The sequence below is a fragment of the Pseudomonas sp. IPO3749 genome (genome assembly GCF_013386605.1).
Taxonomy (GTDB): domain Bacteria; phylum Pseudomonadota; class Gammaproteobacteria; order Pseudomonadales; family Pseudomonadaceae; genus Aquipseudomonas; species Aquipseudomonas azotoformans_A.
This window is the reverse complement of the sequence record NZ_JACARN010000038.1, coordinates 1-56158: the sequence shown is the minus strand read 5'-3', so window position 1 is coordinate 56158 and position 56158 is coordinate 1. Positions and strand designations below refer to the sequence as shown.

The following is a 56158-nucleotide window of genomic DNA, read 5'->3' as shown; positions in this document are numbered from 1 at the left end:
CCGTCAGGCTGTAACCGCCGTCCACTTTTCGAGCCCGGGTAATCATCGCACCTGGATCAGACCCATGATTGGGCTCGGTCAGGCCGAAACAGCCGATCCATTCCCCAGACGCCAACTTCGGCAAGTACTTCTGTTTCTGCGCCTCGGTGCCAAACTCATTGATCGGCACCATGACCAGTGACGACTGCACACTCATCATCGAGCGATAGCCGGAGTCGACACGCTCTACTTCGCGGGCAATCAACCCATAACTGACGTAATTCAAGCCGCTGCCGCCGTACTGCTCGGGAATCATCGCACCGAGCAAACCGGTCTCGCCCATCTCGCGGAAAATCGCAGGGTCAGTCTTTTCATGGCGGAAGGCTTCGAGCACACGCGGCGCCAGCTTGTCCTGGGCGAACTGCTCAGCACTGTCACGCACCATGCGCTCTTCTTCGGTGAGCTGTTGATCCAGCAGCAGTGGATCGATCCAGTTGAAGCTTGCCTTGCCAGCCATGAATAAGTCCTCGCGGAAAGAAACGGAAGTCGTGGAACCAGCCTAGGCCCGACAGGCGAGGAGGGCAAACGAGGTTTCCGCATAGGGTTGTGCTAATTTCTCACTTCGAAACCGACGAAAAGCGCGCATATGCGCTTTACATGTGAGGACACGGTATATGCGCAGGAAAATCCCCAGTACCACCGCCCTTGTCAGTTTTGAAGCCGCGGCCCGCCACGAGAGCTTTACCAAGGCCGCGCACGAACTTTCGATCACGCAAGGCGCCATCTGTCGACAGATCGCCAGCCTTGAAGAGTTTTTGAGTGTCGAGCTGTTTCGCCGCTCACGGCGCGGGGTAAAACTGACGGAAGCAGGGCTGTCCTACAGCCGACGCATTGCCACGCAATTGGATGCCGTGGAGCGCGACACGCTTTCCGTCATGGGTCAGCAGGGCGCTAACACCATCGAGTTGGCCGTGGTCCCCACGTTCGGAACTCAATGGCTGATCCCACGCCTCAAGGATTTTCAACACCAGCACCCGGAAGTCACAGTCAACCTGACAAACCGCACACGACCCTTCCTGTTTGCCGACACCGAATTCGACGCCGCCATCTACTTCGGCGATGCCGACTGGTCCGGTACGGAATCGCACCGTTTGATGGGAGAAAACCCCGTCCCAGTGTGCAGCCCTCGACTGCTGGGTAGCAGCACGCAATTCAGCCCTCAGGAAATCGCAGAACTGCCTCTCCTTCAGCAAACGACGAGACCCTACGCGTGGCGCCAGTGGTTCAACGCGCAGCAGTTGAGCGTACCCCGCGACATGACAGGCCCCCGTTACGAGCTATTCTCGATGTTGTCCCAGGCCGCCATGCATGACATGGGGATCGCGCTGATCCCGCCGTTCCTTATCCAACGCGAATTGGAGGAGGGCCAACTGATGATTGCGAGTCCCGAGGCGCTGAGCAGCTCGAAGGCTTATTACTTGATGATTCCTGACAGAAAGGTCGAATCAGCCTCAATGCACGCATTCAGGGATTGGCTTATCGAACAATCACAGCGCTACAGCCCTAGTATTTAAAGGTCGAAATCGCATTGCTGACTCTGTAGTCAGCATATTTTTAATCCTACAGATATACGTATATGTCGCATTTAAACAGACTGTATCTGTCAGACAAAAATAGGGCTCAAAGCCACGACTCATATGGCCTGTAGCGACTAATACAAGCCAATGACCGACTATTCACATCAAAGATGTCAAAACGCTACAAAAACGCCTACAGGCCTTTAAGCCCCTGTATTTTAAGAGGTTAATTCAAAGCGTTGCGACAATCAGTCACAGGGTGACTTGTAGTTAATTTTTCGTCACCCGTCATAATCCCTTGATGGCCGTAAAGTTCGCCTGCAAAATGCCGCGCCCCGCTGTCATTTCAGCGGGATCGTGCTGATCGGCCGCCCCAGTTGCGCCACTCGCGGTGCACTGGCCTTTTTACAAAAAGATCAAAAGCAAAAAGATCATGCAGGAGATTTGACGTGCACATTGGTGTTCCTCTCGAAACCCAGACCGGTGAAACGCGGGTGGCTGCCACCCCGGAAACCATCAAGAAGCTGATCGGCCAGGGCCATAAGGTCACTGTACAAAGCGGCGCCGGCATTAAAGCCAGCATCACTGACAGTGCCTATGAAACGGCAGGCGCAACCATTGGCAGTGCCAACGATGCGTTTGGCGCCGAGCTGATCCTCAAGGTGGTTGCCCCCAGCGACAGCGAACTCGCGCTGATCAAAAGCGGCACCGTCTTGGTGGGCATGCTCAACCCGTTCAGCAACGAAACCATCGCCAAGCTGGCTGAGCGGGGCATCACTGCTTTTGCCCTTGAAGCCGCGCCGCGCACCTCGCGCGCGCAAAGCCTCGACGTGCTTTCGTCCCAGGCCAACATCGCCGGCTATAAAGCCGTGCTGCTCGCCGCTCATCACTACCCGCGCTTCATGCCGATGCTGATGACCGCCGCCGGTACCGTCAAAGCAGCGCGCGTGTTGATCCTCGGCGCGGGTGTTGCTGGCCTGCAGGCCATCGCTACGGCGAAACGTCTGGGTGCAGTGATCGAAGCGTCTGACGTGCGCCCGGCCGTAAAAGAGCAGATCGAATCCCTCGGCGCCAAGTTCGTCGACGTGCCCTACGAGACCGACGAAGAACGCGAATGCGCCGTCGGCGTTGGCGGCTACGCCCGTCCGATGCCAACCAGCTGGATGCAGCGCCAGGCCCTGGCCGTGCACGAACGCGCCAAGCAGGCCGACATCGTCATCACCACCGCTCTGATTCCAGGCCGCAAAGCGCCGACCCTGCTCAGCGCTGAAACCGTCGCACAGATGAAGCCCGGCTCCGTGGTGATTGACCTTGCCGCTGCCCAAGGTGGTAACTGCCCGCTGACCGTCGCTGACCAGGTCGTGGTGGAAAACGGCGTGATCATCTGCGGCCCGACCAACCTCGCCGGCGCTGTCGCCGCCGATGCGTCAGCCTTGTACGCGCGCAACCTGCTGGACTTCCTGAAGCTGGTCTTCACCCAGGAAGGGCAGTTTGAAATCAACCTCGAAGACGACATCGTCGCCGCGTGCCTGATGTGCCGCGACGGCCAAGTCATCCGCAAAAACGCCTAAGCAGGGATTCAGACGATGGAAGAACTTATCTCCCCCGGTATCTACAACCTGATCATCTTTGTGCTGGCGATTTATGTCGGTTACCACGTGGTCTGGAACGTGACCCCCGCGCTGCACACGCCATTGATGGCGGTGACCAACGCGATTTCCGCGATTGTGATCGTCGGCGCCATGCTGGCCGCCGCCCTCACCGTGACCCCGCTGGGCAAGACCATGGGCACCCTGGCCGTGGCGCTTGCGGCGGTGAACGTGTTCGGCGGCTTCCTGGTGACCCGCAGGATGCTTGAGATGTTCAAGAAGAAAGCCCCGAAAGCAAAAGAAGAGGCGCCTAAGTAATGAGCATGAATCTGGTAACGACGCTCTACTTGATCGCGTCGATCTGCTTCATCCAGGCCCTCAAAGGGCTGTCACATCCGACGACCTCGCGACGCGGCAACCTGTTCGGCATGCTCGGCATGGCGCTGGCGGTACTCACGACTGTGGGCCTCATCTATAAGCTCGGCGCTGAGCTGGCAACTGCGGGTATCGGCTACGTAATCGTCGGCTTGCTGGTTGGCGGCACCGCCGGTTCGATCATGGCCAAGCGCGTAGAAATGACCAAGATGCCGGAACTGGTGGCGTTCATGCACAGCATGATCGGTCTCGCAGCCGTGTTCATCGCCATCGCCGCCGTGGTCGAGCCGCAATCCCTGGGCATCGTCAAACACCTGGGCGACGCGATCCCTGCCGGTAACCGTCTGGAACTGTTCCTCGGCGCGGCCATCGGTGCCATCACCTTCTCCGGTTCGGTGATCGCATTTGGCAAGCTGTCGGGCAAGTACAAGTTCCGCCTGTTTCAGGGTGCACCGGTACAGTTCGGCGGTCAGCATAAATTGAATCTGGTGCTCGGCCTGCTGACGCTTGGCCTGGGCCTGGCCTTCATGTTCACCGGCAACCTCACCGCCTTCGCGCTGATGCTGGCGCTGGCCTTCGTGCTGGGCGTGCTGATCATCATCCCGATTGGCGGCGCCGACATGCCTGTGGTCGTCTCAATGCTCAACAGCTACTCCGGCTGGGCGGCGGCGGGCATCGGTTTCTCGCTGAACAACTCGATGCTGATCATCGCCGGCTCCCTGGTGGGCTCCAGCGGCGCGATCCTGTCGTACATCATGTGCAAGGCGATGAACCGCTCCTTCTTTAATGTACTGCTCGGCGGTTTCGGCAATGCGCCGGATGCGGGTGCCGCAGCCGGCTCCAAAGAAGCGCGCCCGGTGAAGTCCGGTTCGGCTGACGATGCGACCTTCCTGCTGACCAACGCCGATACCGTGATCATCGTTCCGGGCTACGGCCTGGCCGTGGCACGCGCACAACATGCGCTCAAGGAACTGACCGAGAAGCTGACTCACCACGGCGTCACCGTGAAATACGCGATCCATCCGGTGGCGGGCCGTATGCCTGGCCACATGAACGTGCTGCTCGCCGAGGCCGAAGTGCCATACGACCAGGTGTTCGAGATGGAAGACATCAACTCCGAATTCGGCCAGGCCGACGTGGTGCTGGTGCTGGGCGCGAACGACGTGGTCAACCCGGCCGCCAAGAACGATCCGAACTCACCGATCGCCGGCATGCCGATTCTCGAAGCCTTCAAGGCCAAGACCATCATCGTTAACAAGCGCTCGATGGCCAGCGGCTACGCCGGCCTGGATAACGAACTGTTCTATCTGGACAAGACCATGATGGTCTTTGGTGATGCCAAGAAGGTCATCGAAGACATGGTCAAAGCCGTCGAGTAACACTGCTTCAGCGCAATACTCGAAACCCCGGCCTCCAGTAGGCTGGGGTTTTTTATTACCGCATGAAACCCGACCAAAGGCTCTAAATCGCTGCCTGGCATTCGACCATGGTAGCGGGCCGAATTTTTTCGAAATCACTAAACTGCGCACCTTGCTTCCGTAGCCTGAGATAACAATCCATGTACCGTGATCGTATCCGCTTGCCTTCGTTGTTGAACAAGGTCATGAGCGCGGCAGACGCCGCCGCACTGATCGAGGACGGCATGACCGTCGGCATGAGCGGCTTCACCCGTGCCGGTGAAGCCAAGGCCGTCCCCCACGCCCTGGCTGAACGCGCCAAGACGTCGCCGCTGAAAATCACCCTGATGACCGGTGCCAGCCTGGGCAATGACCTGGACAAGCAACTGACCGAAGCGGGTGTACTGTCCCGGCGCATGCCGTTCCAGGTCGACAGCACCTTGCGCAAGGCGATCAACGCCGGCGAAGTGATGTTTATCGACCAGCACCTGTCGGAAACCGTCGAGCAACTGCGCAACAACCAGCTCAAGCTGCCGGATATTGCGGTGATTGAGGCGGTCGCAATCACTGAGCAAGGCCATATTGTGCCGACAACGTCTGTAGGCAACTCGGCCAGCTTTGCGATTTTCGCCAAGCAGGTGATCGTCGAGATCAACCTGGCACACAACCCGAACCTGGAAGGGTTGCACGACATCTATATCCCGACGTACCGGCCAACTCGTACGCCGATCCCACTGGTGAAGGTCGATGACCGGATCGGCAGCACTGCGATTCCGATTCCACCGGAAAAGATCGTTGCCATCGTTATCACCCACCAGGCCGACTCCGCTTCAACCGTAACGCCACCCGACAGCGATACCCAAGGCATCGCCAATCACCTGATCAACTTCCTCAAGCAGGAAGTCGACGCCGGCCGCATGACCAACAAACTTGGCCCGTTGCAGGCTGGCATCGGCAATATCGCCAACGCGGTGATGTGTGGCCTGATCGAATCGCCGTTCGAAGACCTGACCATGTATTCGGAAGTGTTGCAGGATTCGACCTTCGACCTGATCGACGCGGGCAAGCTGAGTTTCGCGTCGGGGAGCTCGATCACCCTGTCGGAGCGTCGCAATGCTGACGTGTTCGGCAACCTGGAGAAGTACAAGGACAAACTGGTACTGCGCCCGCAAGAGATCTCCAACCATCCGGAAGTGGTGCGTCGCCTGGGCATCATCGGTATCAACACCGCGCTGGAGTTCGACATCTACGGCAACGTCAACTCCACCCATGTCTGTGGCACACGGATGATGAACGGTATTGGCGGCTCCGGGGATTTTGCACGCAATGCGCACCTGGCGATCTTTGTTACCAAATCCATTGCCAAGGGCGGGGCGATTTCCAGCGTGGTGCCAATGGTCAGCCATGTGGACCACACCGAGCATGACGTCGACATCCTAGTCACCGAGGTTGGGCTTGCCGACCTGCGTGGCCTGGCGCCACGGGAACGGGCGCGGGTGATCATCGACAACTGTGTGCACCCCGCCTACCGCGACGCCCTGAACAGTTACTTCAATGCTGCCTGCGCCATCGGCGGGCACACGCCGCACATCCTGCGTGATGCACTGAGCTGGCACATCAACCTGGAAGAAACCGGGCATATGCTCAAGGCGTAATTGATACAGATACGGGCTGATGCAAACACAGTTTCATCAGCTCGACATCTCCACCGGCACTTATTGAAAAAACTGTACTGCTGTACCGGTCTTTTCTTACCGAAATATCCCACGCATCACTTCAAAAATGCCTATTTCGCACTACTTTAGTGCGGACAGGTACAGTTGCCCCATTTCCGTACAGTACAGCCCCTATAAACAGTTAACTGGCCCCTCACAATACAGGTGAACTGTATCTAGAGAGTCTTGCGCCGGAAGAGGATCATTGGCATCAGTTAAACCACTACCTAATCCCGCCACAAGCGGAAGGATGTCATCATGGAACGTACACTCAGTTCCGAACTGTTCTTCGAAGAAAAAGCTGTAAACACCCAGGCCTCCCTGCCTCTGCGCGTTATCGCCAACCTGATGTTGTGGCAGCGCCGCATCTCCAGCCGCCACCAACTGGCTCGCCTGGATTCGCGTCTGCTGGCTGACGCAGGCATCAGCGAAGCTCAACGCTACGAAGAGCTGAGCAAGCCGTTCTGGCGCTGATTTAGCGCTCGCTGGCCCTGACCTACCGGGTCCACCGCCAGCACCCTGATTTGTCAAAGCAAAGCCCGCCACGGGAAACCGGAGGCGGGCTTTGTTGTTTTCGGGGTTTGGGTTTTCAACCGTAAAACAGTGGCATGATTCGAAGACAGGTACAGTTTATAAAACACAACAGTTAAGCAGTACAATTTAACATCGGTGTATCTGTATCGGTCACATCGCCTCGTTCAACATGGTGCTCCAAGACCTCATGAAAGGTGCTCGCCATGGATACGCCGTCCCCCCGCTATAAACGGTTGTTACGCCAAGCGGCCTCGACCGTGGCCAAATGGCTGCGCCAGGCCTATGAACGGCGCCAGCTGTCGCAGCTTGATAGCCGTGAACTGTCCGACCTGGGCATCAGCCCTGGCGACCGAATGAACGAGCTGTCCAAACCGTTCTGGCGTGACTAGGCAGTCAAGATGCTTCCCGAACGGATAAACGGCGGCTTAATATCCAGTCACCACGTGGCGAACCGCGCAGTACAGGCGTCTGATCCCCAATAGCTGCCCTGCGCCACTTTATCCGTTCATCTACAGGAGTCATCCCATGTCCCGTCTTAGCCTGCTGAGTGCCGCCGCCCTGTTGGCCCTGGCTGCCAACGCCAACGCGACCAGCTTCATCGTGACCACCGACTCCATCGTCGGCGCGCTGAAAGCCACCTCCGACGCCAGCTCCGATGCCACCTCATCCCTGCGCGACAACAAAGTCGTACGCGCTGCCCGTGACGACGCCGCCAGCTTTGTTGCCAGCGAAGGCGCCATCCGTGGTGTGAAACTGGAAAGCGCCCTGGCCCAGATCCGCCAACAAGCGCCGCAGCTGAACACCGCAACTGACGCACAGCTGGCCCAGGCCATCCTGGCGATCTGAATGCAGGGCTGATGCCTGGGCGCTGGCTCTCGCCCGGGCATTACGCTAGCCTTGGCGCTCGTTTTCAGTTGTCGAGTCCCATGGCTTTTTCATACCGCCTGTTAATAGTTCCTGTATTGCTTTGCGCCGCCTGGTCGCCCTTGGCTTCGGCCTTCGACCTGACCACGCAGAGCACCGTTGCCAGTGCGTACGCCACCAGCAAGGTGACTTCCGCACCCTTCGACAGAAAAGTGATAATGGCCGCCCAGGATGACGCTGCCGCGTTTATCGCCACTGACGGCCAATGGCGGGGGGCACGGTTGGAGTCAGCGCTGGATTATCTGCGCCGCAGCCAACCAAAACTTAACGCCAGCGACCTTGAACTGGCGCAAGCAATTCTCGTCCAATAATCATCTCTGTATTCCATCTTTGTATTTGGAGTTATTCCATGCGTAGCCCGCTGATTGCCGCCACCCTTGGCCTGCTGTTGTTGGCCGACGTTGCCCAGGCACAGACCCTGGTGGCCACCAGTAACATCATTGTTCGCGCCTCTGGCCGCACCATTGATTTCACCTCGGACACCACCACCTCCATCCGCGACTCCAAAGTCGTGCGCGAAGCCCACGATGACGCTGCCAGCTTCGTCGCTACCAACGGCGAAATCCGTGGCGCACGCCTGGAAGCCGCCTTCGACACCCTGCGCACCCGTCTGCCGGAAGCCCGCGACGCCAGTGACCAGACCCTCGCCGAAGCTATCCTCGCACTGTGAGGCGAATGGCCGCCTGGCTCCTGGCCGGGGTTGTGCTGCTGTGTGCCAGCGCAGCCCAGGCCGACCTGCAGCTGCGGCTCAAGACCGAGGGCTTGAGCCCGGCTGAACAGCAGGCCAGCCAGGCGTTGCTCAATGAAGCGATGCGCGCTTTGCCGCCGCGCTTCATCGAGCAGCTGGACCGGCGCATCGATGTCGGCTGGACCGACAAGATGCCCGAGAACGCCTACGGGCAAGCCTCCCTGGTGTCCGAGCTGGATCTCAATCGCAACCTGCTCACCAGCCTGACCGACGGCAGCGCCGCCACCCAGAAAACCAATCGCCCCCACGGCACCGTACGCCGCGAAATGCTCGCCACCGTACTGCATGAACTGACGCACATTTATGACCGTGCACGCCTGTGGTCCAAAGCAGACCGCGCACTGATCAACCGCTGCAGCCGCCAGAACAACATCACCGGCTTGATCGGCCTGCCGGATCAATGCCGCGGCCAGAATGACCGACGCTTTACCCTCAGCGATGACCCCCGCCTGCTGGACCTTGCCGGCTGGCCGCAATACGTCGGCCGTCGTGGCGAGCGCGAACAAAACAACCATCAGGTCGCGCGCAGCCCGGACATCTACGAAACCACCAGCCCGCTGGAGTTCGTGGCGGTCAATATGGAGTACTTCCTGCTTGACCCAAGCTACGCCTGCCGCCGCCCCTCGCTGTTCCGTTATTACAAAGAACACTTTGGCTGGGCGCCGCCGAATCAAGACACCTGCGCCAACACCTACGCATTCCTGAACGCCGGCAACGATTTCGCCAAGACGCCGCTGGGCCATGTCGACCCAGAGCGCGTCTACGAAATCGACTACCTGCTGGCCGAAGCCAACCAGAACCTGGTGAGCCGCTGGGGCCATAGCATGTTGCGCCTGGTGATCTGCGCGCCAGGCCGGCCGCGTGGGCCGGATTGTCGGCTGGACCTGGACCAGCACCTGGTGTTGTCCTACCGCGCATTCGTCGGTGACGTACAGCTGTCGAGCTGGGACGGCCTGGTCGGCAAATACCCGTCGCGCCTGTTTGTGCTGCCGCTGGCGCAAGTGATCGACGAGTACACCAAGACCGAGTTGCGCGGCCTGGCCTCCGTGCCGCTGAAACTGACCCGCCAGGAAATCAACGACACCGTCGAGCATGCCGCCGAAATGCACTGGAGCTACGACGGCAACTACTTCTTCATTTCCAACAACTGTGCAGTGGAGAGCCTGAAACTGTTACGCAGCGGCAGCGCCAACCCGCAACTGACCGGTCTGGACAACATTACGCCCAACGGTTTGCTTGAGGTATTGAGTGCCCGCGGCCTTGCCGACACCAGCGTCTTGGACGACAAACGCCGGGCGTTACGCCTGGGCTATCACTTCGACTCCTTCCGCGAGCGCTACCAGGCGATGTTCGATGTACTGCGCAAGCATCTGCCGATCAAACAGACCCAGGTCGAAGACTGGCTGTCCCTCAGCGCAGAGGAACGTCGCCAGTGGTTCGGCCAGGCCGACCTGCGCACCAGTGCTGCGCTGTTGCTGCTTGAGCAGGCGAGCTTTCGCAAGCAGTTGATGCTGGCCCAGGACGAAGTCAAGCAACGCTACCTCGGCGCCCGCGAGCTGAAAAACGGCGGCATGGAGAAAGCCAACGCCACGCTGCAACAGATCCTCGCCAACAGCGGCTTCCTCAGCCGACCGGCAGAACTCTTGGGCAGCGGCGGCTATGGCCTGCCGCAACCTTCGGAAGCCAAGCGCCTGGAATCGGAAAGCGCCGAGCGCCAGAAGCAACTGCAATCACTGACTGGCGAGCTGGATAAAGAGGTGAGGGCGCTGCTGGACCCCTCGCGCTCCGCCGAGATTGCCGCGTGCGAAGCCAACCTCAAGCAGGTGGGCGAGCATTTGCGGGCATTGCACAAGGCGGCGGGCGGCCTGGAACTGCCCTGAAACGCCGAACAACCCTTCATCACCCTTTCAGCCGGCGAAAGCTGGCTGAAAGCTTACCCGTCTAGGATCGCCCCCACTGCCGGCAACAGACCGGCTGTTAACAACAACAATGGTGATTCCCGATGTCCGCTCGTACCCGCCTGTTTGCCCCCACTCCACCCGTACGCCTCGTGCCTTTCGTTCTGCGCTGACCCCCACCCGGTTCGCCATTCCCTAGCCGCGCTACGCCTGGAGTATTCCTATGCTGACTTTCCTTGGCTTTGCCATGGTCATCACGTTCATGTTCCTGATCATGACCAAGCGCCTGTCCGCGCTGATCGCCTTGATCATCGTGCCGATCCTGTTCGCGCTGTTCGGCGGTTTCGCGCCGGAGATCGGCCCGATGATGCTTGCGGGCATCACCAAACTCGCGCCGACCGGCGTGATGCTGATGTTCGCCATTCTCTACTTTGCCCTGATGATCGACTCCGGCCTGTTCGACCCGGCCGTGCGCAAGATCCTCAAGATGGTCAAGGGCGACCCGCTGAAAGTTTCGGTCGGCACCGCCGTGCTGGCCCTGGTCGTGTCCCTCGACGGTGACGGCGCCACCACCTACATGATCTGCGTGGCCGCCATGCTGCCGCTGTACCAGCGCATCGGCATGAGCCCGCGGATCATGGCCGGCCTGATCATCCTCGCCGGCGGCGTGATGAACATGACCCCCTGGGGTGGCCCGACCGCCCGTGCCGCCAGCGCGCTGCATGTGGACCCATCGGACATTTTCGTACCGATGATCCCAGCCATGGCCGCCGGCGTCGTCGCCATCCTGGTGATCGCCTACATGTACGGCCTGCGCGAGCGTGCACGCCTGGGCGAATTGCACCTGCAAGGCGACGAGATCGACCACAGCGAAATCAGCGTGTCGCAATTTCCGGACGCCCGACGTCCGAAGCTGATCTGGTTCAACGGTGCCCTGACCTTTGCCCTGATGTGCACACTGATTGCGGGCCTGTTGCCACTTCCGGTGCTGTTCATGGTGGCGTTCAGTATCGCGATGATCGTCAACTACCCATGCCTGCAGATGCAAAAAGACCGCGTCGCCGCCCACTCCGGCAGCGTACTGGCGGTGGTGGGGCTGATTTTCGCGGCCGGTATCTTCACTGGCATCCTGTCGGGCACCGGCATGGTCGATGCCATGTCCAAGAGCCTGCTGGCCGTCATTCCTGAGGCGCTGGGCCCGTACCTGGCGGTGATCACCGCGCTGGTGAGCATGCCGTTTACGTTCTTCATGTCCAACGATGCGTTCTACTATGGCGTACTGCCCGTACTCGCCGAAGCCGCCAGCCACTACGGCATCACGGCTGCAGAAATGGGCCGTGCGTCGATCGTCGGTCAACCGGTGCACCTGTTGAGCCCGCTGGTACCCTCGACCTACCTGCTGGTCGCTTTGGCTGGTATCGAGTTTGGCGATCACCAGCGCTTTACCCTCAAGTGGGCAGTACTGGTGTGCCTGTGCATAATGGTCGCCGCGTTGCTGATGGGGATTATTCCGCTGTTCAGCACTCTATAATCGTACCAACTCAACCGCGCGGCGCTGCAGCTTGCGCGGTTTAACACTTGCTCAAAGGAATACACATGGAATGGCTGACCAATCCGGAGATCTGGATTGCCTTCTTCACCCTGACGGCCCTCGAGATCGTCCTGGGCATCGATAACATCATCATGATTTCGATCCTGGTCAGCCGCATGCCCAAGCATATGCAGGCGCGCACCCGGATCTTCGGCCTGGCGCTGGCCATGGTCACGCGCATCCTGTTGCTGCTGTCGATCACCTGGGTAATGCAACTGACCGCCGACCTGTTCGTGGTCTTCGGCCAGGGCATTTCCGGTCGCGACCTGATCCTGTTCTTCGGTGGCCTGTTCCTGCTGTGGAAAAGCTCCCAGGAGATGTACCACGCGCTGGAAGGTGAAGACGAAACCCACGAAGAGCCAGGCGGCAAGGGTGGCAAGTTCATCTACACCATCGTGCAGATCGCCATCATCGACATCGTGTTCTCCCTGGACTCGGTCATCACCGCTGTCGGCATGGTGTCCCATGTCCCGGTCATGGTCGCGGCGATTGTCGTGGCGGTATTGGTGATGATGCTGGCAGCCGGCACCATCAGCGAATTCATCGACAAGCACCCGTCGCTGAAAATGCTGGCGCTGTCGTTCCTGCTGGTGGTGGGTACCGTGCTGATCGCCGAATCCTTCGATGTGCACGTGCCAAAAGGCTACGTCTACTTCGCCATGGCGTTCTCGCTGGCGGTGGAAGCGGTGAACATCAAGATGCGCACCGCCATCGCGAAAAAGAAAAAACAGCAGGACCCTGTGAAACTGCGCAAAGACATTCCGGGTCAATAAACCCGAGCCAGACAAAAGGGGCTTTTATAAGCCCCTTTTTTGCATCCGCAAAAAGCTGATTTCATGACAGTTTTGTTTCAATCCTCACTTTAGCTATGCGATGCTGGCGCAGAGCCCATTCGCCAACTACAGCTTAAGTACAAGACGTAGAGCGGCACGCGGCAACTTTCCTTCGCTCATTTTCGAGCGCACCCACACGGGGGGCCGAGCATGCTGACCTTGCTCAATCTGCTTTCCGCCGTGACCCTGCTTATCTGGGGCACGCACATCGTCCGTACCGGCATCCTGCGGGTCTACGGCTCCAACTTGCGCCAAGTCATCGGGCAGAACATGTCCAAGCGCTGGCTGGCGTTTATCGCCGGTATCCTGGTGACGGCCATGGTGCAGAGCAGCAACGCCACGGCGATGCTGGTGACCTCCTTTGTCGGCCAGGGCCTGATGGGGCTGATGCCCGCCCTGGCGACCATGCTCGGCGCCGATGTCGGTACGGCATTGATGGCGCGGGTGCTGACGTTCGATTTGTCCTGGCTGTCACCGCTGCTGATTTTTCTCGGGGTGATTTTCTTCCTGTCGCGCAAACAGACGCGGGCAGGGCAATTGGGGCGCGTGGGGATCGGCCTCGGGTTGATCATCCTGGCGCTGCAACTGATCGTCGAAGCCGCCGGGCCGATCACCCATGCCCAGGGCGTGAAAGTGCTGTTCGCGTCGTTGACCGGCGACATCTTGCTCGACGCCCTGGTCGGCGCCTTGTTCGCGATGATTTCCTACTCCAGCCTGGCGGCCGTCCTGCTGACCGCCACCCTGGCCGGCGCCGGTGTGATCGGCTTGCACGTGGCCATCGGCCTGGTGATCGGCGCCAACATCGGCAGCGGCGTGTTGGCCTTCCTCAGTACCAGCATGCAGAACGCCGCCGGACGCCAGGTCGCGCTGGGCAGCCTGTTGTACAAATTGATCGGCCTGTTGCTGATCATTCCTGTGCTGGACCCGCTGGTGCTGTGGATGGATGGCTTGGACTACAGCGCCCAAGGCATGGTCATCACCTTCCACCTGCTCTACAACGTCAGCCGTTGCCTGATCCTGTTGCCCACCATCGGCCCGATGGCAAAACTATGCGCCTGGCTGCTGCCCGAGCGTGAAGAGGTCAACGGCAAGGCCAAGCCGCGCCATCTGGACCTGACGGCGCTCACCACACCGAGCCTGGCCCTGGCCAACGCCGCGCGGGAAACCCTGCGCCTGGGCGACCTGATCGACAACATGCTGACCGCCATGCAGGAAGTGCTGCGCGGCAAACAGACCGCCATCACCCAGGAAATGCGCAGCCTCAGCGATGATGTCGAGTCGCTGTACAGCGCGATCAAACTCTACCTGGCGCAAATGCCCCGCGAAGACCTCAGTGAACAGGACAGCCGCCGCTGGGCCGAAATCATCGAGCTGTCGATCAACCTGAAACTGGCCGGCGACCTGATCGAACGCATGCTGCGCAAAGTCCAGCAGCAGAAAACCTCCCAGCGTCGCCAGTTCTCCGACGTCGGCCTGGAAGAACTCACCGGCCTGCACAGCCAGTTGATCGCCAACCTACGCCTGGGCCTGTCGGTGTTCCTCAGCGCAGACCCGGAAAGCGCCCGCCAGCTGCTGCGCGAAAAACGCCGATTCCGCGCCCAGGAACGCCGCCTGGCCCACGCCCACGTGAGTCGCCTGCAGCGAAAAATCGTACAGAGCCTTGAGACCAGCTCCCTACACCTGGAGCTGATTGCGGATATGAAACGCCTCAACTCGTTGTTTTGCAGCAGTGCTTATGTAGTGTTGGAAACGTCCGACACCGGCGCGCTCTCCGCCGAAGATATTGCCGACATCACACATTCGCCCTGAACGTACTATGGCCCGTGAAGTCAGTTAAAACTGACCTCACTCGCCAGGAAGCTTGTTATGCGTCGCCTGTTGTTCGCCTGTTTGCTCATGGGTGCTGCCCATGCCTCCGCCTTTGACCGCCTGCAAGTCGAGGGTTACACCTTGCCCAATGGCCTGCAATTGCTGCTCAAGCCGGGCACCGAACGCGGGCATGTGGCGATCCGCCTGGTAGTGGGCGTGGGCCTGGACGACTTCAGTTGCGAGGACAAAGAGCTGCCGCACCTGCTGGAACACTTGTTGTTCAGCGGCATCGACGGCGGCGGTGAGGCTGAACTGGAGGACCGCATGCAATCCCTTGGCGGCGAGTGGAACGCCTACACCAGCAACGCTGACACCACCTTCGTGATCGAAGCGCCCGCACAAAACCAGCGCAAGGTGCTGGACCTGCTGCTGGCGATCCTCACCCGCACCGAATTGACCGACGCCAATATCAATGCGGCCAAGCGAGTGGTGGAGCGTGAAGACGGCGGCCATTACTCACACCTGCAACGCCTGCTGGACCGCCAGGACCTGGGCCACACCGCCAGCAATCAACTGGCCGTCGAACTGGGCCTCAAATGCGCCGAACGCGCCGAGGTCGACCATCTGACCCGCGACCAACTGGAGAGCCTGCGCAAAAACTGGTACGCCCCCAACAACATGACTTTGATCATCGTCGGTGACCTCGACAAACTGCTGCCGGCCTATCTGGAACGCACCTATGGCCAACTCGATCCGGTCGAGCCCACGGAACACCTGGCACTTCCGGAGATCCAGCACGCCGCCGCCGGCCATCGCGAACTGATCCACGGCTGGGTCGGTGACAGCGCCAAACTGCACTGGCTGTTCCCCGAGCCGGTGCTGGACGACGGCCATGACGAAACCTACGACCTGCTCAAGGACTACCTCGACTGGGCGCTATACCGTCAACTGCGCCTCAAGCACGGTTTGTCCTACGGCCCGTGGAGCGAACGCGAAGTGCTTGGCGGCGTCGGCTTCCTCAGCCTGAATGCCGACTTGGAGCGGGAAAACCTGCCAGAAGCCGAACAGGTACTCCAGGCCCTCAAGGCGCAACTGCTCAAGGACGGCCTGGACCCTGCGGTATTCGCCCGCCTGCAACAGGCCGCCGTCGCCCGCCAGGCCTGGGCCGTGCAGGGCAACAGCGCATTGGCCGACTATTATTGGAGCGCTTCCGGTGACTACAACAACGGGCATTTCAGCGACCCGGTCAAACGCATCAAGGCCGTGAGCCTGGACCAGACCAACCAGGCCCTGCGCCAAGTGTTCAAACAGCCAGGCTACTGGCGCATCGAGAAACCGCTGCTCAGCTACGACCTGTTGAGCTGGATCGGCGCCAGTTTAGTCGGGCTGATTGCCATTGTGTTGATCGGTGTGCGGCGTTATCGCAAACGGATCGCGTAATGACGCAACGGATGACGGGCTAAGACGTTATTCTGTTTGGGATTTTTTCCTACAAAGACTGCGAACCGCCGAATGCAAAACCTGACCCGCTTGATCACCCGCGTCCTCGAACTGATGAAGCGTTACCCAGGGGTGATTGCACTCGGCGGCTTCATCTCGGGTGTGTGCAGTTTCATCCTCGTGGACCGCCAACAGGGTATGGCCAGTTGGATTGCAGTGATCATGCTGGTGAGCTGGCTGTGGCTGATGCTGGAAAACAGCTTCACCCAGCTGTTCACCAAGGTTTTCAAGCGCGAGATCCCCGAACCGTTGCTGCGCTACGCGACCCAGATGATCCATCAGGAAAGCCTGTTCTTTGTGTTGCCGTTCTTTTTCATCACCACGGCATGGAACAGCGGCCAATCGGTGTTCACTGGCCTGCTCGGCGCGGCGGCGCTGGTGTCGATCGTCGACCCGCTGTACTACAAATGGCTGGCGCCCAAACGCTCACTGTTCCTCGCACTGCACACCTTCACCTTGTTCGCTGCGCTGCTCACTGCGCTGCCGATCATCCTGCACCTGACCACGGCCGAAAGTTACAAACTCGCCTTGGGCGTGGCCATGGCGTTGTCGATTCCGAGCTTGGCCGTGAGTATGCCGCTGCGCAGTGTCAAAGGCTGGGCGATGTTACTCGGGGTCACGGCCGCTATTGGGTGCGCCGGGTGGTTCTTGCGCAGTTGGGTGCCGCCGGCCACTTTGTGGATGACCGAAGTCGCGATCAGCACACAACTGCAAGACCGCACGCCGGGCGACGACCTCAAGGAAGTCACCGCCGCCCAACTGCGCAGCGGCGGGCTGTACGCCTACACCGCGATCAACGCGCCACGCGGGTTGGATGAACGCATCTACCATGTGTGGCAATTCAACGGCAAAGAAGTCGACCGCATCGCCTTGGACATTCATGGCGGACGCAAAGAGGGCTACCGCGCCTGGACCCACAAGCAGAACTTCCCTGGTGATGCCGTGGGCCGCTGGCAGGTACGCGTACTGACCGAAGACGGGCAGGTGATCGGCGTGCTGCGCTTCAAAGTGACCGACTCAGCACAAACGGACAACCCAAAGTAGGCAGGTTCGTGCTATTACGTAGGAATTGTGGATAGCCAAACAAGCTCGGAGCTTATGACCCCCCCTACGACGGCCGGTGCAGCCCACCTCGACACGTCCACCACCCCGCCACAGCTGAGGATTACGGGGGACTGGACGCTTGCCCACTACGCCAATCTGAAGAAGCTGTCGGACAAGCTCGACGGCCAATACGACGCTGGCGCGCGCATCGACCTCAACGGCCTCGGCGCCCTGGATACCGCCGGCGCCTCGCTGCTGGTGGAATTACTGGGGCCCGGCCGCATTGAGCAATCCGCCGAACAGACCGACTGCAGCCTGTCTGCCGCCGACCGCGCCCTGCTCAAGACCGTCTACCGCTCCCTGAATGATTTTTGCGTGCCGGAAAAAGCCCCGGAAGAAGCGGCGGGCATTCAGGTGCTGGCGCGCATCGGCCGGGCGGTGGACACCGTCTGGCAGGACACCAAGAAACTGCTGGGCTTTATCGGCCTGATTCTCGAAACCTTCGCCCGCGGCATTTTCCGCCCCAAGCGCTGGCGCGTGACGCCGATGGTTGCGCACCTTGAACAGGTCGGCCTGGATGCCGCGCCAATCGTGGCTTTGCTGACGTTCCTGGTCGGTGCAGTGGTGGCCTTTCTGGGGGCCACGGTGCTCAAGAGCTTTGGCGCAACGATCTTCACGGTGGACCTGGTGGCGTTCTCTTTCCTGCGGGAATTCGGCGTCTTGCTGACCGCCATCCTGATCGCCGGCCGCACCGCGAGCGCCTTTACCGCGCAGATCGGCTCGATGAAGGCCAACGAAGAAATCGACGCGATCCGCACCCTGGGCCTGGACCCGATGGAACTGCTGGTGCTGCCTCGCGTGCTGGCATTGCTGGTGGCGCTGCCGATGCTGACCTTCCTGGCGATGCTCTCGGGCATCGTCGGCGGCGGCGTGGTGTGCGCCGTGGCGCTGGATATTTCGCCGGCAATGTTCCTGTCGCTGCTGCAATCGGACATTGGCGTGCAGCATTTTCTGGTGGGCATGGTGAAAGCGCCGGTTTTTGCGTTCCTGATCGCCGCCATTGGCTGCCTGGAGGGTTTCAAGGTCAGCGGCAGTGCCGAGTCGGTCGGCGCCCACACCACCTCCAGCGTGGTGCAATCGATCTTTGTGGTGATCGTGCTGGATGCGGTCGCCGCGTTGTTCTTCATGGAGATGGGCTGGTGAGTCGTCTACACCGAGCGCCCGCCGAGGCGGTGATTGAAGTGCGCGGCCTGTGCAATCGCTTTGGCAGCCAGAGCGTGCACGAGAACCTCGACCTGGACTTGTACAAAGGCGAGATCCTCGCGGTGGTCGGCGGCTCCGGCAGCGGCAAGTCGGTGCTGCTGCGCAGCATCGTCGGCCTGCGCCGGCCCAGCGAAGGTGAGGTGCGGGTGTTCGGCAAAAACCTGCCGAGCCTGCCGGAACATGAGCGCTCCCTGGTGGAACGGCGCTTCGGCGTGCTGTTCCAGAAGGGCGCGCTGTTTTCTTCGCTGACCGTGACCGAAAACGTCGCGCTGCCGTTGATCGAGCACGCCGGCCTCAGCCGCCGGGACGCCGAGCATCTGGCCGCCGTGAAACTGGCCCTGGCCGGGCTGCCGCTGTCGGCGGCCGACAAGTACCCGGCGTCACTGTCCGGCGGCATGATCAAGCGCGCCGCCCTGGCCCGCGCGTTGGCGTTGGACCCGGACATTCTGTTCCTCGACGAACCCACCGCCGGCCTCGACCCGATCGGCGCGGCGCAATTCGACCAACTGATCCTGACCCTGCGCGATGCGCTGGGCTTGAGTGTGTTTTTGGTCACCCACGACCTGGACACGCTGTACACCATCACCGACCGCGTGGCGGTGCTGGCGCAGAAGAAAGTGCTGGTGGCCGATGCCATTGATGTTGTCTCGGAAACGGACGACGCATGGATCCACGAATATTTCCACGGCCCCCGTGGCCGCGCGGCATTGGATGCCGCTCAATCGCTTAACGAGGTATGACATGGAAACCCGAGCCCATCATGTGATGATCGGTCTGTTCAGCGTGATCGTGGTGGTCGGCGCCATGCTGTTCGGCCTGTGGCTGGCCAAGTCCAGCGTCGACAGCGCCTTCCAGGACTACGAAGTGATCTTCAACGAGGCGGTCAGCGGCCTGTCCCAGGGCAGTTCAGTGCAGTACAGCGGGATCAAGGTGGGCGATGTCATCAGCCTGAGCCTGGACCCCAAGGATCCGCGCCGCGTGCTGGCACGTATCCGCCTGGCCGGGCAGACGCCGATCAAGGAAGACACCCAGGCCAAGCTGGCCCTGACCGGCATCACCGGTACCTCGATCATCCAGCTCAGTGGCGGCACCCCGCAGAGTCCCGAGCTCAAGGGCAAGGACGGTAACCTGCCACAGATCATCGCCTCGCCATCACCTATCGCGCGCCTGCTGAACAACAGCAACGACCTGATGACCAGCATCAACCTGTTGCTGCACAACGCCAACCACATGTTCTCCCGCGAGAACGTCGAACGCCTGAGCAATACGTTGGACAACCTGCAACAAACCACCGGCGCCATCGCCGACCAACGCGGCGATATCAAGGTGGTGATGCAGCAACTGATGCAGGTGAGCAAACAGGCGAGCGCCGCGCTGGAACAGACCACCGTGCTGATGCGCAACGCCAACGGCTTGCTCAACGAACAAGGCAAGCAGGCCTTCGGCAGTGCCGAGCAGGCCATGAAATCCCTTGAACAAAGCACCGCCACCATCAATACCTTGTTGACCAACAACAAGGACTCGGTGAACAGCGGCATGCAAGGCCTCAACGAACTGGCGCCGGCCGTGCGCGAACTGCGCGAAACCCTCGGATCGCTGCGCGCCATCTCCCGCCGCCTGGAAGCCAACCCCAGCGGTTACCTGCTGGGCAGCGACAAGAACAAGGAGTTCACGCCATGAAGCGTGCTTACCAAATGATCGCCCCGGTGGCCCTGGCACTGGTGAGCGCGTGCTCGATCCTGCCCAAGGCCGACCCGTCGGATGTGTATCGCCTGGCCGCGGCGCAAAGCACCCACCAGGCCGCGCCGGTCAGTTGGTCATTGCGCGTGAACAAGCCACAGACCAGCGAATTTCTCGACAGCCCGCGCATTGCCGTGGTGCCCAATGGCGACCTGATCAGCAGTTATGCCAATTCGCGTTGGAGCGACCCGTCGCCGGTGCTGCTGCGCAACCGTTTCATGGATGGTTTCCAGCGCGATGGCCGGGTGACGCTGCTGAGCACCGACGATACCAACTTGCAGTCTGACTTTGAATTGGGCGGGCAATTGCAGGCGTTCCAGAGTGAATACCACGGCAGTGCGGTAGAGGTGGTGATTCGCCTGGATGCGCGCCTGGTGCGCGGCAGTGACCAGCGAATTGTTGCCAGCCGACGGTTTGAGGTGCGGCAGCCGGTGAGCGACACCAAGGTGCCAGCGGTGGTTGCCGGGTTTGGGCAGGCAGGGGATCAACTGAACAAGCAGGTGGTGGATTGGGTTGTGCAGCAAGGCAATGGTGCTGCGAAACGCTGAGGGCGTCTTCGCGGGCAAGCCCGCTCCCACATTTTGATTTGTGAACACAGTCAAATGTGGGAGCTGGCTTGCCTGCGATAGCGATTCAAGCCTTACCCAAAGAACCAGTAGCACACCGCAATAGCAGCAACGACACCGGCCAACTCCGCCAGCAACGCACACCCCACGGCATGCCTGGCCCGCTGGATCCCCACCGAACCAAAGTACACCGCCAACACATAGAAGGTGGTCTCGGTACTGCCCTGGATCGTCGCCGCCACCAGCGCCGGGAAGCTGTCCACACCCTGGGTCTGCATGGTCTCGATCAGCATCGCCCGTGCGGCGCTGCCGGAGAACGGCTTGACCATCGCCGTCGGCAACGCATCGACAAAGCGTGTGTCCATGCCCGTCCAGGCGACCACATGGCGAATGCCTTCCAGGCCGAAATCCAGGGCGCCAGACGCGCGCAACACGCCCACGGCACACAGCATCGCCACCAGGTACGGCAGCAGGTTCTTCGCCACGTCGAAGCCTTCCTTGGCACCTTCGACAAATGCCTCGTACACCTTGACCTTGCGCAACGCGCCGATCACCAGGAACAGCATGATCAAGCCGAACAGCGTGAGGTTGCCGAGGATCGACGACAAGCCAGCCAGCGCCGTCGCGGAAAGGGTCGCCAGCAAGGCCATGAAGCCGCCCAACACCAGTGCACCCGGAATCAGATAGGCCAGCACCACCGGGTCCCACAGCCGCAGGCGCTGCATGATCGCTACCGAGAGCAGGCCGACCAGGGTTGAGGCGCTGGTCGCCAGCAGGATCGGCAGGAACACCAGCGTCGGGTCCGCGGCGCCTTGCTGGGCGCGATACATGAAGATGGTCACGGGCAATAGCGTCAGCGAGGACGCGTTAAGCACCAGGAACAGGATCTGCGCGTTACTCGCGGTGTTGGGAATCGGGTTGAGTTCCTGCAGCGCCTTCATCGCTTTCAAGCCGATGGGGGTCGCCGCGTTATCCAGGCCCAGGCCGTTGGCCGCGAAGTTGAGGGTGATCAAGCCGATGGCAGGGTGCCCGGCGGGCACTTCCGGCATTAAGCGGCGGAACAGCGGGCCGAGGGCCTTGGCCAGCCAATCGACGATCCCGGCCTTCTCGGCAATGCGCAAGAAACCCAGCCACAAGGTCAGGGTGCCGAACAGCAACACCATCACTTCCACGGACAGCTTGGCCATGGCGAAAATGCTTTCGACCATCGCCGCGAAAATTCCGGCGTTACCGCCGACCAGCCATTGCGCCAGTGCCGACACCATTGCCACGACAAAGAAGCCAAGCCACAGGCCATTGAGCATCAGTTGAACCCCTCGAAGAATGGAGCGAATGATAGCGGGGCTGGCAGAAACGACAAACCCCGGAATGATCCGGGGTTTGTCTTAGAGCTGAAGTGCTATCAGCTGCGGGTCGCTTGGGCGGCCGGCGCGGCGTCCTTGCTGCGCCAGTGCGGCAGCGAGTTCCAGTAGCGCTCGCCCTTGGCGTCGTCGTACATGCCTTCCCAACGGGAGATGACCAATACGGCCAGGGCGTTGCCGATCACGTTCAAGGCGGTACGCGCCATGTCCATGATGCGGTCGACACCGGCGATGAACGCCAGGCCTTCCAGCGGAATGCCCACGCTGCCCAGGGTGGCCAGCAACACCACGAAGGACACGCCCGGTACACCGGCGATGCCTTTGGAGGTAACCATCAGGGTCAGGACCAGCATCAGTTGCTGGCCGACCGACAGATCGATGCCATACAGCTGGGCAATGAAGATGGCCGCGATGCTCTGGTACAGGGTCGAACCGTCGAGGTTGAACGAGTAACCGGTCGGCACCACGAAGCTGCAGATGGCTTTCGGCGCGCCGTAGGCTTCCATCTTCTCGATCACGCGCGGCAGCACGGTTTCGGAGCTGGCAGTGGAGTAGGCCAACACCAGCTCATCCTTGAAGATACGCATCAGCTTGATCACCGAGAAGCCAAACAGGCGGGCTATCAGGCCGAGGATCACAAAGGCGAAGAACAGGATGGCGACGTAAACCAGGATCACCAGCTTGGCCAGCGGCAGCAAGGAGGCGAAGCCGAAGTTGGCGACGGTCACGGCGATCAGTGCGAATACGCCGATCGGGGCGTACTTCATGATCATGTGGGTGACTTTGAACATGCTCTCGGACACGCCCTGGAACATAGTCACCAGCGGCTCGCGCAACTCAGGCTTGAGGCTCGACAAGCCCAGGCCGAACAGCACCGAGAAGAAGATGATCGGCAGCATTTCGCCACGGGCGACAGCGGCGAAGATGTTCGACGGGATCAGGTTGAGGATGGTCTCGATGAACGCATGCTCATGCTGCACTTCGGCGGCGGTGGCGGTGTACTTGGAGATGTCGACAGTACCCAGGGTACTCATGTCGATGCCAGCGCCTGGGTGGAACAGGTTGGCCAACAACAGGCCGACCACGATGGCGATGGTGGTGACGATTTCGAAGTAAAGGATGGTTTTGACGCCGATACGCCCGAGTTTCTTCGCGTCACCGACACCGGCAATGCCGACGATCAGCGAGGAGATCACAATCGGGATCACGATCATCTTGATCAGGCGGATAAAGATATCGCCCGCTGGCTGCAACACATTGCTGATCCACCAGGCCTTTTCAGCACTGAAATGGTTGAGCACTGCACCGATTGCGATCCCCAGCACCAAACCGATGAGGATCTGCCAGGCGAGGCTTAGCTTTGCCTTCTTCATGTCATTACCCTTACTTCAAGTGAACTTAAGGCAAACGCGCCAGCTGCAACGCCCGAGAGCGAAAAAGTGTGTGCATCTGCCTCCATGGAAGGTCACCGCAGCGTGGCCGAAATGGCTTACTGGCAGGCGAAAAAAGGCGCAACTATTCCCATGCAAGGGAGCGACGTCTAATGCCGTAAACGCCTACCCTATGCCGAATCGGCATGGCCTTTTTCTATAATAACTGTCCGAACGGTCAGTTCAAATGTGACATTTTGTCCGACAAATATGCCGTGAACCGGCCAAACCCGGCTCGCTCAGAGAATCAGGACGTCTGTGGTGAGCTGGCAGAAATGCCTGGGAATTCCGTTGTTTAGTGTCAGAAATGTCCTATAGCCCCCACCAAAATTTATCGATAGATGGTCGACCGGACATACCAAGAAATGGTTCTGAACAAGCAGAAGGGAAATATTCGACTATAGAAGGCATAACAAAAGAGCAATAAGCCCGCCGCAAGTTCAGCAAGCCATGAGCTTGTGAACCTGCGTCGCAGCTTTTCGCCTGACCCGGCCCTTGCGCAGGCACTCCCTGTACCCGTAGGTCACGCCGATCCCAATTGATCAGAGCAACCCGGCCCCTTGGTCATGCACCGCCCTTGGCGAGCGATGCAAACAGAAAGAAGCGAGGGGGCTTCTTTCTATGGACGCAGGCTCCGCAGACGACAGAAGCGTCGGACGGAACCTAATACCAATTCGGATCTTTCTTCAGTTGCTCCATGAGCAACTTCTGCATGCCTTCATCCGGCTTACCAATAAAGCGGTAGTCCGCATGGCGCGTCGGTGACTTATCCGCCGGCAGGCCGGCCGGGACTTCCACCAACATGGCGTAGGCATCTTCCTTGTCGAGGCTGAAGGCAACGATCAGGCGTTTGTTCAGGCACGTGTCAGCGGTTTCGCAGAGGGGCCCGACCAAATACTTGTCGCCATCTTCTTCCACGGCGTTCATCTGTTCAGCGGTACCCGACAGGTTCATCACCCATTCCGGCAAGCGTTCTTCTTTCTTCACCACGCCTTGCCAGGTTTCGCGGTATTGCGGGTCCGCGCTGAGCAATTCGTTGGCCCGGGATTGGCCGTCGTTGGCGGCCATCGCCAAGCCGCTGCCGCCCAAGAGCAGGGCGGCAGCAATAGCTTTGAGGGACAAAGTGGTCATGTTCAGCCTCGGCCGCGACGACCAAAGAAGAAGGAAGCGATGAACATCACCAGGAAGACCACAAACAGAATTTTTGCGATACCCGTGGCGGTGCCCGCGATACCACCGAAGCCCAGGACTGCAGCCACAATGGCGATGATCAGAAATGTGATTGCCCAACTCAACATGGTGATTCTCCTTACGCTTTTATAGGGGTAACAGCGGTATTGCCGTGCAGCCGCTCAATACGAACGGCTGTTGGTGCCTAGAACACCCAACGCTCTTGGGATGGCAGTTCACTCAGGGCGGACTCCTGGTCAACCATCCGCAATTGCGGGGCTGTTGCATCGGCAGCAACACTGCCAACGGAACGGAAATGGGTTTGGGTCATGGACGGACGCTCAAACTGGGAGGTCTGCTGCTGACTCTGCTGCCAATGTTGCAGCTGCTGTCCGCCAATCAGCGTGACCATCAGGGCCAGGCTGGCAAACAGGCCTTGTTGCAAGCGCAGTGGCGATACACGCAATTGGCTGAGGCTTTGGCGAGTCATGCTGCTGTTCTCCCGCATTTTGATTATTCGTTGGGAGAGATATTGCAGAGTGCATGCCAGCTTTTTTACAAAATAAAACTCAATAAAATCAATGAGTTGAATATTACCGATTGGGTTGACCCCCAGCATCCTGCACGATGCCCCTCTGAGCGCCGTGCGAAATGCACGATGGCCAGCGGTCGGATCAAGGGATAGAACACGGAATGAGTGTTGCCGAAGTGGCAAGACGGCATGAAAACGCCATCAGCCGCGGCGTTGTAGGAAACGATGCAGATAGCTGCACGACGCTGCCTTTTATCGATCAGAATAAACCATGCAACTTGCCCGATTATTCCGGGACTAAACACCATCATTCATAGTTTAAGGAGCGCGGGACAGATGGAATCAGCCAAGGAACTTCAAGGCCGCATTCTTTTAGTGGATGACGAATCCGCGATCCTCCGCACCTTCCGTTATTGCCTGGAAGATGAGGGCTACACCGTAGCCACCGCGAACAGCGCCGCTCAGGCCGATGCCTTGATGCAGCGCCAGGTGTTCGACCTGTGCTTCCTCGACCTGCGCTTGGGCGAAGACAATGGCCTGGATGTGCTGGCCCAGATGCGCATCCAGGCGCCTTGGATGCGTGTAGTGATCGTCACAGCTCATTCGGCAGTGGATACCGCCGTTGATGCGATCCAGGCCGGCGCTGCCGATTACCTGGTCAAGCCTTGCAGCCCTGATCAACTGCGCCTCGCCACCGCCAAGCAGTTGGAAGTGCGCCAACTCTCCGCGCGCCTCGAAGCCCTTGAAGGCGAAGTGCGCCAGCCCAAAGACGGCCTCGATTCCCACAGCCCGGCAATGATGGTGGTGCTGGAAACCGCGCGCCAGGTGGCCGGCACAGACGCCAACATTCTCATCCTGGGTGAATCCGGCACCGGTAAAGGCGAACTCGCCCGCGCCATTCACGGCTGGAGCAAGCGTTCGAAAAAGTCCTGCGTCACCATCAACTGCCCATCGCTGACCGCAGAACTGATGGAAAGCGAGTTGTTTGGTCATAGCCGCGGTGCGTTTACCGGCGCCAGCGAAAGTACCTTGGGCCGCGTTAACCAAGCGGACGGCGGCACGCTTTTTCTCGATGAGATCGGCGACTTTCCCCTCACGTTGCAACCCAAGTTGCTGCGCTTTATCCAGGACAAGGAATACGAGCGCGTCGGCGATCCGGTCACTCGACGTGCCGACGTACGCATTCTGGCCGCTACCAACCTGAACCTGGAAGACATGGTCCGCGACGGCCGCTTCCGCGAGGACTTGCTATACCGCCTCAATGTGATCACCTTGCACCTGCCGCCGCTGCGCGAACGCAGTGAAGACATTCTGACCCTGGCCGACCGCTTCCTGGCGCGCTTCGTCAAGGAATACGCCCGACCGGCGCGCGGCTTCAGCGATGAGGCGCGCGAAGCACTGCTCAACTACCGCTGGCCGGGCAACATCCGTGAACTGCGCAACGTGGTGGAGCGCGCCAGTATTATCTGCCCGCAAGAGAAGGTGGAAATCACCCACCTGGGCATGGCCGAACAACCTAGTAACAACGCCCCACGCATCGGCGCGGCGCTGAGCCTGGATCAGTTGGAAAAAGCCCATATCGGCGCCGTGCTCGCCACCAGCGACACTCTGGACCAGGCAGCCCGCACCTTGGGCATCGACGCGTCGACCCTGTACCGCAAACGCAAACAGTACAACCTGTGAGCTGTACCTTATGAAGTTAGCGATGAAGCTGCGCACTCGGCTGTTCCTGAGTATCTCAGCGTTGATCACCGTCGCCCTGTTGGGTTTGATCCTGGGCCTGGTCAGCGTCATGCAAATGGCCAAGACCCAGGAATCGCTGATCCGCAGCAACTTCATTACGCTGGACCTTGGGCTCAAGCTGCGCCAGAGCCTGGGCGATCAACTGATCATGATGCTGGAGGAGCGCCCCGACCCCGAGGCGCTGCAAGCGTCCAAGCAACGCTACTTCGACCTGCTCGACCAGGGCATCGCCCATGAACAGCGCGACGATCGCGGGACGGGGTTCAGTGAGGCCCGAGGCCAGTATCAGGCTTTGTTGGATGCGTTTGACGAGTCCCAGCAACCGACACCTCCTCCAGGCGCCAAGGAAAAGCTCACCGACACCTTCAATACCTTGCGCAACGGCCTGATCAACGAACACAAGCAGGCATTGGAGAACATCAGCAACAGCGAACACAAATCCCGCGAACGTGCGCTATTGATCGCCGGGTTGCTGGGGTTGGTGGGGCTCGCCGTGCTGATCATCGGGTTTGTCACGGCGCATGGTATCGCCCGACGGTTTGGCGGCCCCATCGAAGCGCTGGCCAAAGCCGCCGACAAGATAGGCCAAGGCGATTTCGAAGTGACACTGCCGATTTCGTCCGCAGCAGAAATGAACCAGCTGACACGCCGCTTCGGCATCATGGCCGAAGCGTTGCGCCAGCATCAGGCAACCAATGTCGATGAGTTGCTGGCCGGCCAACAACGTCTGCAAGCTGTACTCGACAGCATCGACGATGGCCTGCTGATGATTGACCGCCAAGGCCGCCTGGAACACCTCAACCCCGTCGCCCAGCGCCAATTGGGCTGGGACGAGGAACGCCTCGGTCAAGGTCTTGGCGAAGCACTCGTACGCCCCGAGCTGGACGAGCAACTGCAACTGGTCCTGCGCGGCGGTAACCTGGAGCGGGCGCCGGACGATCTGGAAGTGGAGGTCGAGGGTGAATTGCGCCTGCTGACCTACAGCCTGACCCCGGTCAGCCATACCCAGGGGCATATCCTCGGCGCAGTGATGGTGTTGCACGACGTCACCGAACAACGCGCCTTCGAGCGGGTGCGCAGCGAATTCGTATTGCGCGCCTCCCATGAGCTGCGTACACCGGTGACCGGTATGCACATGGCCTTCGGGCTGTTTCGCGAGCGTGCGAAGTTCCCGGCCGAGTCCCGTGAAGCGGACCTGCTGGATACGGTCAATGAAGAAATGCAGCGCTTGATGCAGTTGATCAACGACCTGCTCAACTTCTCTCGCTACCAGAACGGCCTGCAGAAACTCACCTTGGGCCCGTGCGATGTGACTGACCTGCTGGAACATGCCCGTGCGCGTTTCGTCGAGCCGGCCAAAGCGCAGAACATCGAACTGCTGGTAGAAACGCAATCCGACCTGCCTCGGTTGTATGCGGACCAGGCACAGCTTGAACGGGTTCTGGACAACCTGCTGGGCAACGCCCTGCGCCACACGGCGGCTGGCGGGCAGATTCGCCTGCAGGCGCGTCGTCATGGCGAGCGAGTGATTGTCAGTGTGGAAGATAACGGCGAAGGCATCGCCTATGGGCAGCAGGGACGGATCTTCGAACCGTTCGTCCAAGTGGGCCGCAAGAAAGGCGGCGCCGGCCTGGGCCTGGCGCTGTGCAAGGAAATCGTGCAACTGCACGGCGGCCGCATGGGGGTGTATTCGCGGCCGGGGCAGGGCACTCAGTTCTACATGGCGTTGCCGCTTTAAGTTCGGTTCAACGTGCGCAGGATTGCGGCACTCTCCGCATCCGGTGTGCCGTCAAACAGCGACGGACGGAAATGCATCTGGAACGCCGCAATGACATGGCGCGTAGCGACATCCAACTCACCGGTCTGGGGCGTCTGGTAGCCCAGGCGGGCCAGTTCTTCCTGGAACCAGGTAATGCTTGGCAGTTCCGCCGCGTATTGCATCTGGAACCGCGCAACAGCCTGGGCATTCGGCCACACGCCCAACCCTTCATCGGCCAGGCGTTTCCAAGGGAACAGTGGGCCCGGGTCCAGCTTGCGCAGCGGTGCGATGTCACTGTGGCCAATGATGTTCTTGGGGTCGATGCCGTTGCGCTTGCTGATGTCCTTGAGCAACACCACCAGGGATTTGACCTGCGCTTCAGAGTACGGGTACCACAAGCGACCGGTCGGGGTGTCCTTGTAGCCAGGGTTCACGATTTCGATGCCGATGGAGCTGGAGTTGAGCCAGGTACGGCCCATCCACTCACTTTCGCCGGCATGCCAGGCGCGCTGGCTCTCATCCACCAGCTTGTAGATAGTGCCTGAGGCGTCGTCGCCGATCAGGTAATGGCTGCTGACCTGGCCGTGGGTAAGCAATGCCAGGGAGCGTTCAAGGTTGGTGGAGGTGTAGTGGACGATCACGAACTGCACGCGGTTGTCGTGGTTCACCGAAGGATGGCTGGTGTCCAGGCGCGGGCCGCTGGCGCAGCCTGCGAGCAGAAGAAACACAAAGGCGAAGTACAAGGATTTCATGGCGGAAGACATTACACTGAAGACGATAATGCAACAGTGTAACGTACCCTTTGTGACCCAACCGTCAAATTACAAAATGGAACATCTTTTAGGCCGCCTGCACCTGGTTCCGTCCCGCCGCCTTGGCCCGGTACAGCGCTTCGTCAGCGCGCTTGAGCGCCAGGTCACTGCGCTCCCCCGGCTGGAACTGCGCCACGCCCATGGATACGGTGATGGTCACCGGCTCGCCCTTGAAATGAAACGGACACGCTTCAATCGCTGCGCGCAACACTTCGCCCGCCGCCAGCGCATCCGTCAGGGATGAGTTCGGCATCAACAACACAAACTCTTCGCCACCAAAGCGCGCGATAAAGTCGGTCGAGCGCAGACGCTTGCGCAGCACGTTGGCGATGATCTTCAGTACCTTGTCGCCAGCCAAGTGGCCGTAGCCATCGTTGATGCGCTTGAAATGATCCAGATCCAACATCGCCAGCGACAGGTTGTTGCCACGTTGGTGCCAGGTGTTGACCTCCTGATCCAGGCGTTCACTCCAGGCTGCGCGGTTGGGCAGCCCCGTGAGCGGATCGATCAAGGCCTTCTGGCGCTGCACCTCCAGGTGCTCCCGGTAGCCCTGGGCTTCCTGTTCCATATTGGCGACACGCTCGGCCAAGCCTTTTAGACGCGCCGCGGTTTCCTGCTCGCGCAGGTCACGCTGCTGCTGGTGCTCGTCCATAGTGCCTAGCAGGCCTTCAAGGTGGCTTTCCAGCACGTGCTTGAGGCTGTCCAGGTCGGCGGCTTCCTGCACGCTGCTTTGCAGGCCATCGACCTGTTCGCGGATCTGCGTGTCCAGCTCGCGGGCGGCGGAACGGCTATCGGCGTGACCTTCGCTGGCGACCTGCAAGTGCCCCTGGAAGGCTTCAAGGCGCTCATTGAGCTGCTTGAGATAAGCCTCGAACTCATGCTGGCCGCTGTCGGTGATCGCCAGCATCAACACCGCCAGGTCATCCAGGATCGGCAGCAGTTCGTACCAGTTCAGGCCATGGGCCAGGCGCTCGCGCATGGCTTCGGCCTGAGGCCGGTGGCGCTCGGGCAGCGAGAGTTCATCCAGCAGGCCGAGCAAAGTGTCCTCGATGTGTCTGGCCACCGAGCTGTAGGACGGCTCCGGGGAGTCTGGCAAGGCATAGGTGCCATCCGCTTGCAGTTCGTCGGGATCAGGCTCTTCGACTTCCAGTACCGGAGGGAGCGACAGACTGCCGATGACGGTCTCGTCCGGCGCTTCGACCTGAACCTCAGGCGTTTCGATGAAGGCGGCGAGGGCGCTTTCCGGTGCAGGCTCTTCAACCTGAGGCTCGGGCTCGACCCGCGCTACAGGCGTTTCAAGGGGTGCGGCTTGAGGCGGGGCTTCGTAGACGAAGGTTTCGCTGGAGGGCTCGGCCAACCTGGCGGGCGCTACCGGCTCAATGACAGGGGCGAGCGTTTCTTGAGGCTGCGGCGCAAAGGCGCGCAACGCTTGCGTCAGCTCCTCGGATTGCTCGGGCGGCGGTGGCTCGGCAGCGACCGGCTTAGCCGGCGCAGGCTGCGGAGCCGGGCGGGGCGGCGCCTCGTTCTCCACCGCCTCGTTCGCGACGTCCTTGGCACCAAACAGGCGCTGCAAAAGCCCTGGCCCCGGACGCGGGCTTTCGCCGTCCGGCTCCAGGTTGCTCAGCGCCTGGCCTTGCAGGCCGCTCAACTCGCTGAGCAGCAGGGGAATCTCGCGCGCTTGGCTGACTCGGCCGTCCAACTGCTTGGCGAACGTCTTCAGCGGACGGGCCACCTCACGCGGTAGCGGCAGCTTTTGCAGTTGCGTGACCAGGGACGTCAGCGCCGTGCTGATCTGGTCCACCCGGGTTTCACGGCGCTGCTCCGAATCCAGCACCGCCTTTTCCAGGCGCGGCAGCAAGGCGGCAAGGGCGGCGTCCATATCGTCGGTGCGAACAACGTCACGCATTTCCTTCATGCATTGGTCGACGGCGCGGTCAGTGCCTTCAGCGGCCAGGGTGCTGCGCACCAGCCCACGGCGCAGCAGGTCGAGACGGGCGGCCCAGCGGCGTTCGAGCTTTTCTTGTTGCTCGATACTTTTAAGGTATTTTTCTTTCCAGCGCTGGGCGTCGTCGCTCATGCAAGGGGTCCGCGAGGGCCGGAACTCAACGCGGGCAATGCATCAGCCGTGAGCGAACCCGGCAGACGAATCTCTACCGCGACCGGCAGGTGATCGGAGATGGGCTGCGCCAGCACCTGCACACTTTCGAGTGTGAGGGTAGGACTGAGCAGGATATGGTCAAGACAGCGTTGCGGACGCCAGCTGGGGAACGTGGCTTCGGCTTGCGGCGCCAGTAGCCCGAGGTCGCGCAACGGAGAATTTTGCAGCAGGTCGCTGGCGTGGGTGTTCATGTCCCCCATCAGCACCTGATGTTTGTAATTGCCAATCAGCTCTCGGATGTAGGCCAGTTGCATGGTGCGGGTGCGGGCCCCCAGCGCCAGGTGCATCATCACTACCACCAAGGCTTCCGGGCCTTCGCCAAACCGCACAAGGATCGCGCCCCGGCCCTTGGGGCCTGGCAGCGGGTGGTCTTCGATGGCGGAGGGCTTCAAGCGGCTGAGCACGCCATTGCTGTGCTGCGCCAGGCGCCCGAGGTTGCGATTGAGTTGCTGGTACCAGTAGGGAAAGGCACCCAGCTGGGCCAGGTGTTCGACCTGGTTGATGTAACCGGAGCGCATGCTGCCGCCGTCAGCTTCCTGCAGGGCAACCAGGTCGAAGTCGTTCAACAGGTTGCCGATCTTCTGCAGGTTGCCGGCACGCCCGTTGTGGGGCAGCAGGTGCTGCCAGCCACGGGTGAGGTAATGCCGGTACTTCTCGGTACTGATGCCCACCTGGATATTGAAGCTCAGCAGGCGCAGGCGGCTGTCTGCCGGCAGGCCCGTGGATTCCAGGTGATGTTCGTTGACCTGCGGGTCATGCAGGCCAACCCCACGTTCGGTACCCCAGCGGCGCATGACGGGCCCCTTACTTGGCTGCGCGCTCTTTGGCGATCAGCTGGTCGGCAACATTGAGGGTCTGCTCAGGACCACCGGAGGTGCCCAGGTCGAAACGGTATTTGCCGTTGACGATCATGGTCGGAACGCCTTGCACGCCGTACTTCTGCGCCAGTTCTTTAGCCTGTTTGATCTGGCCCTGGATGGCGAAGGAGTTGAAGGTGGCCAGGAACTTGTCCTTGTCGACACCTTGGGTGGCCACGAAGTCAGCCATTTCGTCTGGCTTGGTCAGGCGCTTGCCTTGCTTCTGGATCGCGTCGAATACCGCGTTGTGGACCTTGTGCTCCACACCCATGGCTTCCAGAGTCAGGAACAGCTGGCCGTGGGCATCCCATGGGCCGCCGAACATGGCTGGGATGCGTTTGAAGTTGACGTCCTTGGGCAGTTTCTCAACCCATGGGTTGATGGTCGGCTCAAAGGCGTAGCAATGCGGGCAGCCGTACCAGAACAGCTCCACCACTTCGATCTTGCCTGGCTCCGAAACCGGAACCGGGTTGGCCAATTCAACGTAGGTTTTACCGGCTTCAAGCGGCACGTCGGCAGCTTGTGCGGTCATGCCGAAGAGGCTGGCAGTGACGAGAGCGGCGCTGAGGATCAGATTACGCATGCTTTACTCCTGGACAAATAAAGTCGCCTCACGCGACCTTTGTTGTGACAGGTCTACGCGGGCATGAGTTCGTTAGTGTAACGGCACCGGCCACAAAAAAGGGCGGCCTGGGCCACCCTTTTTATGCTTGCATCGCGGGATTAATCGAGTGTTAACGTTGCGTGCACCTCAGTGCAGGCCCTGGATGTAGCTGGAGACCGCCGCAATGTCTTCATCACTCAGCTTACGGGCGATGGTACGCATGATTGCCGCGTCGCCATCGTTGGCTCGCCCGGCCTCTTCCTTGCGGAAATCGGTCAACTGCTTGGCGATGTAGGTCGCGTGCTGGCCGCTCAGGTGCGGGAAGCCGGCGGCGGCGATGCCCGCGCCATTGGGCGAGTGGCAACCGGTGCAGGCCGGCAGGCCTTTTTCCAGGTCGCCGCCGCGGAACAGTTTCTCGCCACGGGCCACCAGTTTCGGATCGGCAGCTCCCACACTGCCCTTCTGGCTGGCAAAATATGCCGCGATGTCTGCCAGGTCCTGATCGCTGAGGTTGGTCAACAAGCCGGTCATTTCCAGGACCGTGCGCTTGCCGGACTTGATATCCTGCATCTGCTTGGTCAGGTAACGCTCGCCCTGGCCGGCCAGTTTGGGGAAGTTCGGCGCCGGGCTGTTACCATCCGGTCCATGGCAAGCACCACACACGGCGGCTTTCGCCTGGCCCGCTGTAGCGTCGCCTGCAGCATGGGCAACACCGGTGATGCCCAAGGTCAACAGCAGACTCACGATCAGTTTGTTCATCAGCTAATCCAACTACGGCTAAGGGGTTTAAGAGTTATCTACCGGGTTTACTCACCATCAACTGAATGACGGCCTGGTAATCCTCAGTACTGCAGTCCATGCACAAACCACGCGGCGGCATTGCCTTGAAACCCTGGGTCACGTGTTGCACCAGCGTGTCCATGCCCTGCGCCAGTCTTGGCGCCCAGGCTGCCCGGTCACCCCGTCTGGGGGCGTTGGGCAACTGACCGGCATGGCAAGCCACGCAAACTCGGTTGTACACCGCTTCCGGATCCTGTGTAGCCTGAGCGCCGTAAAGCGGGACCAGGACACCGATAGCGAGCAACCACTTGGTCATACGTCGACCATTTCAGGGTTTGAGAGCGTTTTGCGTTCTAATGCGCAATAAAGGTCTATCGCTCCCGTGAACCTCATCCTTCGCTGGGACAAAGCACACACAAAATCTGCGGCATTATATACTGGCGCTACTGAAACGGAAACGACACCGCTTGCCGCACCCTTTTTCGGCACCGCCCACATCGGAAATCTCATGCAACTCAAGAATCCCATCCTCGGTCTGTGCCAACAGTCCACGTTCATGCTCAGCGCCGCCAAAGTTGACCAATGCCCCGATGACGAGGGTTTTGAAGTCGCTTTTGCCGGTCGTTCCAACGCTGGCAAGTCCAGCGCGTTGAACACCCTGACCCACGCCAGCCTGGCACGCACCTCGAAAACCCCGGGCCGCACGCAACTCCTCAATTTCTTCAAGCTAGACGATGATCGGCGTCTGGTCGACCTGCCGGGCTACGGATACGCAAAAGTCCCTATCCCGTTGAAGCTGCACTGGCAGCGTCACCTAGAGGCTTACCTGGGTGGCCGCGAGAGTTTGAAGGGTTTGATTCTGATGATGGACATCCGCCATCCGATGACCGACTTCGACCTGTTGATGCTCGACTGGGCCGTCGCCAGCGGCATGCCGATGCATATCCTGCTGACCAAGGCCGACAAGCTGACCTACGGCGCAGCCAAGAACACCCTGCTCAAAGTGCAGTCCGAAATCCGTAAGGGTTGGGGTGACGCGATCACCATCCAGCTGTTCTCGGCACCAAAACGCATGGGCCTGGAAGAGGCCTACACCGTGCTGGCAGGCTGGATGGAATTGGCCGACAAGGGCGCGGAACTGGCCGAGTAACTTTTCTGCAGGCAAAAAAAACCCCGGACTTCTTATGGGGAGGGGAAGTTCGGGGTTCAAGTTCCGGACCGCTAGGGCGGGGTCCAGATATCTGCCAACACTTAACACAACATAGGAGCATTGAAGGGCTTCACCACCCATTCAGTAACTCTGAGTAGCAGTTCACGGGTTAAGTTCCGGCAGGTTCGAAAAACTATTTGAAATAACCGACGGCGATTTCCGCACTAAAGCACTCTGCCACCACGCAAGGTGATGGCAGAGTCCCGGACTCAGTGCGCTTCGTCCCAGTTGTTGCCCACGCCCACTTCCACCAGCAGCGGTACATCCAGCTGTGCGGCAGCGCTCATGTGTTCGCGAATCTTCTCGCTGACTTGCGCCACCAGGTCCTCACGCACCTCCAACACCAGTTCATCGTGCACCTGCAGGATCACCTTGGCATCCAGGCCTGACTCAGTCAGCCAGTTATCCACTCGCACCATGGCCTTCTTGATGATATCCGCCGCCGTGCCCTGCATCGGCGCGTTGATCGCGGTACGTTCTGCCGCTGCGCGCTCCTGGGGCTTGTTGGAGTTGATGTCCGGCAAGTACAGGCGACGGCCGAAGAAGGTCTCGACATAACCTTGATCAGCCGCCTGGGCACGGGTGCGCTCCATGTATTCGCGCACGCCGGGATAACGGGCGAAATACACATCGATATACGCCTTGGCCGTCTTGGTATCGACGCCAATGTCCTTGCCCAGCTTCTGCGCGCCCATGCCGTAGATCAGGCCGAAGTTGATCGCCTTGGCACTGCGACGCTGATCCGAAGTGACCTCGCCCAGCTCGACCTTGAACACTTCTGCCGCCGTGGCGGTATGCACGTCCAGGTTGTCGCGGAAGGCGTTCATCAGGCCTTCGTCCTTGGACAGGTGCGCCATGATCCGCAGCTCGATCTGCGAGTAGTCCGCCGCCAACATTTTGTAGCCCTTGGGCGCGACGAACGCCTGGCGAATGCGCCGCCCTTCGGCGGTACGCACCGGGATGTTCTGCAGGTTCGGATCACTGGACGACAAGCGCCCGGTGGCCGCCACCGCCTGGTGATAGGACGTGTGGATGCGCCCGGTGCGCGGGTTGATCTGCTCCGGCAGGCGGTCGGTGTAGGTGCTTTTCAGCTTGCTCATGCTGCGGTACTGCATCAGCACCTTGGGCAGTGGGTAGTCATCTTCAGCCAATTTGGCCAGCACTTCTTCGGCTGTGGAGGCCTGGCCCTTGCCGGTTTTCTTCAGTACCGGCAGGCCAAGTTTCTCGTAAAGGATCGCGCCGAGCTGCTTGGGCGAGCCCAGGTTGAATTCCTCGCCGGCGATCTCGAACGCCTGGCGTTCCAGCTCGACCATCTTGTTGCCCAGCTCGATGCTCTGGATGCCCAGCAAATCCTTGTCGACCAGCGCACCCTGGCGCTCGATACGCGCCAACACCGGCACCAATGGGATTTCAATCTCCGTGAGCACACTCGCCAGGCTCGGGATGGCCGCCAGTTGCGCAAACAGCGCCTGGTGCAGGCGCAAGGTGATATCGGCGTCTTCCGCCGCATATGGGCCAGCCTGCTCCAGCGCGATCTGGTCGAACGTCAGCTGCTTGGCGCCTTTGCCGGCGATGTCCTGGAAAGCGACGGTGTCGTAGTCCAGGTACTTCTTGGCCAGGCTGTCCATGTCGTGGCGGGTGGCGGTGGAATTGAGCACATAGGATTCAAGCATGGTGTCGAAGGCGATGCCGCGCACGGTAATGCCATTCGCCGGATCGCCACCAATGGCACAGTTAGCGAGGATGTTCATGTCGAACTTGGCATGTTGGCCGACCTTGAGCTTGGTCGGATCTTCCAGCAGCGGCTTGAGGGCCAGCAGCACGGTGTCGCGATCCAACTGCTCCGGCGCGCCGATGTAGGAGTGGGTCAGCGGGATGTAGGCCGCTTCATGGGGCTGGACGGCGAAGGAAACACCGACCAACTGCGCCTGTTGGGCGTCGATACCGGTGGTTTCGGTGTCGAAGGCGATCAACTTCGCCTCGTTGAGCTTCTTCAACCAGATGTCGAAGGTCGCCTGGTCGAGAATCGTGGTGTAGCTCGCCTCTGCTGGCGCCACTGCCTCGACCACTTCCTCAACAGCAGGCGCCGCCTTGAGCTCCACACGCTTGGCGTCACGCTGGATCTCGTCAATCCAGCTCTTGAATTCCAGCAGCGAGTACAGCTCCAGCAGCTTTTCGCGATCAGGCTCGATCAGGTGCAGGTCATCCAGGCCGACATCCAGCGGTACGTCGCACTTGATCGTAGCCAACTGGTAGGAAAGAAACGCACTCTCGCGATGCTCTTCCAGCTTGGCCGGCAGGGTTTTGGCGCCACGGATAGGCAGGGTCGGCACGATATCCAACTGTTCATAGAGCTCTTTGATGCCGCCGTTCACGCCGACGAGCAGGCCGGATGCCGTCTTGGGACCAATGCCCGGAACGCCTGGAATGTTGTCGGACGAATCGCCCATCAACGCCAGGTAGTCGATGATCTGCTCCGGTGCGACGCCGAATTTCTCCTTTACGCCCTCAATGTCCATCGCGCTACCGGTCATGGTGTTGACCAAGGTAATGTGCCCGTCGACCAGCTGCGCCATGTCCTTGTCACCGGTCGAGATCACCACCGGGCGGTTGGCAGCCGCGCTGCTACGGGCCAGGGTGCCGATGACGTCATCGGCCTCGACGCCTTCGACGCAGAGCAATGGGAAACCCAGGGCGATCACGCTCTGGTGCAGGGGCTCGATCTGCAGGCGCATGTCATCGGGCATGCTCGGGCGGTTGGCCTTGTATTCGGCGTACATGTCATCGCGAAAGGTCCCACCCTTGGCGTCGAACACCACCGCGAACGGGCTGCCCGGATACTGCTTGCGCAGGCTTTTGAGCATGTTCAACACGCCCTTGACCGCACCGGTGGGCAGGCCTTTGGAGGTGGTCAGCGGTGGCAACGCGTGGAAGGCGCGGTACAGATAAGAAGAACCGTCCACCAGGACGAGGGGTGCTTGGCTCATGAGCAGAATCAACCTTTTCGGCGGGTCAGGCGCTAGAATAGCCGGACCAATGACGACAAAGGGACAAGGTTATCATGCGTACATTCAATCGCCTGCTGTTCACCGGCTTGATTGCACTCGCTCCGATGGCTGCCATGGCGGCAGACAGCGCCCCTGGGGGTGATCCGGAAGTGACCATTCGCACGGAAGGCGACAAGACCATCCAGGAGTACCGCCAAAACGGCTTCCTGTATGCGATCAAGGTAACGCCGAAGGGCGCGCCTCCGTACTTCCTGGTGCGCGCAGACGGAACCGATGCGAACTTCATCCGCTCTGACCAGCCGGATATGCTGATCCCGTCATGGAAGATTTTCGAATGGAAATGATTTCTTAACTTAAATTGGCGTCGCGCACTGCGGCGCCCGTACTGGCAGTTTTAACCATGTCTGTGTTCACCCCCCTGGCTCGGCCCGAGCTGGAAACCTTTCTCGCCCCTTACGGCCTCGGCCGCCTGATCGACTTCCAGGGGATTGCCGCCGGTAGTGAAAACACCAATTTCTTTATCAGCCTGGAGCAGGGCGAGTTCGTCCTGACCCTGGTTGAACGTGGCCCGGTCGCGGAAATGCCGTTCTTCATCGAACTGCTCGACGTGCTCCACGACGCCGACCTGCCCGTGCCCTACGCCCTGCGCACCACCGACGGCGTGGCCCTGCGCGAGCTGAAAGGCAAACCCGCACTGCTGCAACCGCGCCTGGCCGGCAAGCACATCAAGGATGCCAACGCGCAGCACTGCGCCCAGGTCGGTGACCTGCTGGGCCATCTGCACCTGGCAACCCAAGGTGAAAAGGTGTTGGAGCGCAAGACCGATCGCGGCCTGGACTGGATGCTCAGCGAAGGCGGGCAGTTGATTTCGCACTTGAACGACGCACAACAACACCTGCTGCAGGATGCACTGACCGAGATCGCAGCCCACAAGGCTGAGATCCTCGCGCTGCCACGCGCCAACGTGCACGCCGACCTGTTCCGCGACAACGCGATGTTCGAAGGGACGCACCTTACAGGGCTGATCGACTTCTACAACGCCTGCTCCGGTCCGATGCTGTACGACGTGGCAATCGCCCTGAATGACTGGTGTTCGGACGCGGATGGCGTGATCGATGGGCAACGCGCACGGGCATTGCTGGGGGCTTATGCGAGCCTGCGGCCGTTTACCGCCAAGGAAGCCGAGTTGTGGCCGACGATGCTGCGCGTGGCCTGTGTACGGTTCTGGTTGTCACGCCTGATCGCGGCTGAATCGTTCGCCGGGCAGGACGTGTTGATCCATGACCCGGCGGAGTTCGAGCATCGGTTGGTGCAGCGTCAGCAGGTTACCGTGCACCTGCCCTTCGCACTCTAACCTTTGCAGGAGCCGGCTTGCCGGCTTCTACAAGGACTCCAGGCAACCCGCCAAATCATTGCCCAACTTCTCCAACACCTGCTCATAGCCCTGAGCGGTAGCCGGGGTGTAACCACCCAGCGCATCCAACTCCGCCAGCTTCACCGGCAAACCGGAGACCAGCGTTTCAGCCAGGCGCGGACGCAACGGCGGCTCGCTGAACACGCAGGTCTTGCCCACTTCCTGCAAACGCGTACGCATCGCCGCCACATGCTGGGCGCCGGGTTGTACCTCAGCAGCCACGCTGAACACGCCGGTGTGCTTGAGGCCGTAGGCGTCTTCGAAATAATCGAAGGCTTCGTGGAAGACGAAGTAAGGCTTGCCATCAATCGGCGCCAGGCGGGCTTTCAGGCGAGCATCCAGGGCATCCAGGCGCTCATTGAAGGCCTTCACGTTGGTCTGGTAACGCGCAGCATTGGCCGGGTCGGCGGCAGCCAGGTCAGCTGCCATGCGCGCCGCAATCACCCGAGCGTTCACCGTCGACAGCCACAGATGCGCATCCAGGCTGCCTGGGCGGTGATCGTGGTCGTGTTCGTCGGCTTCATCGGCGTGTGAGTGGCTATCTTCGGCAAAACGACGCAACTTCATGCCTGGCAGATCCTGCACTGCCACTGTCGCGGCCGTACGACCTTTCAGCACGCGCGGCAGGAAACTCTCCATATCCGCGCCGATCCAGTACAGCAGGTCCACCGACTGCACGCGCCGTACGTCGGATGGACGCAACGCATAGTTATGCGGCGACGCACCCGGCGGCAATAACACCTCGGGAACTGCCACACCGTCCTGCACGGCCGCGGCGATCAACTGCAACGGTTTGATGCTGGTCAGCACCTTGACCTCGGCCTGAGCGGCGCTCGCGACGAACAAACTGGTGACAAATACGACAAAAACGGGAAAAAGTCGGGACACGATGACCACTCAATGGCGTAGGAACGGGTAACATAATAACGTCTCTATCAAATGTCTGTCGCCGCTCATGCCTAAAACACCGCTTGCCAGCCGTCCCCACGACCACTCTCACTGCGTGCATACCGCGCTGTCGGAGGCCGATACCCTGTGCACACAGAAGGGTCTACGCCTGACCGCCCTGCGTCGTCGCGTGCTGGAGTTGGTGTGGCAGAGCCATAAGCCGCTGGGCGCCTACGACATCCTGGGCGTGCTCAGCGAGCAGGATGGCCGCCGCGCCGCGCCGCCGACCGTGTACCGCGCGCTGGATTTCCTGCTGGAAAACGGCCTGGTGCATCGCATCGCCTCGCTGAACGCCTTCGTCGGCTGCAGCCACCCGGAACATGCACACCAGGGCCAGTTCCTGATCTGCCGCGAGTGCCACGCCGCCATCGAGCTTGAACAAAAAAGCATCAGCGACGCCATCATCAAGAGCTCTGCCGACGTCGGTTTCCGGGTCGAAGGGCAAACGGTCGAAGTGGTCGGCCTGTGCGCGGGCTGCCAGGGGGCTTGATGAGCAACGCGTTAATCCGCCTGGAACAGGTCGGGGTCACGTTCGCCGGGCAAGCCGTGCTGGATAACATCGCGCTAAGCGTGGAGCCTGGGCAGATTGTCACCTTGATCGGGCCCAACGGCGCCGGCAAGACCACCCTGGTGCGCGCCGTACTCGGCCTGCTCAAGCCCGACACCGGCAGTGTGTGGCGCAAGCCCAAGCTGCGCGTCGGCTACATGCCGCAGAAGCTGCACGTGGATCCAACCCTGCCATTGTCCGTGTTGCGCTTCCTGCGCCTGGTGCCGGGCGTGGACCGTGCCCGCGCGCAAGCGGCGCTCAAGGAAGTCGGCGCCGAACAGGTGATCGACAGCCCGGTGCAAAGCATCTCCGGCGGCGAGATGCAGCGCGTACTGCTGGCCCGCGCCCTGTTGCGCGAGCCGGAACTGCTGGTGCTGGATGAGCCCGTGCAAGGCGTCGACGTCGCCGGCCAGGCCGAGCTGTACAGCCTGATCACCCGACTGCGCGATCGCCATGGCTGCGGCGTGTTGATGGTGTCCCACGATTTGCACCTGGTGATGAGTACCACCGACCAGGTGGTGTGCCTCAACCGTCACGTGTGCTGCTCCGGCCACCCGGAACAAGTCAGCGGCGACCCGGCCTTCGTCGAGCTGTTCGGCAAGAACGCCCAGAGCCTGGCGATCTACCACCACCATCACGACCACGCCCATGACCTGCATGGCGCCGTAGTCGACGATCCCACCACACCTCATACCCACGTTCATGGAGATAGCTGCAAGCATGGCTGATTTTCTGCTCTACGCCCTGCTGGCAGGCTTGGCTTTGGCGTTGGTGGCGGGCCCACTGGGTTCGTTCGTGGTCTGGCGGCGCATGGCCTATTTTGGCGACACGTTGTCGCACGCTGCGTTGTTGGGCGTTGCGATGGGCTTCCTGCTGGATGTCAGCCCGACCATCGCCGTGACCGTCGGCTGCCTGTTACTGGCGGTGCTGCTGGTGACCCTGCAACAGCGCCAGCCGCTGGCCTCAGACACCTTGCTGGGCATCCTGGCGCCCAGCACGCTGTCCCTGGGCCTGGTGGTGCTGAGCTTCATGCATGAAGTGCGCATCGACCTGATGGCCTACTTGTTCGGCGACCTGCTGGCAATCAGCACCACCGACCTTGCGTGGATTCTCGGCGGCAGCGCAGCCGTGCTGGTCTTGCTGGTGGCCTTGTGGCGCCCATTGCTGGCAATCACCGTGCATGAAGAGCTGGCCACGGTGGAAGGTTTGCCCGTGCCGAGCCTGCGCATGGCCCTGATGTTGTTGATCGCCGTGGTGATTGCTGTCGCGATGAAGATTGTCGGCGTATTGTTGATCACGTCGCTGCTGATCATTCCCGCAGCCGCCGCCCAGCGCCATGCCCGTTCGCCGGAGCAGATGGCCATCGGCGCAAGTTTGCTGGGGATGCTTGCGGTGTGCGGGGGCCTGGCGTTGTCCTGGTTCAAGGACACGCCGGCCGGGCCATCGATTGTGGTCACGGCCGCCGCCCTGTTTCTGCTGAGTTTTGTCCTGCCCCGTCGAGGGGTGTAGACTTGCTCGCTTTTTGCGCAAATAGAGAGTCGCAGGAATGAAGCCGTTCACCTCCCGTTATCTGCTCCTTGCCGCATTTTCCTTGCTGCTGGGCGCCTGTCAAAGCACACCGCCCGCCGCCCCCGAGGCCCCGGACGCACGCGCTGCGGCCATCGCGCAGCTGGAACAAAACCTGGCCAGCAGCGAGCTGGCCACCGCCGAAGACCAACTGGCGGCACTGCAAGCCCAGTCGCCCAACGACGCGGCGCTGGAAAACTATCAGCGTCAATTGGCGGAAGCCTACCTGCAGCGCAGCCAGATCGTGCTGCAAAAGGGTGACGTCAACGCCGCCGCGACCGCCCTGAGCCGCGCCCGCGCGCTGATGCCCAAGGCGCCCGCACTGACCGGCGGCGTGAACAGTGCAATCAGCCATGCGCGCAAGGCCGAGCTGGATAAAGCCGAAGCCGACCTGAAGGCCGCCGAAGCCAAGCCTGCTGCCAAGGTCATCGACCCGGCAGCGCCAAGCACTACCGTGGCGCTGAACCTCACTGATATTGAAGCACTGCGCCATCAACTGGATGCTATCGCCACCGACGTGGTGAATTACCAGTGCGATGTGACCATCCAGGCGCCGCGCACCCAGGATTACCCGTGGTTGGCCACGTTGCTGACCAAACGGGTGAAGCGAATTGATTCGGGGTATGACCTGAAGATTCACCGGCAGATCTTGAAACACATTCCGGCGCAGGTGGTGCTGATTCCGCGCAAGGCGGAGTAAGAAAAGATGATCGCTCCCACCCAGTGGGAGCGATCCTTTTAACGCTTAAGCCGGAATCGCCTTGGCCTTCGGCTCCCGATCCCAGACCCGATGCTGGGCAATCGCCGCCACAAACGCCTTCAATGCCTTGGCATCCCCACCGACGATCAACCCCGCATCAACTTCCAGCTTCAACAGCTCCAGCAACTGCTTGGCCTCGCCCACCACCGCAATCGCCTTCAGATGCTTGTAAGCCTCCAGCAGGTAATGCAACGCCACGCCGTCCTCGCTCAACGCTTTCACCGACTTGGCGCCGCCGGGTACAAACACCGCGTCGAACGCCACGGACGGCAAGCCCTCCATGGACGCATCCACCGGCAAACTCTTGCCGTCCGCCGTGGTGACCGGTGCCGAGGTCGGCCCGAGCAATTTGGCGTGGGCGCCTTCGGCCTTCAGCACTTTCTTCAAGGCCTCGATCGCCGCGCCATCCACACCGTTAGCCGCGAGTATCGCCACCTTGCGCGTCTTGATATCGCCCGACAACAAGTTCGCCTGGCTCAAGGCCGGTGAACGCGACAGCGACGTCTTGCGCTCCGGCACCGTGCCTTTCTTCGGCACCGGCAAGCCCAGGTTCTGCGCCACACGCTTGGCCAGTTCAAGGTCGATGTTGGCGAGGATCTCATTCACCTGGCGCGCGCGAATGAACTCACGCTCCACCTTGCCCAGCTCAAAGCTGTAGGCCGCAATGATGTGTTCCTGTTCATGCTTGCTCATGCTGTGGAAAAACAGCCGCGCCTGGGAGAAGTGATCGCCGAACGACTCGCTACGCTCACGCACCTTATGGGCATCGATGCGCTCATGGTACGACTCGAAGCCGCCGTCCTGCGCCGCAGGCGGGGTTTCCTTGGGCCAGCCGCCATCGATGGAGTTGGGCTCGTAGGCCGCACGCCCTTTGTCGATAGTGGTGCGGTGCATGGCATCGCGCTGGCCATTGTGGAAAGGCGCCACCGGGCGGTTGATCGGCAGCTCATGAAAGTTCGGGCCACCGAGTCGGCTGATCTGCGTATCGGTGTAGGAAAACAGACGGCCCTGCAACAATGGGTCATTGGAGAAGTCGATCCCCGGCACGATGTGGCCTGGGCAGAAGGCGACTTGCTCGACTTCAGCAAAGAAGTTGTCCGGGTTGCGGTTCAGCACCATCTTGCCCAGCGGAGTGATAGGCACCAGTTCTTCCGGGATGAGCTTGGTCGGGTCGAGGATGTCGAAGTCGAACGCATGCTCCTTATCCTCAGGAATCACCTGCACGCCCAATTCCCACTCGGGGTAATCGCCCATCTCAATCGCTTCCCACAGATCACGACGGTGGTAGTCGGTATCTTTACCGGCAAGCTTTTGCGCTTCGTCCCACACCAGCGAGCAGGTGCCGGCGGTAGGTCGCCAGTGGAATTTAACGAAGTTGGACGTCCCTTCGGCGTTGATGAAGCGAAAGGTATGTACGCCAAAGCCCTGCATGGCCCGTAGGCTTTTAGGAATCGCCCGGTCGGACATTGCCCAAATCACCATATGCGCCGATTCCGGCTGCAGCGACACAAAGTCCCAGAAAGTATCGTGAGCCGAACCGCCGGTAGGAATCTCGTTGTGGGGCTCGGGTTTCACCGCGTGGACAAAGTCGGGAAACTTGATCGCATCCTGAATGAAAAACACCGGCATGTTGTTGCCGACCAGGTCGAAGTTGCCCTCGTCGGTGAAGAACTTCACGGCAAAACCACGCACGTCGCGCACCGTATCACCCGAGCCACGCGGGCCTTGCACGGTGGAAAAGCGCAGGAACACCGGGGTTTTATGCCCAGGATCACGCAGGAAACCGGCCTTGGTCAGTGCCGAATGGTTCTCATAGGTCTGGAAATAACCATGGGCGCCGGTGCCGCGCGCATGCACGATGCGCTCCGGGATGCGCTCATGGTCAAAATGCGTGATCTTTTCACGCATGATGAAATCTTCGAGCAGCGAAGGCCCGCGCGCGCCGACCTTCAAGCTGTTCTGGTTGTCGGAGATCTTCACACCCTGGTTGGTCCGCAGGGCCTGGCCGGTAGCGTCGGAGCGGAATTCTTCCAAGGCATCCAGCTTGGCATTGGTGTTGCTACGGTCCAGGGTGTCGGTTCCGGCGAGTTCGCTCTTTGGCTTTTTCGTACTCATCAGTCAAAACTCCTTATTCAGACCCAGGCACGGCACCCGGGAATCGCATTGCTTAAGTAGTGACTGATGGGGTTTTGGGCCGTTCCTTTTTTATGACCTTTGATCGCGTTATTGCCAAATCGCTGGATGAATGCGAAATAAATGCTAAGAAACGCTATACGGACAGGCTAAAATGCGCGCCCGGCTAACCGCTGATCCCTTTTCCATGCGCCCCACAAGGTTCGCTACGTGATCGAGTTTCAAAACGTCCATAAAACCTACCGCGTCGCCGGTAGGGATATTCCCGCGCTGCACCCCACCAGCCTGACCGTCGAGAACGGCCAGGTGTTTGGTCTGATCGGTCATTCCGGCGCGGGCAAAAGTACACTGCTGCGCCTGATCAACCGCCTTGAAGAACCGAGCGGCGGCCAGATCACGGTGGACGGCGAAGAAGTCACCGCCCTGGACGCCAACGGCCTACGCCGTTTCCGGCAGCAGGTCGGGATGATTTTCCAGCACTTCAACCTGCTGGCGTCCAAGACCGTCGCCGATAACGTGGCACTGCCACTGACCCTGGCCGGCGAATTGTCGCGCAAGGACATTGACCTGCGTGTCGCCGAATTGCTCGCCCGTGTAGGCTTGTCGGACCACGCCAAGAAATACCCGGCGCAGTTGTCCGGTGGCCAGAAGCAACGCGTCGGCATCGCCCGCGCCCTGGCGACCAAGCCGAAGATCCTGCTGTGCGACGAAGCCACCAGCGCCCTCGACCCGCAGACCACCGCCTCGGTGCTGCAACTGCTGGCCGAGATCAACCGCGAGTTGAAGCTGACCATCGTGTTGATCACCCATGAAATGGACGTGATCCGCCGCGTCTGCGACCAGGTGGCCGTAATGGACGCGGGCGTGATCGTCGAGCAAGGCTCGGTGGCCGATGTGTTCCTGCATCCCAAGCACCCGACCACCAAGCGCTTCGTGCAAGAGTCCGAGCAGGTCGACGAAAACGAGCAACGCGACGACTTCGCCCACGTCCCAGGCCGCATCGTGCGCCTGACGTTCCAAGGGGACGCGACCTACGCGCCATTGCTGGGCACCGTCGCCCGCGAAACGGGTGTGGACTACAGCATCCTCGCCGGTCGTATCGACCGCATCAAAGACATCCCTTATGGGCAATTGACCCTCGCCGTCACCGGTGGCGACATGGAAGCTGCCTTTGCGCGCTTCACCGCGGCTGACGTTCATATGGAGGTGCTGCGCTAATGGACCTGTTCCTGAATTTCTTCGCCGACATCGACTGGTCCGAAATCTGGCTCGCCACCGGCGATACCATGACCATGCTGTTCGGTTCGCTGTTCTTCACGGTCGTGCTGGGCCTGCCCATAGGTGTGCTGCTGTTCTTGACCAGCCCACGTCAGCTGTTCGAGCAGAAAGGCTTGTACGCCTTTCTGTCGCTGATCGTAAACATCCTGCGTTCGCTGCCGTTCATCATCCTGCTGATCGTGATGATTCCATTAACCAAACTGATCACTGGCATATACATGGACGAGCCCACCTCGCTGGGCGTTGCGGGCGCGATTCCGCCGCTGGTTATCGGCGCAACACCGTTCTTTGCACGCCTGGTGGAAACTGCCCTGCGTGAAGTGGACCGCGGCATCATCGAGGCCACGCAGTCGATGGGTGCCAGCACGCGCCAGATCATCACCAACGCCTTGCTGCCCGAAGCACGCCCCGGCATTTTTGCGGCAATTACCGTAACGGCGATTACACTGGTTTCCTACACGGCGATGGCCGGCGTGGTAGGTGCCGGTGGCCTGGGCGACCTGGCGATCCGTTTCGGTTACCAGCGCTTCCAAGACAATGTAATGGTGGTCACCGTGGTGATGCTGGTGATCCTAGTGCAAATTCTGCAAACCGTCGGCGACAAGCTGGTGGTGCACTTTTCTCGAAAATAACGGCCATTGCCGGCCGCACGCCGGTACATGCCCGAACAAGGAGCTTGTTGGATGAAAAAACTACTGGTTGCTTTCGCCGCCGTTGCCGCGTTTTCCGCCCACGCCGAGACCCTCAAGGTCGCTGCTTCGCCAGTGCCGCATGCGCAAATCCTCGAATTCGTGAAACCTGCCCTCGCCAAAGAAGGCGTAGACCTGCAGGTCAAAGTCTTCACCGACTACGTGCAGCCGAACGTACAAGTCGCTGAAAAGCGCTTGGACGCCAACTTCTTCCAGCACCAGCCGTACCTGGATGAGTTCAACAAAGCCAAGGGCACTCACCTGGTGAGCGTTGGCGCTGTGCACCTGGAACCTCTGGGCGCCTACTCCAGCAAGTACAAGAAGCTGGACGAGCTGCCAAGCGGCGCCAACGTGGTCATCCCGAACGACGCCACCAACGGCGGCCGCGCCCTGTTGCTGCTGGCCAAGAATGGCCTGATCACCCTGAAGGACCCGACCAACATCCTGTCGACCATCAAGGACATCACCGGTAACAGCAAAAACCTGAAGTTCCGCGAACTGGAAGCCGCCACCCTGCCGCGCGTGCTGACCCAGGTCGACCTGGCGCTGATCAACACCAACTACGCGCTGGAAGCCAAGCTGGACCCATCCAAGGATGCGCTGGTCATCGAAGGCAGCGACTCGCCTTACGTGAACATCCTGGTGACCCGCGAAGACAACAAAGACTCGGACGCCGTGAAGAAGCTGGTTGCAGCCCTGCACACGCCTGAAGTGAAGAAATTCATCGAAGAGAAGTACAAAGGCGCGATCAAGCCAGCGTTCTGATCTCGACCAATCTTTGTAACACCGAAGATCAAAAAATGTGGGAGCGGGCTTGCTCGCGAATGCGGTGTATCAGTCGATGAAGATGTTGACTGGCACACCGCTATCGCAGGCAAGCCAGCTCCCACATTTGTTTTGTGGTGCTAGCTGGGTCGGCGTCCGACTTATTTACGCTGGAGCAAACCGGGCAACTGCGCCACCAGCTTCTGGTTGTTCAACGGCGCACGGATGAACCCGCGCTGGGTCCCATCCGGCCCGATCAGCGCCAGGTTGCCGCTGTGGTCAACGGTGTAGTTGGGTTTGCTGGTATCGGCCGGAATGAACGGAATGCTCACCGCATTCGACACCTTCTGCACCTCCTCGACATTCGCACCGGTCAACCCGACAAACTGCGGATCGAAGTAACCCAGGTACTGCTTGAGCTGAGTCGGCGTGTCGCGATGCGGATCGACGCTGACCAAAATCACCTGCAACTTATCCACAACCTCCTTGGGCAACTCGCTCTTGATCTGGCGCAGCTGGGCGAGGGTGGTCGGGCAGATGTCCGGGCAGAAGGTGTAGCCGAAGAACAACAGGCTCCACTTGCCTTTCAATTCGTTGACCACCACCGGCTGGCCTTCCTGATTGGTCATGGTCACCGGCGGCAACTGACGGCTTTGCGGCAACAGGATGATGCCGGCGTCGATCAAGGCGGTGGGATCGCCCTGGCCTTTGCCCGAAAGCACTTTGTTGACGGTCAGGCCCATGATCAATGCCACCAGGGCCACCAGGATGAAGACAGTTTTTTGAGTTCGAGTCATAGGTTCAACAGTAGGTAGTGGTCGAGGAGCAGCGCGATAAACAGCAGCAGCAAGTACCAGATAGAGTACTTGAAGGTGTTGATCGCCGCGTGCGGCCGACCGCCACGGTACAACACCCAGGCCCATTGCAGAAAGCGCCCGCCCAATACCAGCGCGCACGCAAGGTAGAGCAGGCCGCTCATGTGGATCACATAGGGCATCAGGCTCACTGCCAGCAGGGCGAAGGTGTAGAGCAGGATATGCACCTTGGTGTAATGCTCGCCGTGGGTGACCGGCAACATCGGGATATCAGCCTTGGCGTATTCCTCCTTGCGGTGAATGGCCAGGGCCCAGAAGTGCGGCGGGGTCCAGGCGAAGATGATCAGCACCAGCAACAGGGGCTCTGCGCTGACGTGCCCGGTGACAGCCACCCATCCCAACAGCGGCGGCGCCGCGCCAGCCAGGCCGCCGATGACGATATTCTGCGGCGTCGCCCGCTTGAGAAAGCCGGTGTAGATCACGGCGTAGCCGAGCAGCGAAGCCAAGGTCAGCCAGGCCGCCAGCGGGTTGGTGAACGCCAACAGCAGCGCCAATCCCGCAACAGCCAGAAACAATGCAAAGGCCAGCGCCGCCAGCGGCGATACACGCCCCTCCGCCAGCGGCCGCTTATGGGTACGCGCCATTACGGCATCGATCCGCCGGTCCACCACGTGATTCACCGCCGCCGCGCCGCCCGCACACAGGGCTATCCCCAGGTTGCCGAACACCAGCACCGTCCATGGCACGCCCGCACGGGTTGCCAGGAACATCCCTACCAAGGAGGTGATGAGCATCAACACCACCACTTTCGGCTTGGTCAGCTCCAGGTAGTCACGCCAGATCGCCTGGCCGTGACGCGCGCCGATCAAGGTCGCCATGGCATCTCTCCTTTAAGGGTGATGAGGCCCGATACGTGTTTGCGTGGGATAAAACGCCAGCCGAACGGCAGTTGGTTGCGCACCCGGACCAGGCTGGTGCGGGCGTGGTAGTTGACCAGTACCAGCGTCAGCAACAAGGCCGCACCGCCAGCGTTGTGCCCGACCGCCACCGGCAGCGGCAAGTGGAAATACACATTGCTCAGGCCCAGGCAGATTTGCGCCGCCAGGGCGATCAGCAGCAAGCCGGCCAGGCGTGTCATGCCCACTGCACGCAGTTGCCAGGCCAGGCCCAGCAGCACCAGGCTAACGATGACGGCGCCGATGCGGTGGGTCAGGTGGATGGCCGTGCGCGCCTCGCTGTCCAGTTGCCCGCCCAAGTAATTGGGCCCGATGTGCTGGGTCAGATGAAAGCCATTGGCGAAATCCGCCGCCGGCCACCATTCGCCATGGCATGTCGGTAGATCGATACAGGCCACCGCCGCGTAGTTGGAACTGACCCAGCCCCCCAGCGCGATCTGGCCGATCACCAGCACCAGGCCCGCCGTCGCCCAATATTGCAGGCGCTTGGGCACGATCAACGCGGGCAATACACCGGACAAGCGCAGGGTCAGCAGAAACAGCAGGCTCAAGGTCGCAAAGCCGCCCAATAAATGCCCCGTCACCACTTGCGGCCATAACTTCAGTGTCACCGTCCACATGCCAAACGCCGCCTGGGCAAACACCACCGCCAACAGGAACAGCGGCAGCTTCACCGGCTGGCCCGGATCGCGCCGATGGCTCCACGAACGCGCGGCCAGCAACACGATCAGCAAGCCCAGGGTGCCAGCGAAATAACGATGGGTCATCTCGGCCCAGCCCTTGTCGGCCTCCACCGGCGTATCGGGAAAGTGCAGCTCGGCATGAGCCAACTGGGCTTCGGTCTTGGGCACGCTGATGAAGCCGTAGCAGCCCGGCCAATCCGGGCAACCCAGGCCGGCGTGGGTCAGGCGCGTATAGGCGCCGAGCAGCACGACAATCAGCGCCAGCAAGGTGGCAAACAACGCGAGGCGAAATCCAGGTTTGGCCATGACGGTGCCCTTATCCGATGTTCGACAGTTTCAGCAGGTGGCGCAGGTCGTTGAGCAAATCCTTGCCCTTGACCTTCGCGTCGTAGCGCAGCACCAGGTTGCCGTGGGGATCGACGATCCACAGTTGCGCATCACCCGGCGCGGCAGCGTCTTTGCTGAAGGTCGACAAGTCCAGCGGGTAGCGTTGCAGCTGCGGGTATTCAATTTTCAGCTTGGCCTCGTACTCCGCGCTCACCGGCTGCGCGCTGGCCAAGGCATGGCTGGCACGAGAGGCATCACGACCCAGGCTGATTTGCAGTTGGCGTGCGAGGTACACCAATTGCTGGCAATCCGCTGCACAGGCAGTGGGCGCGGTCACCAGCAGTTGCCAGCGCTGCTCATCGGCCTGTACGCCAATATCACCGCGGGTCTGGCCGTTGCCGATCATCTCGCCGTGGTAGCTGCGGCTGTCCGGCACCCAGAACTGCAGCTTGTACATAAAGGTGGCCAGCGCCATCGGGCCGATCACCATCATCAGGATCAGGATCAACTGCCAACGGCCTTTACGCCGATTCGGGGCTTCAGACATGTTGAGTGGATTCGTGGCCGCTCCCATGGGGCTTCTCCTTTTTGTTATGCCATCCGAGGTAGAGATAAAGCGCCAGCAACGCCAGCGACATGGCGAACCATTGCACGGCATACGCCAGGTGTTTTTCCGGGCCCATCGCGACGATCGGCCAGGTGGTTTCGTAGGTGCCGGGGCCGGCTTCGGCCCGCAACTCATAGGCGAAACCGTTGCGACCCAACTCGGCCCAGAGCGCGGCGGGGTGCAAGGCTGTCAGCAGGCGCGGCCATTGCGCGGTCGCCGGATCCGGGTGCAGCTGGAAGGTTTCGCCAGGGGCGACGTACACCCAGGCATCGAGATTCACCGGCTGATCCGGCGTGGTGAAGGCGGGTGGCGTGCGCCGATCCGGCCAGGGCAGCCAACCGCGATTGAGCAACAGCCACAGGCCACTGGCCTGGTCGTGGAAGGGTTGCAGCAGCTCTACGCCGGCCTTGCCGTCGCGCATGCGGTTATCGAGGAATACGCTGTGTCCGGCGTCGAATTGGCCGCGCAGACGAACGCGGCGGAAGGCCGGGTCAGCCATGTAGCTAAGTTGCGCGCTGCTGATCGGATCTGCCGCGCGCCGCTCGGCGTAGCTGTCCACCAGCAGCTGTTTTTCATGGCCGCGAGACAACTGCCAGAACCCCAGGCCGACCATCAACGGCAGCAGCACCAACACCACCAATGTCGGTGCGATTCCCGGCCGAAAGCATTTTATGGCGCTGGCTATACTTGTTTTCATTGCCCGCCCATCCCGTTGGAGCCCGACCATGCTCAAAGCCGCTATTGCCCTGATGCTGATCGCGACCGTCGTGAGCCTGTTCAGTGGCTTGTTCTTCCTGGTCAAGGACGAGGGCAACTCCAATCGCCTCGTCACTGCCTTGACCGTGCGTGTCGTACTGGCCGTGATCACCGTAGCGCTGATCGCCTGGGGCTTTTTCAGCGGCCAACTGGTGTCTCATGCGCCGTGGTAAAGCGCCTCACAGCACATAGACGAAGAAAAACAGGCCGATCCACACCACATCCACAAAGTGCCAATACCAACTGGCCGCCTCGAAACCGAACTGGTGCTCGGCATTGAAATGCCCTTTGAGGATTCGCATCAGCATCACGAACAGAATGATCGTGCCGATGGTGACGTGAGCGCCGTGGAACCCGGTGAGCATGAAGAACGTCGCGCCGTACACGCCGGAGCCCAAGGTCAGGCCCAGCTCTTTATAGGCGTGGATGTATTCCTCGGCCTGAAACCCCAGGAACGCCAGGCCCAACAGCACAGTGATCGCCAGCCAGATTTTCAGCGCGCCACGATGGCCTTTACGCAGCGCGTGGTGGGCGATGGTGATGGTCACGCTGGAGCTCACCAGCAGAATGGTGTTCACCAGCGGCAGGCCCCACGGGCTGATGGTGCCTTCCGGTGCCGGGTACATTTTCGGGTCGGGGTTATTCAGCAACGGCCAGGCAAACTCGAAGTTCGGCCACAGCATATGTGCGACGCCCTTTGAGCCTTCACCCGCCAGCCAGGGCGCCGACATGTGGCGCACGTAAAACAGCGCACCGAAGAAGGCGATAAAGAACATCACCTCGGAAAAGATGAACCAGGTCATGCCCCAGCGGAACGAGCGGTCCATCTGCGAACTGTACAAACCGGCGCGGCTTTCCTTGATCACCGCGCCGAACCAGCCGAACAGCATGTAGGCCAACAACAGCCCGCCGACGAAAAAGATCCACGGGCCGTGGGATTCCGCCCGCGCGGCTTTAAGGTCGTTGAACCACAGACCCAGTCCGTACACCGTGATCAACAGGCCAAACGTGGCAATTATTGGCCATTTGCTTTGCGCTGGTACGTAGTACGTATCATGAGACGACATGTATTCGCTCTCCTGATTGAGGGGGCAAACAGTAGCTAGCCGCCGCTGTGGGCAGCCACCGGCGGTTGGCGCGCAGTGATATCAAACAGCGTGTACGCCAGGGTCAGATGCTTCACATCCTTGGGCATGTCGCGGTCGACAATGAAACGCACCGGCATCTCGATGCGCTGGCCCGGTTGCAGCACTTGCTGGGTGAAGCAAAAGCACTCGGTCTTGTGGAAATACATCGCCGCTTCGGCCGGGGAAATACTGGGCACAGCCTGGGCCGTCATCGGCTTGTCGGTGGGGTTGTGGGCCACGAACAGCATCTCGGTCACCGCCCCCGGATTGACCACCACTTCGTCAGCCTTGGCATAAAAATCCCAGACCATGTCGATGGCGTTGGTGGACAAAAACTGCACGCGAACCTGGCGCGTTGGGTCCACCACCTGCGAGCCCTCGTACTGCCCGGCTGTCTTGCCGTTGATGCCGAACGCCTTGCACATCACGTCGTAGATCGGCACCAGTGCAAAGCCGAAGGCGAACATCGCCACCACCAGGATCAGCAGGCGGGTGACCAGGCGCTTGGTGGGCACGGACTCAGCCATGGCCGCCTCCCGTCATCCTGTTCATTTGACCTCCGGCGGCGTGGTAAAGGTGTGGTATGGCGCCGGTGACGGGACGCTCCACTCCAGGCCTTCAGCGCCATCCCACGGTTTGGCGGGTGCCGGCGGGCCGCCACGGATGCACTTGATCACAATGAACAGGAAGAAGATCTGCGTGGCGCCAAACATGAACGCGCCAATCGAAGAAACCATGTTGAAGTCGGCGAACTGCAGGTTGTAGTCCGGCACCCGGCGCGGCATGCCCGCCAGCCCGACGAAGTGCATTGGGAAAAACGCCATGTTCATGCCCACGAAGGACAGCCAGAAGTGCAGTTTGCCCAGGGTTTCGTCGTACATGTGGCCGGTCCATTTCGGCAGCCAGTAGTAGGCTGAGGCGAAGATGCCGAAGATCGCGCCGGGCACCAGTACGTAATGGAAATGCGCCACCACGAAATAGGTGTCGTGGTACTGGAAGTCCGCCGGGGCAATCGCCAGCATCAGCCCGGAGAACCCGCCGATGGTGAACAGGATCACAAAGGCCACGGCAAACAGCATCGGCGTCTCGAAGGTCAGCGAGCCTTGCCACATGGTGCTGACCCAGTTGAACACCTTCACACCCGTGGGCACGGCGATCAGCAGCGTGGCGTACATGAAGAACAACTCGCCCACCAGCGGAATGCCCACCACGAACATGTGATGCGCCCACACGATAAACGACAGGAAGGCGATGCTCGCCGTGGCGTAGACCATCGAGGTGTAGCCGAACAACGGCTTGCGCGAGAAGGTCGGGATGATCGAGCTGACGGCACCGAAGGCCGGCAGGATCATGATGTACACCTCAGGGTGACCGAAGAACCAGAACACGTGCTGGAACAACACCGGGTCACCACCGCCGGCCGCACTGAAGAAGCTGGTGCCGAAGTGGATATCCATCAGCATCATGGTCACGCAGCCCGCCAGCACCGGCATCACCGCGATCAGCAGGAACGCGGTGATCAGCCACGTCCACACGAACAACGGCATTTTCATCAAGGTCATGCCGGGCGCACGCAGGTTGAGGATGGTGGCGACCACGTTGATCGCGCCCATGATCGAACTGATGCCCATCAGGTGGATCGCGAAGATAAAGAACGTCACGCTTTCCGGCGCGTAGGTAGTGGAGAGCGGCGCGTAGAAGGTCCAGCCGAAGTTCGGCCCTCCGCCGGGCGTAAACAGCGTCGAAACCAGCAGCAGGAACGCCGCCGGCAACAGCCAGAAACTGAAGTTGTTCATGCGCGGCAGGGCCATGTCGGGCGCGCCGATCATCAACGGGATCATCCAGTTGGCCAGGCCGACGAATGCCGGCATCACCGCGCCGAACACCATGATCAGCCCGTGCATAGTGGTCATCTGGTTGAAGAACGCCGGCTGCACGATCTGCAGGCCGGGCTGGAACAACTCGGCCCGGATCACCATGGCGAACGAGCCGCCAAGCAGGAACATGGCGAAGGCGAACCATAGGTACATGGTGCCGATGTCTTTGTGGTTGGTGGTCAGCACCCACCGCATCAACCCCTTGGCGGGGCCGTGGGCATGGTCGGCGTGACCATGGTCATCGATCACAGCGCTCATGGCCGTTCTCCTGCAAGCGGGTGGGCGGGGCGGGTCGCGGTAAACGCCTTGTGAGAGGTCATTTGCTTTCCGCCTGCTTGATGGCCAGCCCGTCTTTAGGCGTGACCATGTCGCATTTGTTGTTGCCCCAGGCATTGGGCTCGTAG

General features: G+C 60.6%; 56 protein-coding genes (1 of these 56 cut by a window edge). 33 read left to right on the top strand and 23 right to left on the bottom strand.

What is annotated here, in order from left to right:
* Positions 1-496: the 5' portion of an acyl-CoA dehydrogenase gene (locus HX812_RS16070; protein ID WP_003187423.1), read on the bottom strand. 686 nt of this gene lie to the left of the window's left edge; only the first 496 of its 1182 coding nucleotides appear in the window; it begins with the start codon at positions 494-496; its stop codon lies off the left edge, out of view.
* Positions 497-653: 157 nt separating this feature from the next.
* Here HX812_RS16070 and HX812_RS16065 point away from each other — a divergent pair, with 157 nt between their 5' ends.
* The 20 genes from HX812_RS16065 (at position 654) to HX812_RS15970 (ending at position 21064) form a co-directional block, all read left to right on the top strand.
* Positions 654-1553: a LysR family transcriptional regulator gene (locus tag HX812_RS16065; protein ID WP_038851154.1), complete on the top strand. Its 900-nt coding sequence runs from the start codon at positions 654-656 to the stop codon at positions 1551-1553.
* Between the two features lie 452 nt (positions 1554-2005).
* Positions 2006-3127: a Re/Si-specific NAD(P)(+) transhydrogenase subunit alpha gene (locus tag HX812_RS16060; RefSeq protein WP_038851152.1), complete on the top strand. Its 1122-nt coding sequence runs from the start codon at positions 2006-2008 to the stop codon at positions 3125-3127.
* 15 nt (positions 3128-3142) lie between these two features.
* Entirely contained in the window at positions 3143-3463 is a 321-nt protein-coding gene (locus HX812_RS16055) for an NAD(P) transhydrogenase subunit alpha (protein WP_003220416.1), read from the top strand.
* Entirely contained in the window at positions 3463-4899 is a 1437-nt protein-coding gene (locus HX812_RS16050) for an NAD(P)(+) transhydrogenase (Re/Si-specific) subunit beta (RefSeq protein WP_122759123.1), read from the top strand. Before HX812_RS16055 ends, HX812_RS16050 begins: the two co-directional genes overlap by 1 nt.
* A 179-nt stretch (positions 4900-5078) precedes the next feature.
* Positions 5079-6572 carry an acetyl-CoA hydrolase/transferase family protein gene (locus HX812_RS16045; RefSeq protein WP_038851148.1) on the top strand — a complete coding sequence of 498 codons (1494 nt, stop codon included), beginning with the start codon at positions 5079-5081 and terminating at the stop codon, positions 6570-6572.
* A 318-nt stretch (positions 6573-6890) separates the two neighbouring features.
* On the top strand, positions 6891-7106 hold the full coding sequence (locus HX812_RS16040; RefSeq protein WP_012721550.1) for a DUF1127 domain-containing protein: 216 nt from the start codon (positions 6891-6893) through the stop codon (positions 7104-7106).
* A 263-nt stretch (positions 7107-7369) separates the two neighbouring features.
* Positions 7370-7555, top strand: a complete 186-nt coding sequence (locus HX812_RS16035) for a DUF1127 domain-containing protein (protein WP_033901532.1) — start codon at positions 7370-7372, stop codon at positions 7553-7555.
* A 136-nt stretch (positions 7556-7691) separates the two neighbouring features.
* Complete coding sequence (locus HX812_RS16030) at positions 7692-8012, top strand: DUF2388 domain-containing protein (protein ID WP_038851147.1); 321 nt, start codon at positions 7692-7694, stop codon at positions 8010-8012.
* 80 nt (positions 8013-8092) lie between these two features.
* Positions 8093-8401, top strand: a complete 309-nt coding sequence (locus HX812_RS16025; protein ID WP_038851158.1) for a DUF2388 domain-containing protein — start codon at positions 8093-8095, stop codon at positions 8399-8401.
* 38 nt (positions 8402-8439) lie between these two features.
* Complete coding sequence (locus tag HX812_RS16020) at positions 8440-8760, top strand: DUF2388 domain-containing protein (protein ID WP_034110655.1); 321 nt, start codon at positions 8440-8442, stop codon at positions 8758-8760.
* Complete coding sequence (locus HX812_RS16015; protein ID WP_038851144.1) at positions 8757-10718, top strand: DUF4105 domain-containing protein; 1962 nt, start codon at positions 8757-8759, stop codon at positions 10716-10718. The genes HX812_RS16020 and HX812_RS16015 overlap by 4 nt, the downstream gene beginning before the upstream one ends.
* Before the next feature lie 241 nt (positions 10719-10959).
* Positions 10960-12267, top strand: a complete 1308-nt coding sequence (locus HX812_RS16010) for a CitMHS family transporter (RefSeq protein ID WP_016978810.1) — start codon at positions 10960-10962, stop codon at positions 12265-12267.
* Positions 12268-12332: 65 nt separating this feature from the next.
* Positions 12333-13100 carry a TerC family protein gene (locus tag HX812_RS16005; RefSeq protein ID WP_033901535.1) on the top strand — a complete coding sequence of 256 codons (768 nt, stop codon included), beginning with the start codon at positions 12333-12335 and terminating at the stop codon, positions 13098-13100.
* 210 nt (positions 13101-13310) lie between these two features.
* Positions 13311-14969 carry a Na/Pi cotransporter family protein gene (locus tag HX812_RS16000; protein ID WP_038851142.1) on the top strand — a complete coding sequence of 553 codons (1659 nt, stop codon included), beginning with the start codon at positions 13311-13313 and terminating at the stop codon, positions 14967-14969.
* 57 nt (positions 14970-15026) lie between these two features.
* On the top strand, positions 15027-16409 hold the full coding sequence (locus HX812_RS15995) for a pitrilysin family protein (protein ID WP_038851141.1): 1383 nt from the start codon (positions 15027-15029) through the stop codon (positions 16407-16409).
* A 72-nt stretch (positions 16410-16481) separates the two neighbouring features.
* Positions 16482-17513 carry a DUF5924 family protein gene (locus HX812_RS15990; protein WP_033901538.1) on the top strand — a complete coding sequence of 344 codons (1032 nt, stop codon included), beginning with the start codon at positions 16482-16484 and terminating at the stop codon, positions 17511-17513.
* A gap of 54 nt (positions 17514-17567) precedes the next feature.
* A complete protein-coding gene (locus HX812_RS15985) occupies positions 17568-18716 on the top strand; it encodes an ABC transporter permease (protein WP_038851140.1) in 1149 nt (382 codons plus the stop codon).
* Entirely contained in the window at positions 18713-19516 is an 804-nt protein-coding gene (locus HX812_RS15980; RefSeq protein ID WP_028618663.1) for an ABC transporter ATP-binding protein, read from the top strand. Before HX812_RS15985 ends, HX812_RS15980 begins: the two co-directional genes overlap by 4 nt.
* Before the next feature lies 1 nt (position 19517).
* Positions 19518-20456 carry an MlaD family protein gene (locus tag HX812_RS15975; protein WP_033901541.1) on the top strand — a complete coding sequence of 313 codons (939 nt, stop codon included), beginning with the start codon at positions 19518-19520 and terminating at the stop codon, positions 20454-20456.
* Positions 20453-21064 (top strand): ABC-type transport auxiliary lipoprotein family protein, encoded by a 612-nt coding sequence (locus HX812_RS15970; protein WP_038851139.1) that lies wholly within the window; start codon positions 20453-20455, stop codon positions 21062-21064. The genes HX812_RS15975 and HX812_RS15970 overlap by 4 nt, the downstream gene beginning before the upstream one ends.
* Positions 21065-21156: 92 nt before the next feature.
* Here HX812_RS15970 and HX812_RS15965 read toward each other — a convergent pair whose 3' ends face one another.
* The 5 genes from HX812_RS15965 to HX812_RS15945 all read right to left on the bottom strand — a co-directional run bounded on the left by HX812_RS15965 (position 21157) and on the right by HX812_RS15945 (position 25533).
* The gene (locus HX812_RS15965) at positions 21157-22386 is read right to left on the bottom strand and encodes a nucleoside recognition domain-containing protein (RefSeq protein ID WP_016978801.1); all 1230 of its coding nucleotides are present in this window, start codon (positions 22384-22386) and stop codon (positions 21157-21159) included.
* A gap of 98 nt (positions 22387-22484) precedes the next feature.
* On the bottom strand, positions 22485-23816 hold the full coding sequence (gene gltP / locus HX812_RS15960; RefSeq protein ID WP_038851138.1) for a glutamate/aspartate:proton symporter GltP: 1332 nt from the start codon (positions 23814-23816) through the stop codon (positions 22485-22487).
* A 720-nt stretch (positions 23817-24536) separates the two neighbouring features.
* Complete coding sequence (locus tag HX812_RS15955; protein ID WP_016978799.1) at positions 24537-25004, bottom strand: inhibitor of vertebrate lysozyme family protein; 468 nt, start codon at positions 25002-25004, stop codon at positions 24537-24539.
* Positions 25005-25006: 2 nt separating this feature from the next.
* Complete coding sequence (locus HX812_RS15950) at positions 25007-25171, bottom strand: DUF1328 domain-containing protein (protein WP_003170804.1); 165 nt, start codon at positions 25169-25171, stop codon at positions 25007-25009.
* 77 nt (positions 25172-25248) lie between these two features.
* Positions 25249-25533: a hypothetical protein gene (locus HX812_RS15945; protein ID WP_038851157.1), complete on the bottom strand. Its 285-nt coding sequence runs from the start codon at positions 25531-25533 to the stop codon at positions 25249-25251.
* 378 nt (positions 25534-25911) lie between these two features.
* Here HX812_RS15945 and algB point away from each other — a divergent pair, with 378 nt between their 5' ends.
* The gene (algB, locus tag HX812_RS15940) at positions 25912-27258 is read left to right on the top strand and encodes a sigma-54-dependent response regulator transcription factor AlgB (protein WP_038851137.1); all 1347 of its coding nucleotides are present in this window, start codon (positions 25912-25914) and stop codon (positions 27256-27258) included.
* 10 nt (positions 27259-27268) lie between these two features.
* The gene (locus HX812_RS15935) at positions 27269-29056 is read left to right on the top strand and encodes a KinB sensor domain-containing domain (RefSeq protein WP_038851136.1); all 1788 of its coding nucleotides are present in this window, start codon (positions 27269-27271) and stop codon (positions 29054-29056) included.
* Here HX812_RS15935 and HX812_RS15930 read toward each other — a convergent pair.
* The 6 genes from HX812_RS15930 to HX812_RS15905 form a co-directional block, all read right to left on the bottom strand.
* Positions 29053-29829 carry an N-acetylmuramoyl-L-alanine amidase gene (locus HX812_RS15930; protein ID WP_038851135.1) on the bottom strand — a complete coding sequence of 259 codons (777 nt, stop codon included), beginning with the start codon at positions 29827-29829 and terminating at the stop codon, positions 29053-29055. The genes HX812_RS15935 and HX812_RS15930 overlap by 4 nt on opposite strands.
* An 88-nt stretch (positions 29830-29917) precedes the next feature.
* Positions 29918-31966 (bottom strand): diguanylate cyclase, encoded by a 2049-nt coding sequence (locus HX812_RS15925; RefSeq protein WP_038851133.1) that lies wholly within the window; start codon positions 31964-31966, stop codon positions 29918-29920.
* On the bottom strand, positions 31963-32841 hold the full coding sequence (locus tag HX812_RS15920; protein ID WP_033899255.1) for an endonuclease/exonuclease/phosphatase family protein: 879 nt from the start codon (positions 32839-32841) through the stop codon (positions 31963-31965). Before HX812_RS15920 ends, HX812_RS15925 begins: the two co-directional genes overlap by 4 nt.
* A 10-nt stretch (positions 32842-32851) precedes the next feature.
* The gene (dsbA, locus tag HX812_RS15915) at positions 32852-33487 is read right to left on the bottom strand and encodes a thiol:disulfide interchange protein DsbA (RefSeq protein WP_033899253.1); all 636 of its coding nucleotides are present in this window, start codon (positions 33485-33487) and stop codon (positions 32852-32854) included.
* A gap of 168 nt (positions 33488-33655) precedes the next feature.
* Positions 33656-34267 (bottom strand): cytochrome c4, encoded by a 612-nt coding sequence (locus HX812_RS15910; RefSeq protein WP_016978792.1) that lies wholly within the window; start codon positions 34265-34267, stop codon positions 33656-33658.
* 34 nt (positions 34268-34301) lie between these two features.
* Positions 34302-34604, bottom strand: coding sequence for a cytochrome c5 family protein (locus tag HX812_RS15905; RefSeq protein ID WP_038851130.1), 303 nt, complete (start codon positions 34602-34604; stop codon positions 34302-34304).
* Between the two features lie 192 nt (positions 34605-34796).
* Here HX812_RS15905 and yihA point away from each other — a divergent pair, with 192 nt between their 5' ends.
* A complete protein-coding gene (gene yihA / locus HX812_RS15900; RefSeq protein WP_010207832.1) occupies positions 34797-35438 on the top strand; it encodes a ribosome biogenesis GTP-binding protein YihA/YsxC in 642 nt (213 codons plus the stop codon).
* A 269-nt stretch (positions 35439-35707) separates the two neighbouring features.
* Here the strand turns inward: yihA and polA are convergent, their stop codons facing one another.
* On the bottom strand, positions 35708-38485 hold the full coding sequence (polA, locus tag HX812_RS15895; RefSeq protein WP_038851129.1) for a DNA polymerase I: 2778 nt from the start codon (positions 38483-38485) through the stop codon (positions 35708-35710).
* A 74-nt stretch (positions 38486-38559) separates the two neighbouring features.
* Between polA and HX812_RS15890 the strand changes: the two genes are divergently transcribed.
* Complete coding sequence (locus HX812_RS15890; RefSeq protein ID WP_038851128.1) at positions 38560-38850, top strand: DUF2782 domain-containing protein; 291 nt, start codon at positions 38560-38562, stop codon at positions 38848-38850.
* 56 nt (positions 38851-38906) lie between these two features.
* Entirely contained in the window at positions 38907-39860 is a 954-nt protein-coding gene (locus tag HX812_RS15885) for a homoserine kinase (RefSeq protein ID WP_038851126.1), read from the top strand.
* A gap of 27 nt (positions 39861-39887) precedes the next feature.
* On the opposite strand, the gene znuA is transcribed toward HX812_RS15885, so the two are convergent.
* Positions 39888-40817 carry a zinc ABC transporter substrate-binding protein ZnuA gene (gene znuA / locus HX812_RS15880; protein ID WP_038851124.1) on the bottom strand — a complete coding sequence of 310 codons (930 nt, stop codon included), beginning with the start codon at positions 40815-40817 and terminating at the stop codon, positions 39888-39890.
* A 58-nt stretch (positions 40818-40875) separates the two neighbouring features.
* On the opposite strand from znuA, the gene HX812_RS15875 reads away from it, so the two are divergent.
* From HX812_RS15875 to HX812_RS15860, 4 genes are read left to right on the top strand one after another with little or no spacing between them, the layout of a single operon-like run.
* Positions 40876-41358, top strand: coding sequence for a Fur family transcriptional regulator (locus HX812_RS15875; protein WP_028618648.1), 483 nt, complete (start codon positions 40876-40878; stop codon positions 41356-41358).
* Positions 41358-42143 carry a zinc ABC transporter ATP-binding protein ZnuC gene (gene znuC / locus HX812_RS15870; RefSeq protein WP_038851122.1) on the top strand — a complete coding sequence of 262 codons (786 nt, stop codon included), beginning with the start codon at positions 41358-41360 and terminating at the stop codon, positions 42141-42143. Before HX812_RS15875 ends, znuC begins: the two co-directional genes overlap by 1 nt.
* Positions 42136-42924: a zinc ABC transporter permease subunit ZnuB gene (znuB, locus tag HX812_RS15865; RefSeq protein WP_010207821.1), complete on the top strand. Its 789-nt coding sequence runs from the start codon at positions 42136-42138 to the stop codon at positions 42922-42924. Before znuC ends, znuB begins: the two co-directional genes overlap by 8 nt.
* Before the next feature lie 37 nt (positions 42925-42961).
* Positions 42962-43681 (top strand): PA5502 family lipoprotein, encoded by a 720-nt coding sequence (locus HX812_RS15860; protein ID WP_038851121.1) that lies wholly within the window; start codon positions 42962-42964, stop codon positions 43679-43681.
* 45 nt (positions 43682-43726) lie between these two features.
* Here HX812_RS15860 and katE read toward each other — a convergent pair whose 3' ends face one another.
* Positions 43727-45856: a catalase HPII gene (gene katE, locus HX812_RS15855; protein WP_038851119.1), complete on the bottom strand. Its 2130-nt coding sequence runs from the start codon at positions 45854-45856 to the stop codon at positions 43727-43729.
* A 228-nt stretch (positions 45857-46084) separates the two neighbouring features.
* Between katE and HX812_RS15850 the strand changes: the two genes are divergently transcribed.
* The 3 genes from HX812_RS15850 to HX812_RS15840 are packed head-to-tail and all read left to right on the top strand — an operon-like array spanning position 46085 to position 48606.
* On the top strand, positions 46085-47092 hold the full coding sequence (locus tag HX812_RS15850) for a methionine ABC transporter ATP-binding protein (protein WP_038851118.1): 1008 nt from the start codon (positions 46085-46087) through the stop codon (positions 47090-47092).
* Positions 47092-47784 carry a methionine ABC transporter permease gene (locus HX812_RS15845; protein ID WP_038851116.1) on the top strand — a complete coding sequence of 231 codons (693 nt, stop codon included), beginning with the start codon at positions 47092-47094 and terminating at the stop codon, positions 47782-47784. Before HX812_RS15850 ends, HX812_RS15845 begins: the two co-directional genes overlap by 1 nt.
* A gap of 51 nt (positions 47785-47835) precedes the next feature.
* The gene (locus HX812_RS15840) at positions 47836-48606 is read left to right on the top strand and encodes a MetQ/NlpA family ABC transporter substrate-binding protein (protein WP_038851115.1); all 771 of its coding nucleotides are present in this window, start codon (positions 47836-47838) and stop codon (positions 48604-48606) included.
* A 161-nt stretch (positions 48607-48767) separates the two neighbouring features.
* On the opposite strand, the gene HX812_RS15835 is transcribed toward HX812_RS15840, so the two are convergent.
* Genes HX812_RS15835 through HX812_RS15815 form a run of 5 tightly spaced genes read right to left on the bottom strand, consistent with a single transcriptional unit; the run spans position 48768 to position 52691 of the window.
* Positions 48768-49403: an SCO family protein gene (locus tag HX812_RS15835; protein ID WP_038851114.1), complete on the bottom strand. Its 636-nt coding sequence runs from the start codon at positions 49401-49403 to the stop codon at positions 48768-48770.
* On the bottom strand, positions 49400-50299 hold the full coding sequence (gene cyoE / locus HX812_RS15830; RefSeq protein ID WP_038851113.1) for a heme o synthase: 900 nt from the start codon (positions 50297-50299) through the stop codon (positions 49400-49402). The genes HX812_RS15835 and cyoE overlap by 4 nt, the downstream gene beginning before the upstream one ends.
* Positions 50287-51366 (bottom strand): heme A synthase, encoded by a 1080-nt coding sequence (locus HX812_RS15825; RefSeq protein WP_033899218.1) that lies wholly within the window; start codon positions 51364-51366, stop codon positions 50287-50289. The genes cyoE and HX812_RS15825 overlap by 13 nt, the downstream gene beginning before the upstream one ends.
* Before the next feature lie 10 nt (positions 51367-51376).
* Positions 51377-51961, bottom strand: coding sequence for a hypothetical protein (locus tag HX812_RS15820; RefSeq protein ID WP_038851110.1), 585 nt, complete (start codon positions 51959-51961; stop codon positions 51377-51379).
* On the bottom strand, positions 51927-52691 hold the full coding sequence (locus HX812_RS15815; protein ID WP_038851108.1) for an SURF1 family protein: 765 nt from the start codon (positions 52689-52691) through the stop codon (positions 51927-51929). The genes HX812_RS15820 and HX812_RS15815 overlap by 35 nt, the downstream gene beginning before the upstream one ends.
* A 28-nt stretch (positions 52692-52719) precedes the next feature.
* Here HX812_RS15815 and HX812_RS15810 point away from each other — a divergent pair, with 28 nt between their 5' ends.
* Complete coding sequence (locus tag HX812_RS15810) at positions 52720-52923, top strand: twin transmembrane helix small protein (RefSeq protein ID WP_016978774.1); 204 nt, start codon at positions 52720-52722, stop codon at positions 52921-52923.
* Positions 52924-52929: 6 nt separating this feature from the next.
* On the opposite strand, the gene HX812_RS15805 is transcribed toward HX812_RS15810, so the two are convergent.
* The 3 genes from HX812_RS15805 to ctaD are packed head-to-tail and all read right to left on the bottom strand — an operon-like array spanning position 52930 to position 56012.
* A complete protein-coding gene (locus HX812_RS15805) occupies positions 52930-53817 on the bottom strand; it encodes a cytochrome c oxidase subunit 3 (RefSeq protein ID WP_016978773.1) in 888 nt (295 codons plus the stop codon).
* Positions 53818-53852: 35 nt separating this feature from the next.
* Positions 53853-54404, bottom strand: coding sequence for a cytochrome c oxidase assembly protein (locus tag HX812_RS15800; RefSeq protein WP_038851106.1), 552 nt, complete (start codon positions 54402-54404; stop codon positions 53853-53855).
* 21 nt (positions 54405-54425) lie between these two features.
* Positions 54426-56012 (bottom strand): cytochrome c oxidase subunit I, encoded by a 1587-nt coding sequence (gene ctaD, locus HX812_RS15795; protein ID WP_033899208.1) that lies wholly within the window; start codon positions 56010-56012, stop codon positions 54426-54428.
* Between the last annotated feature and the right edge of the window lie 146 nt (positions 56013-56158).

Excerpts from the sequence above, each read along its gene's own strand:
- HX812_RS16065 (WP_038851154.1), top strand. The coding sequence starts at position 654 with ATGCGCAGGAAAATCCCCAGTACCACCGCCCTTGTCAGTTTTGAAGCC.
- HX812_RS16055 (WP_003220416.1), top strand. The coding sequence starts at position 3,143 with ATGGAAGAACTTATCTCCCCCGGTATCTACAACCTGATCATCTTTGTG.
- HX812_RS16050 (WP_122759123.1), top strand. The coding sequence starts at position 3,463 with ATGAGCATGAATCTGGTAACGACGCTCTACTTGATCGCGTCGATCTGC.
- HX812_RS16045 (WP_038851148.1), top strand. The coding sequence starts at position 5,079 with ATGTACCGTGATCGTATCCGCTTGCCTTCGTTGTTGAACAAGGTCATG.
- HX812_RS16040 (WP_012721550.1), top strand. The coding sequence starts at position 6,891 with ATGGAACGTACACTCAGTTCCGAACTGTTCTTCGAAGAAAAAGCTGTA.
- HX812_RS16035 (WP_033901532.1), top strand. The coding sequence starts at position 7,370 with ATGGATACGCCGTCCCCCCGCTATAAACGGTTGTTACGCCAAGCGGCC.
- HX812_RS16030 (WP_038851147.1), top strand. The coding sequence starts at position 7,692 with ATGTCCCGTCTTAGCCTGCTGAGTGCCGCCGCCCTGTTGGCCCTGGCT.
- HX812_RS16025 (WP_038851158.1), top strand. The coding sequence starts at position 8,093 with ATGGCTTTTTCATACCGCCTGTTAATAGTTCCTGTATTGCTTTGCGCC.
- HX812_RS16020 (WP_034110655.1), top strand. The coding sequence starts at position 8,440 with ATGCGTAGCCCGCTGATTGCCGCCACCCTTGGCCTGCTGTTGTTGGCC.
- HX812_RS16010 (WP_016978810.1), top strand. The coding sequence starts at position 10,960 with ATGCTGACTTTCCTTGGCTTTGCCATGGTCATCACGTTCATGTTCCTG.
- HX812_RS16005 (WP_033901535.1), top strand. The coding sequence starts at position 12,333 with ATGGAATGGCTGACCAATCCGGAGATCTGGATTGCCTTCTTCACCCTG.
- HX812_RS16000 (WP_038851142.1), top strand. The coding sequence starts at position 13,311 with ATGCTGACCTTGCTCAATCTGCTTTCCGCCGTGACCCTGCTTATCTGG.
- HX812_RS15995 (WP_038851141.1), top strand. The coding sequence starts at position 15,027 with ATGCGTCGCCTGTTGTTCGCCTGTTTGCTCATGGGTGCTGCCCATGCC.
- HX812_RS15990 (WP_033901538.1), top strand. The coding sequence starts at position 16,482 with ATGCAAAACCTGACCCGCTTGATCACCCGCGTCCTCGAACTGATGAAG.
- HX812_RS15985 (WP_038851140.1), top strand. The coding sequence starts at position 17,568 with ATGACCCCCCCTACGACGGCCGGTGCAGCCCACCTCGACACGTCCACC.
- HX812_RS15975 (WP_033901541.1), top strand. The coding sequence starts at position 19,518 with ATGGAAACCCGAGCCCATCATGTGATGATCGGTCTGTTCAGCGTGATC.
- HX812_RS15970 (WP_038851139.1), top strand. The coding sequence starts at position 20,453 with ATGAAGCGTGCTTACCAAATGATCGCCCCGGTGGCCCTGGCACTGGTG.
- HX812_RS15965 (WP_016978801.1), bottom strand. The coding sequence starts at position 22,386 with ATGCTCAATGGCCTGTGGCTTGGCTTCTTTGTCGTGGCAATGGTGTCG.
- gltP (WP_038851138.1), bottom strand. The coding sequence starts at position 23,816 with ATGAAGAAGGCAAAGCTAAGCCTCGCCTGGCAGATCCTCATCGGTTTG.
- HX812_RS15955 (WP_016978799.1), bottom strand. The coding sequence starts at position 25,004 with ATGACCACTTTGTCCCTCAAAGCTATTGCTGCCGCCCTGCTCTTGGGC.
- HX812_RS15950 (WP_003170804.1), bottom strand. The coding sequence starts at position 25,171 with ATGTTGAGTTGGGCAATCACATTTCTGATCATCGCCATTGTGGCTGCA.
- HX812_RS15945 (WP_038851157.1), bottom strand. The coding sequence starts at position 25,533 with ATGACTCGCCAAAGCCTCAGCCAATTGCGTGTATCGCCACTGCGCTTG.
- algB (WP_038851137.1), top strand. The coding sequence starts at position 25,912 with ATGGAATCAGCCAAGGAACTTCAAGGCCGCATTCTTTTAGTGGATGAC.
- HX812_RS15935 (WP_038851136.1), top strand. The coding sequence starts at position 27,269 with ATGAAGTTAGCGATGAAGCTGCGCACTCGGCTGTTCCTGAGTATCTCA.
- HX812_RS15930 (WP_038851135.1), bottom strand. The coding sequence starts at position 29,829 with ATGAAATCCTTGTACTTCGCCTTTGTGTTTCTTCTGCTCGCAGGCTGC.
- HX812_RS15925 (WP_038851133.1), bottom strand. The coding sequence starts at position 31,966 with ATGAGCGACGACGCCCAGCGCTGGAAAGAAAAATACCTTAAAAGTATC.
- HX812_RS15920 (WP_033899255.1), bottom strand. The coding sequence starts at position 32,841 with ATGCGCCGCTGGGGTACCGAACGTGGGGTTGGCCTGCATGACCCGCAG.
- dsbA (WP_033899253.1), bottom strand. The coding sequence starts at position 33,487 with ATGCGTAATCTGATCCTCAGCGCCGCTCTCGTCACTGCCAGCCTCTTC.
- HX812_RS15910 (WP_016978792.1), bottom strand. The coding sequence starts at position 34,267 with ATGAACAAACTGATCGTGAGTCTGCTGTTGACCTTGGGCATCACCGGT.
- HX812_RS15905 (WP_038851130.1), bottom strand. The coding sequence starts at position 34,604 with ATGACCAAGTGGTTGCTCGCTATCGGTGTCCTGGTCCCGCTTTACGGC.
- yihA (WP_010207832.1), top strand. The coding sequence starts at position 34,797 with ATGCAACTCAAGAATCCCATCCTCGGTCTGTGCCAACAGTCCACGTTC.
- polA (WP_038851129.1), bottom strand. The coding sequence starts at position 38,485 with ATGAGCCAAGCACCCCTCGTCCTGGTGGACGGTTCTTCTTATCTGTAC.
- HX812_RS15890 (WP_038851128.1), top strand. The coding sequence starts at position 38,560 with ATGCGTACATTCAATCGCCTGCTGTTCACCGGCTTGATTGCACTCGCT.
- HX812_RS15885 (WP_038851126.1), top strand. The coding sequence starts at position 38,907 with ATGTCTGTGTTCACCCCCCTGGCTCGGCCCGAGCTGGAAACCTTTCTC.
- HX812_RS15875 (WP_028618648.1), top strand. The coding sequence starts at position 40,876 with ATGCCTAAAACACCGCTTGCCAGCCGTCCCCACGACCACTCTCACTGC.
- znuC (WP_038851122.1), top strand. The coding sequence starts at position 41,358 with ATGAGCAACGCGTTAATCCGCCTGGAACAGGTCGGGGTCACGTTCGCC.
- znuB (WP_010207821.1), top strand. The coding sequence starts at position 42,136 with ATGGCTGATTTTCTGCTCTACGCCCTGCTGGCAGGCTTGGCTTTGGCG.
- HX812_RS15860 (WP_038851121.1), top strand. The coding sequence starts at position 42,962 with ATGAAGCCGTTCACCTCCCGTTATCTGCTCCTTGCCGCATTTTCCTTG.
- katE (WP_038851119.1), bottom strand. The coding sequence starts at position 45,856 with ATGAGTACGAAAAAGCCAAAGAGCGAACTCGCCGGAACCGACACCCTG.
- HX812_RS15845 (WP_038851116.1), top strand. The coding sequence starts at position 47,092 with ATGGACCTGTTCCTGAATTTCTTCGCCGACATCGACTGGTCCGAAATC.
- HX812_RS15840 (WP_038851115.1), top strand. The coding sequence starts at position 47,836 with ATGAAAAAACTACTGGTTGCTTTCGCCGCCGTTGCCGCGTTTTCCGCC.
- HX812_RS15835 (WP_038851114.1), bottom strand. The coding sequence starts at position 49,403 with ATGACTCGAACTCAAAAAACTGTCTTCATCCTGGTGGCCCTGGTGGCA.
- cyoE (WP_038851113.1), bottom strand. The coding sequence starts at position 50,299 with ATGGCGACCTTGATCGGCGCGCGTCACGGCCAGGCGATCTGGCGTGAC.
- HX812_RS15825 (WP_033899218.1), bottom strand. The coding sequence starts at position 51,366 with ATGGCCAAACCTGGATTTCGCCTCGCGTTGTTTGCCACCTTGCTGGCG.
- HX812_RS15820 (WP_038851110.1), bottom strand. The coding sequence starts at position 51,961 with ATGGGAGCGGCCACGAATCCACTCAACATGTCTGAAGCCCCGAATCGG.
- HX812_RS15815 (WP_038851108.1), bottom strand. The coding sequence starts at position 52,691 with ATGAAAACAAGTATAGCCAGCGCCATAAAATGCTTTCGGCCGGGAATC.
- HX812_RS15810 (WP_016978774.1), top strand. The coding sequence starts at position 52,720 with ATGCTCAAAGCCGCTATTGCCCTGATGCTGATCGCGACCGTCGTGAGC.
- HX812_RS15805 (WP_016978773.1), bottom strand. The coding sequence starts at position 53,817 with ATGTCGTCTCATGATACGTACTACGTACCAGCGCAAAGCAAATGGCCA.
- HX812_RS15800 (WP_038851106.1), bottom strand. The coding sequence starts at position 54,404 with ATGGCTGAGTCCGTGCCCACCAAGCGCCTGGTCACCCGCCTGCTGATC.
- ctaD (WP_033899208.1), bottom strand. The coding sequence starts at position 56,012 with ATGAGCGCTGTGATCGATGACCATGGTCACGCCGACCATGCCCACGGC.